This window comes from Thermomonas sp., assembly GCF_041905325.1.
Lineage (GTDB): Bacteria > Pseudomonadota > Gammaproteobacteria > Xanthomonadales > Xanthomonadaceae > Thermomonas.
In genome coordinates this window covers 225,716-283,386 of the sequence record NZ_JAYRLK010000003.1, presented here as the reverse complement: position 1 = coordinate 283,386, position 57,671 = coordinate 225,716, and the positions used below count along the sequence as shown (strand labels likewise).

Below are 57,671 nucleotides of genomic sequence, written 5' to 3'. Positions count from 1 at the left end.
CGCGTCAATGCCGTTGCCCCGTGGTACATCCGCACCCGCCGCACCAGCGGCAAGCTGGCCGATCCCGATTATCTGGACGAGGTGCTGTTGCGCACGCCGATGGGCCGCATCGGCGAGCCGGAGGAAGTGGCGGCGGCGGTCGCCTTCCTGTGCCTGCCGGCGTCCGGCTACGTCACCGGCGAGTGCATCGCCGTGGATGGCGGGTTTTTGCGTTATGGTTTCTGAAGGCCGCCCGCCGCACACCGTGGCGTGATGGCCCCCTGCATGGGGCACGCATGATGCACAACGACACCCTGGGCCAGAAGATCGCGGACATCCACGCCCAGATCAAGACGCATGTCGGCAACGTCGGCCGCATCGGCATCGCCTTGTACAACGCCGACAGCGACACCCTCAGCACCTTCGTGCACAGCTCGGACGGGCAGTCGCCGCTGGAGCACTATCAGGTCCGCCTGACCGAAGTGCCGTCGCTGCAACAACTGCACAACGACCATCGCAGCCGCATCATCGATGACCTGGAGGCCCTGGCCGGCTCACCCAGCACGCATACCCGGCGCATCCTCGCCGCCGGCTATCGCTCCAGCTACACCAGCCCGTTGTATGCGCACGGCCAGTTGCTGGGCTTCCTGTTCTTCGATTCGCGCCAGCCCGGCTACTTCCGCAACTCCGTCACCCTGCAACTGGACACCTACGCGGAGCTGATTTCCGCGCTGATTTCCTACGATCTGTCCACCACCCGCGCGCTGCGCAGCGCGGTGGCGCTGACCCGCGAGCTGGGCCGCCATCGCGACGAAGAAACCGCCGGCCACGTCAACCGCGTCGCCCATTACACGCGCTCGATCGGATTGGCGCTGGTCGGCAGCGACGAGGACGTCGAATTCCTGTTCCAGTTCGCCGGCCTGCACGACATCGGCAAGATCGCCATTCCCGACCACATCCTGCTCAAGGCCGGCAAACTCACCGCCGAGGAGTACGCCATCGCGCAATTGCATGTCGGCAAGGGCAGCGAAATGATCGAGGTGATGATGCGTGAATTCGGCCTGGCCAACGAGCGCTACACGCAAATGCTGCGCGACGTGATCTGCTGCCACCACGAACGCTGGGACGGCGGCGGCTATCCGCGCGGCCTGGCCGGCGAGGCCATTCCGCTGGCGGGCCGCATCGTGGCGGTGGCCGACGTGTTCGATGCACTGACCAACCCGCGCCCGTACAAGCGGGCGTGGACGCTGGATGAAGGACTGGCCTACCTGCGCGAGCACAGCGGCAGCCAATTCGACCCGCGCTGCGTGGCGGTGGCCGAGCAGCACTTCGACGACTGGCGCGCCATCCACGCGCATTTCCATTCGCCTGGCGAAGACGCCGGCTTCGCGGCCTGAGCCGTTTGTCGCAAATGCCACGACATCCACCGGGCACCGGTGCCCGATGGACGTCGCGGGAAGCACCGGTCAGAACGCGACCGACACCGTGGCCGAACCGAGGTTCGAGGTCAGCTTGCCGTCACGCACGCCGCGGTATTCCAGGCGCAGGCGCGCCTTCGGGGACAGGCGGACCTGCATCGCCGCACCGAAGTCGTAGCCGTTGCCGGATGCCGCATCGCTGGCCGTGCGCCAGCTGGCGTTGCCCAGCGTCACCGCGCGCGAGGCGGTGCTGTCGCCACCCAGCTGGTGCAGCCAATTGGCGAACAGCAAGCCCTGCACGTTGCCGCCGTGGCCGAACTGCGCCTCCATGCCCAGCTTGGCGAAGCTGGTCTTCCAGCTTTCCGCCGGCAGAACCAGTTGCAGGTTCGGATCGGACGAGGCTTCCGCCACCGTCTTGGCACGCGTGCCGTTGTACGACAAGCCCACCACCGGGCGCAGCACCCAGTTGGCGCTCACCGGCAGGTTCCAGCGCCCCTCCAGGTTGCCGTACACGGTATCGAGGCTGTACGCGGACGTGGCGTCGTTGATGCCCGACAGCAGCGCGGTCACGCGGTGGGTGGTGAAGTCGGAACCGGTCCAGCCCAGCATGCCGCTGAGGTCGAAGTTGCCGAAGCCATGCGCGCCATACACGAACAACGAATGGTCGTTGCTGCGCGAGGTGCTGGCGATCACCGAATCCACGCTGGTCTTGCCGTAGCTGGCACCGATGCCCAGCCGCGAGGTGTCGCTGTTGAGCAGGTGCAGGCCGGCCATGAAGGCGTAGTGGTCGGCATCGAAGCCCGGCGTGGCCGGGCTGTCGCCGGCACTGCTGTATTGCGCGTTGATGCGCGCCCACACTTCGCGCCCGTTGCGGTCGTCGCCGCAGGCGGAATCACGCTTGGCATCGCCCGTCTGCGTCTGCGCATCCACCGTGCAGTCGCCGAAGCCCAGGCGGGTGGCATCCAGCACCGCCGAACCGGACTGGCGGGCGTAGTTGTTGGCCATCAGCAGGTTGTGCGCATGGATCTCGCCGGAAATCTGCTGGAACGCCAGCCCCAGCATCGCCGAGTTCATGCCGTACAGGCCGTTGAACAGCGACTGCAGGTTGCCGTTGCGCGCGCCCGCATTGGGACGCACGGCATCCAGCCCCGCCGCGGCGGCAATGCCGTCCAGCTTCCAGCCGTCGGTCTGGCCCTGGGTGGCATAGAACTTCGGCGTGAAGACCAACTGCACGTTCTTCGGGTTGTAGAGCACGTCGAAGCGGCCGTTGGTCGGCATCCCGGCGGTGGGCTGCAACACCGAGGCGAACTGCCCGGTCACGCTGTCGGCGGTGACCACGGTGAAGAAATCACCCAGCACCGGGGTGAAGGTGTTGTTGCCACCGGCAATCCCGCGCAGCACCGGGCTGATGATGCCGCCGGCCACGAAGCCCGCACTGCCACCGTTGAGCGCGAGGCGGTCGTAGGACCCTGCGCCGCCCAGCGGGTTGTACGTGCGGCCGTCGATCTGGGTGACGAAGGTGCCGCCGCTGTTGATCGTCACGTTGCCGCCGGTGACCTTCAGCACGCCGATGGCGTTGCCGGGATTCAGGACGCCGCCGTTGTTGACGTTGATGGGCGCGATGACGGTGCCGCTGCCGGTCAGGGTGCCACCGTTGTTCACGTTGACCGCCTGGTTGGACAATGCGCCGGTGATGTTCAGGGTGCCGGCATTGATGTCCCAGGCCCCGTTGATGGTGCTGATACCCGACAGGGTGAGCGTGCCCAGGCCCGCCTTGGCCATGCCGCCGACACCGGTGAACGCGCCGGAGAACTCGATGTTGTTGCCGTTGGTGTCGACCGTGCCGCCCTGGCTCTGCACGGTGAACGCGGTGCCGACCGGGCTGGCGGTGCTGGCATCCACCTGCAAGGTGCCGCCGACGAAGTTGGGATTGACCTGGCTATTGGCCAGTTCCACCGTGGTGTAGAACGGCTTGGCGGTGTCGATGTCGGGGGTGCCGCCGATCGGGATCAGGATGTCCGAGCCCTGGGTGACGTCGGTGTTGGGGTCGAAATCCACGTCGCCGTTCGGGGTGGGGATCACATCGCCGAAGCCGTCCACGTACACGTAGCCGGCGTGGCCGCCATAAAGACAATCCACGGCCACAAACACCAGGTCGTAATCGTGGCCCAGCGTGGTATCGATATCTTCCACTTTCCAGTCGGTGGTGACAAAGCCACCCGCGTTGCGGAAAATCGTGGTGTTCTGGGCACTGTAGGCGCTGTAGGCGATATTGGTCACCACCTGCCCGGTAGTCTTGTCCACCACCTTGATGATGAACGATGGGCTATCCGTTGCCCCGTGGGATGGCTCCAGCACTGCATTCCACGCGTAATAGAGCTTCGATGCGTTGTAGTTGGTGACACTCTGCATCAATGCCGTGATGTCGTTGCCGCCGTTTTGGTCATTCAGGCGCAGCGAATGCTGTCCGGCGAACACCGTGGGGGCACCGGTGATGGCGTCGAACGTGCCGGCATTCATGATCGTGGCCAGCGTGGCCGGGCCACTGCACTGTGCCTCGGTGACCGGCCAGCCGCTGCTCCAGTAGCCACCGCAGGTGGTCCAGCCACTGGTGTCGCCGGTTTCGAAACCGGGGTTGGTGATGGTGCCCACCGATTGCGCGAACGCGGGCGCACTGGCGGCGGCAAGCAAGGCCAGCACCAGCGCGCTACGGCGCGGCAGCGGGCGACGGGCGCGCGGGCTGCGCGGAGACTTCGGAGTGTTTTGGAACATGACCTTCCCTTCCGTGAGGTTGAATGACCCTGCCTCACCCGGGATGGGAAAGGCGCACCATGAAATGTGATTGACATCACATCAAAAGCGCGGCAATTTTCACGTTGCCCTAACGCCAAAGTCAATCCTGCAGGCAGCCATCCGGATGCGATATCCCGCATCCGGGGGGGGCAAGGGTCGGCCAAACGACAGATGCAGGCACGCCCGCCCCTCCGGCCATTCGGCCGGAAGCACAGGCGCAAGCAATCAGGCCGCGCCAGGGCCTGACGCAGGGCAGGCCTCACGCCTCCCGGCGGTTTTCCACCAGTGATGCCACCACCGATGGGTCGGCCAGGGTGGTGACATCGCCCAGTTGCTCCGGGGCGTTCTCGGCAATCTTGCGCAGAATGCGCCGCATGATTTTGCCGCTGCGGGTCTTTGGCAGGCCCGGTGCCCATTGGATGAAATCCGGCGTGGCGGTGGGGCCAATTTCGTTGCGCACTTGCTGCACCAGCGCGCGCCGCAAGTCTTCGGTGGCCTCCACGCCCTGCTTCAACGTGACATAGGCATAAATGCCCTGGCCCTTGATGTCATGCGGGAAGCCCACCACGGCGGCTTCGGCCACGTCTTTGTGCAGCACCAAGGCACTTTCCACTTCGGCGGTGCCGATGCGGTGGCCGCTGACATTGATGACATCGTCCACCCGCCCGGTGATCCAGTAATACCCATCGGCATCGCGGCGGCAGCCATCGCCGGTGAAGTACATGCCCGGATAGGTTTTGAAATAGGTGTCGATGAAGCGCTGGTGGTCGCCATACACCGTGCGCATCTGCCCCGGCCAGGAATCCAGCAACACCAGATTGCCCTCGGTGGCGCCGTCCAGCAGACGCCCTTCGGCATCCACCAATGCCGGCTGCACGCCCGGCAATGGCTTGCTGGCCGAACCGGGCTTCAGGTCAATGGCGCCGGGAATGGGCGAAATCAGGATGCCGCCGGTTTCGGTCTGCCACCAAGTATCCACCACCGGGCAGCGGCCATCGCCGATATTGTCGTAATACCAACGCCAGGCTTCCGGGTTGATGGGTTCGCCCACGCTGCCCAGCAGGCGCAACGATTGCCGCGACGTTTTCTGCACCGGCGCCAAGCCTTCGCGCATCAAGGCGCGGATGGCGGTGGGCGCGGTGTAGAAGATGCTGACCTGGTGCTTGTCGATCACCTGCCAGAAGCGCGAGAAATCCGGGTAATTGGGCACGCCTTCAAACATCACCTCGGTGCAGGCATTGGCCAGCGGGCCATACACGATGTAGCTATGGCCGGTGACCCAACCCACGTCGGCGGTGCACCAGAACACGTCATTGGGTTTCAGGTCGAAGGTCAGGTCATGGGTGTACGCCGCCCACAGCAAGTAGCCGCCGGTGGTGTGCAGCACGCCCTTCGGCTTGCCGGTACTGCCGGAGGTGTAGAGGATGAACAGCGGGTCTTCCGCGTTCATGCGCTCCGGCTCGCAGGTGGCCGGTTGGCTGTCCACCACCGCGTCGTACCAGCGGTCGCGCGGCATCTGCATGTCCACCGCGCCGCCGGTGTGGCGCACCACCAACACGGTTTCCACGCTATTGGTGCCTTGCAGCTTGAGCGCCGCATCCACATTGGCTTTCAGCGGCACTTTTTTGCCGCCGCGCAGGCCTTCGTCGGCGGTGATGATGAGCTTGCTGCCGCAGTCGGCCACGCGGTCGGCAATCGAGTTGGGCGCAAAGCCACCGAACACCACCATATGCACCGCACCGATGCGCGCGCAGGCCAGCATGGCGATGGCCGCCTCGGGAATCATCGGCAAATAAATCGTGACGCGGTCACCCTTGCCCACGCCCAGGTTACGCAGCGCGTTGGCCAGCTGGCATACCCGCGCGTGCAATTGGCGATAGCTGATTTTTTGCACCGGCGCGTCAGGGCTGTCCGGCTCGAAGATCAGCGCGACCTTGTCGCCATGCTGGTCCAGGTGGCGGTCCAGGCAGTTCACGCTGGCGTTGAGCTCGCCGTCTTCGAACCAGCGGATGCGGAAATCGCGCAGCTCGTAGCTGACGTTCTTGAGGATGGTGGGCGCCTTGTACCAGTCCAGCCGCTTGGCCATCTCGCCCCAGAACGCATCGGGGTTGTCCTGCGCCTGCGCGCAGGCGCGCTCGTAGCCGGCGCGATCGATGTTGGCCTGCGCCGCGAACGCCGGCTCCACCGGATAGGTCTCGCTCATCGTGTTCCTTCGCTCCTGGTGCGTGGCGGCGGCGATGCCGCCGGATCGCCTCCGAGTGTGCCGCATTGGCGTGCGGACAATTGGAAAAAGCTGGTTAAGATCGTGCGGTTTTTCACCCGAGGCTCCCCGGCCTGACTTCCCGCACTGGCCAGCCACGACCACTGGCGCACACTGCCCCCGTTCCTGCTGCAACCTCCAACCGCCCAACCGTCCAACCGGATACCGCCATGCCCATCGCCACGCTTCGCCGCACCCCGCTTGCCCTGGCCCTGTTGTGCACCCTTGCCGGCGCCTCACTGACCGCCTGCAAGCCCGCCCCCGACGCCGCGCCCAAGGCCGCGGCGGCAACCCCCGTCGCCGCACCCACCGTGGGGGTCGACCTGGCCGGCATGGACACGTCCGTGGCCGCCGGCGACGACTTCTACGCCTACGCCAACGGCCGCTGGCAGAAGACCACCGAGATCCCCGCCGACCGCGCCAGCACCGGGGTGTTCTACTCCGTGTTCGAGAAGGCGGAAAAGCGCCTGTCCGACCTCGTGCTGGGCTTGCAGAAAACCCATCCCGCCGCCGGCAGCAACGAGCGCAAGATCGCCGACTACTACGCCGCGTGGATGGACGAAGCCGGCATCGAGGCACATGGCCTGGCACCGCTGCAGGCCAGGCTGGATGCGGTGGATGCGATCAAGGACAACGCGTCGCTGTCGGCCTACCTCGGCAGCACGCTGCGCGCCGACGTCGATCCGATGAACGCCACCAACTATTACACCGAGAACCTGCTGGGCCTGTTCGTGGCGGCCGGCCTGGACACCCCGGAGAAGAACACCGGCTACCTGCTGCAAGGTGGCCTGGGCATGCCCGACCGCGAGTACTACCTGTCGCCCGACAAGGCCATGGCCGCCAACCGCGACGCCTACAAGGCCTACATCGAAGCCGTGCTGAAGCAGGCCGGCAGCAGCGACGCCGGCCCGCAGGCGCAGGCGATCTTCGCGCTGGAAACGCAGATCGCCAAGGCGCACGCCAGCGTGGTGGACACCCAGGACATCCACAAGGCCAACAACCCCTGGCCCACCGCGGAGTTCGGCAAGCGCGCGCCGGGCCTCGACTGGGCCGCCTACTTCAATGCCGCCGGCCTGTCCGGACAGACGACGCTGGTGGCGTGGCAGCCCGAGGCGATCAAGAAGCTGTCGGCGCTGGTGGCCGGCACGCCCCTACCGACGTGGAAGGCCTATCTGCGCTTCCATGCGCTCAACCACAACGCCGCGCTGCTGCCCAAGGCCTATGCCGACCTGCGCTTCGGCTTCTACGGCACCCAGCTCTCCGGCACCACCGCGCAGCGTGACCGCTGGAAGCGCGCACTGGCCGCCACCAACGGCGCATTGGGCGATGCCATCGGCCAGCTGTACGTGAAGCAGTACTTCCCGGCCTCGTCAAAGGCGCAGGTGGAGGCGATGGTGAACAACATCCTGGCCGCCTTCCGCGACGGCGTGGACAAGCTGGCCTGGATGTCGCCCGACACCCGCAAACTGGCCAAGCAGAAAGCCGAAACCATGCTGGTGGGCGTGGGCTATCCCGACACCTGGCGCGATTATTCGAACCTGGAGGTGAAGGCCGACGACCCGCTGGGCAATGCCCTGCGCGCCGACGCCGCCGAATACGCGCACCAGGTCGCCAAGCTGGGCAAGACCCCCGACCGCAAGGAATGGTGGATGACCCCGCAGACGGTGAACGCGGTGAACCTGCCGCTGCAGAACGCGATGAACTTCCCGGCCGCGATCCTGGAAGCGCCGTTCTTCGATCCCAAGGCCGATGCCGCCGCCAACTACGGCGCGATCGGCGCGGTGATCGGCCACGAGATCAGCCACGGCTTCGACAACCTCGGCGCGGAGTTCGACGCCCAAGGCCGTCTGCACAACTGGTGGACACCGGAGGACAGCGCGCACTTCAAGGCCGCCGCCGACCGGCTGGTCAAGCAGTACGACGGTTACGAAGCGCTGCCGGGCCTGCACATCAACGGCCAGCAGACCCTGGGCGAGAACATCGCCGACGTGTCCGGCCTGCAGGCGGCCTACGTCGCCTATCACAAGTCCCTGGACGGCAAGCCGGCACCGGTGATCGACGGCCTGAGCGGCGACGAGCGCTTCTTCCTCGCCTTCGCCCAGGCCTGGCGCAGCAAGGCACGCGATGCCGCGCTGCGCGCGCAGGTGGTGGGTAACGAGCATGCCCCCGGCCAGTGGCGCGCCCTGACCGTGCGCAACATCGACGCGTGGTACGACGCCTTCGGCGTCAAGGACGGGCAGAAGCTTTTCCTGAAGCCGGAAGACCGGGTGAAGATCTGGTAATCGGCAGCCCCGTTCGCAGCACCCGTCATCCGGCGGGGCGAAGCCCGAATCCCTCCCCCGGCAAGGGGGAGGGATCGGGGCGGGGATGCATCGAAGCCCTCACCACATCAAATCGTCGGGCACCTTGAACTGCGCGTAATACGCCGCGTCTTCGGCACTGATGGCGGCCTCCGTGTCGGTCTCCGCGGCACTGCCCGGCGCACTGCCTGCGGCATGATCCAGCACGATCATCTCGGCGGCACGCTCGCGTACCTGCAGGCCGGCGGCGCGTGGCAGCAGCAGGTAGCGGCCCTCGAGCCCGGCAATCACCAATGCACCCGTAGCCAGCAGCTTGCGCTGCACATCGCTGACCTGAAGGCTGCGGATGGCCGTGCCATCACTGAAGCGGTAGTCCTGCTCCCCGGCCGGCGCCACCTGCTTGTCGACGATGATCTGGCGGGCCTGCGCACGCAGTTCGACCGCCCGCGCCTGGGCCTTGCGCCGCGCTTCCAGTGCACGGTCGTGGTCGGCTTTTTCCGCCCGCGCGCGCTCGGCGTTGCGCTGGCTCTCGCTGAGCGTGGGCGCGGCCTTGGCGTGATGTGCCAGGTGCTGCTCGCGCGCCACCTGCGCCACCTTGGATTTCTTGACCAGGCCGGCCTTGAGCAATTGTTCCTGGAGCGGGTTTGGCTTCGCCATGGTGCCGCCGTGCGTGTGAAATCGGGCCCATCATACTGCCCGTGCCCCACCCCCGAAGGGTCGCAACCGGTGATGCATGCATGCTGCGCACCCACCGGCATCGGCGCACCTTACTGCGGCGGGGCGGCCAATTCCTTCGCACTCAGGCATCCGTCGCGGTTCACGTCCTGCTTGTGGAAACGTTCGGCCAGCTGCGCACGATAGGCTTCGCGGAGGATGGGCCTGCCGTTGCCGCCGGGTTGCTCGTCCGCACTCAGCACGCCGTCGTGATTGCGATCCATGCCGTCGAAGGCATAGCTCAACCAGTCTTGGTATTCACGCAAGGACACCCGGCCATCACCATCCGTGTCCATCTTCGCCAGGTAGTCGGTGCTGCGCTGGACCTGGGCCTGGGCCGCGATCGGCAACAACACGAGCAGCCACGTCATTTTCATGGCGCGATCATAGGCGCTTCCGGAACGCACCATGCGGCATCATGCGCCCATGCCCGAACTTCCCGAAGTCGAAACCACCCGTCGCGGACTTGCACCGCATGTCGTCGGCCGGCGCGTGACGCGGGTCGTGTTGCGCCGGCCCGACCTGCGCTGGCCGATCCCGCGCGAGGTGCAGGCCGTGCTGCCGGGGCAGCGCATCGACGCCATTCATCGGCGCGCCAAATACCTGTTGGCGGAGACCGCCGCCGGCAGTGCGCTGCTGCATCTGGGCATGTCGGGCAGTCTGCGGGTATTGCCGGCGGACGCGCCGGTGCGCGCCCATGACCACGTGGACATCGTCCTCGATGACGGTCACGCATTGCGCTTCCATGACCCCCGCCGGTTCGGCTGCCTGCTCTGGCAGGCGCCGGGCGAGACCCACCCGCTGCTGGCCGGGCTGGGCCCGGAGCCGCTGTCGGAGGCGTTCGACGGCGACTACCTGTTCCAGCGCAGCCGCGGCCGCAAGGTGCCGGTGAAGAGCTTCCTGATGGATCAGTCGGTGGTGGTGGGCGTGGGCAACATCTACGCCGCCGAGGCGCTGTTCCTGGCTGGCATCGCGCCGCTGCGGGCGGCCGGCCAGGTGTCACGCGGGCGCTACGCGGCGCTGGCGCAGGCGGCGCAGTCGATCCTTGCACACGCCATCGAACGCGGCGGCACCACCCTGCGTGACTTCATCCACCCGGATGGCGCACCCGGTTATTTCGAACAGGAACTGCGGGTCTACGGCCGTGCTGGCCAGCCCTGCCCGCGCTGCGGCCGCACGCTGCGGCACGCCAGCATCGGCCAGCGCGCCAGCGTCTGGTGCGGCCATTGCCAACGATGACCCCCTTGCGGGGTTTCGTTATAGTGCCCACTCCCCCGCACCACCTGTTCAACCTGGGCACCCATGACCGACGCCGGCGAAATCACCGTGCTGCTCGACGCCGCGCGCGGCGGCGACCGCACCGCGCTGGACCGGGTCCTGGCCTCGCTCTACCAGGAACTGCACAGCATGGCCCGCCGGCAACTGGCCGGCCAGCAGCAGGGCCACACGCTGGATGCCACCGCGCTGGTCCACGAGGCCTACCTGAAGTTGATCGGCCGCACCGCCGGTGCCGCGCAGTTCGACGATCGCGCCCACTTCTTCGCCTATGCCGCGTCCGCGATGCGCTCGGTGGTGGTGGACTACGCGCGCCAGCGGCTGGCGCAAAAGCGCGGCGGCGACCTGCACCGGGTCACCGAGCTGCCGGAAGAACTGGAAGGCGGGCTGCGCCTGAACGAGGACATGCTGGGGCTGGATGCCGCCCTGACCCGGCTGACCTCGGTCGATCCGCGCCTGACCCAGGTGGTGGAGCTGCGCTACTTTGCCGGCTTGTCCGAGATGGAAATCGCCGCCCTGCTGCAACGCTCGGAACGCAGCGTGCGCCGCGACTGGCAGAAGGCCAGGATGTTCCTGCTGGCCTCGCTGCAGGAGCCGCCAAGCCCCTGACCGCAAGGTCGGGCGCCTGGCCCCGCATGGACGCCCAACGCTGGCAGCGCCTGTCGCCGCTGCTCGATGCCCTGCTGGAATTGCCCGACGGGCAGCGCGACGAACACTTGGCGGCCCTGCGCGCCGAAGACCCGCAGCTGGCCGAAGAACTGGCGCAGTTGCTGGCGCTGGAGGCCGACGATAGCGAGTTCCTGACCACCCCGGTGCTGGAGATTCCCAATGGCACGGTGCCCGGCGCCCGCCTCGGTGCCTACCGGCTGGAACGCTTGCTGGGCGAGGGCGGCATGGGCCAGGTCTGGCTGGCCGCACGCGCCGACGGCCTGTACACCCGCAAGGTCGCATTGAAATTGCTGCGCCCCGGGTTGGCGAATCCGCAATTGCGCCAGCGCTTCGACCGCGAACGCGCCATCCTCGCCCGTTTCACCCACCCCAACATCGCCAGCCTGCTGGATGCCGGCATCGACCACGACGGGCAGCCCTTCCTCGCCCTGGAATACGTGGAAGGCGAACCGATCACCCGCTGGTGCCAGTCCCGCCAGCTGGACATCCCCGCCCGCCTCGACCTGTTCCGCCAGATCTGCGAGGCGGTCAGCCACGCCCACGCCAACCTGATCGTCCACCGCGACCTCAAGCCCTCCAACATCCTGGTGACGCCCGCCGGTCACGTGCGCCTGCTCGACTTCGGCATCGCCAAGCTGCTGGATGTCGACCCGTTGCCGGTGGAACAAACCCGCACCGGCGTGCGCGCCTTCACCCTGCACTACGCCGCCCCCGAGCAGATCCGCGGCGAGCCGGTCACCACCATGACCGACGTCTATTCGCTGGGGGTGGTGCTGTACGAACTGCTGACCGGCAGCAAGCCCTACCGGCTCAAGCGCCAGACCGACGCCGAATGGGAAGAAGCCATCGTCGATGGCGAACCCATGCGCCCCTCGCAGGCGGCACTGCATGCGCCCCCCGGCGCGGCGCGGCCGTATTCGCCCTCGCGCCTGGCACGCGAACTGGCCGGCGATCTCGACAACATCCTCCTGAAGGCGCTGGCCAAGCAACCCGGGCAGCGCTACGCCTCGGCCGAGGCGCTGTCGCAGGACTTGCAGTGCTATCTGCGCGGGGAGCCGGTGCTGGCGCAGGGCGAAAGCCTGGGCTACCGGATGCGCAAATACATGTACCGGCACCGCTGGTCGTTGGCGACCGGCACCGTCATCGTCATCGTGCTGGTCAGCGCCCTGGGCGTGGTGGGATGGCAAGCGCAGCGGGCCTTGCGCGAAGCCAGCCGCGCGCAGGCGATGCAGCGCTTCATCGCCGAACTGTTCCAGGACGCCGGCACCTCGCCCAACACCCCGATCGACCTGCGCAGCCTGCTGGACATGGGCATCCTGCGCGGCGAGCACAGCCTGGCCAAGCAACCGCAGGCGCGCGCCGAACTCTACGGCGTGGTGGCGCAACTGCGGCTGGGGCTGGGCGATTACCGCGAGGCCGAAGACTTGCTGGAGCGCCAGGCCCGCCTGCTGGCCAGGCTGCCGGACGCCCCCACCAGCCTGCAACTGGAGGCCACCACCTTGCGCGGCAACGTGCAGCGGCAACTGGGCAACGTGCGTGGCTGCGTGGTGCAGATGCAGCCATTGGAAGCCGTCGCGCGCGAGGAAGAGCAGCAACTGTCGGCACAGGCCGCCGCCTTCTACATCCAGCTGGGCCGCTGCCAGCGCGACCTCGACCAGCGCGGCATCGCCGAACGCCTGTTCACCCGCGCCATGGAACTGCGCCGCAAGGACGACGACGATGCCGGGGTGGCCGAAGCCATGCTGGACATGGCCAATTTGCAGGCCGATGCCGGCCGCAACGACGAGGCGCTGCGCACGCTTGAATCCGGGCTGGCCCGGCTGCGGCGACGCGCCGGCGACCACCACCCGCTGGCCATCGACATGCTGCGCGCGATCTGCGTGCTGGAGCGCGGCAACGACGCGCTGGATGCGGCGGTGCGCGATTGCCGCGCCTCCCTGCGGCTGGCGCAGGAACTGCACGGCCGCAACCACCGCGCCACCATCGACGCCAACCGCCAGCTGGCCGCGTTGTACGTGGATCTGGGGCGCTTCAGCGAAGCGGAATCGATCTTCCTCGACACCACCGCATGGATGCGCGCGCGGCTGGACGAAAACCACCCGGACCTGGCCCGCGCCTACAACAGCCTCGGGGTGGTGACGTGGGAACGCGGCGACATCGCCCGCGCCCTGGGCTACCAGCACAAGGCAGTGGCGGCCTGGCGCAGCAGCCGGCATGACGGCCTGACCGCCAGCGGCCTGTTCAACCTCGCGATGATCCTGCATGACGCCGGCCGTGATGGCGAAGCATTGCCACCGGCCCAGGAGTCGGCCCGCCTGCGGGCGCGGCAGTTCGGCCCCAAAAGCCCGCTGGTGGGCGACAGCGACCGGCTCGTCGGCGACATCCTGGCCGCGCTGGGGCGCAACGCGGACGCACTGGCCGCACTGGACACCGCCGTGCGCCTGACCCGCAACGGGTACGGCCCGGCACACTCGCATGCGCGCCGCGCGGAACTCTCGCTGGCCCGGCTGCGCGCACGCCACGGCGCCCGCGACGCCCTGGCCCGCCTCGACGCCCTTGCGCAGGCGTACGATGCCAACCTGGAACAGCGCAAGACCACCTGGCTGGCCCGCGCCTATGCGGCGGAACTGGCCTGCACCCGGCAGCCAGAACAAGCCCGGATCACGCTGGAAGCCACGCTGGCGGAAATGCAGCTGGCCTTGCCCGAAGGTGGTGCGCTCCCGCGCGAGGTGCAGCGCATCCGCAGCACCTGCAATCACCCGCCATCGGCGGCACTCACAGCGGCAGCGGTACCTGCAACGGCTCGATGACGCCCTCGCCACGCATCACCTTCTTGAACTCGGCACGCGACACCGACACATAACGCTCGTTGCCACCGATCTCCACCTGCGGACCGTCCAGCACCGCGCGGCCCGCCGTGTCCACCCGCATGTTCATGATGGCTTTCTTGCCGCTGTGGCAGATCGTCTTGATCTCGGCCAGCTCGTCGGCCCACGCCAGCAGGTACTGGCTGCCCTCGAACAACTCGCCGCGGAAATCGGTGCGCAGGCCGTAGCACAGCACCGGGATGCGCAATGCATCCACCACTTCGCTGAGTTGCCAGACCTGCGGCTTGGTCAGGAACTGCGCCTCGTCCACCAGCACGCAATGCAGCGCACCCTGCGCGGCGAGGTCGGCTTCGACCACGCGCCGCAAATCGTCATCGTGCGCAAAGGCGATGCCTTCGGCACGCAGCCCGATCCGCGACGCCACGGTGCCACGACCGGCACGGTCGTCCAGGCGCGGGGTGAGAATGGCCACCCGCATGCCGCGCTCGCGATAGTTGTACGCGCTCTGCAACAAGGTGGTGGTCTTGCCGGCGTTCATCGCCGAAAAATAGAAATACAGCTTGGCCATGCACGGATTCTAGCGGGGCACAAGGCTGGCGATCACCTGCCCCCGAACCCACAATGGCCGGATGCAGCAACCGTCCCTCCACGGCCTCAACCCGCCCCAGCGCGCCGCCGTCCTCCATGTCGAGGGCCCGCTGCTGGTGCTGGCCGGTGCCGGCAGCGGCAAGACCCGCGTCATCATCGAGAAAATCGCGCACCTGGTGCAGAGCGGGCGCTACCCGGCGCGACGGATCGCCGCCATCACCTTCACCAACAAGTCCGCGCGGGAAATGCGCGAGCGCGTGGGCAAGCGCATCAAGGGCGACGCCGCGCAGGAGCTGACCGTCAGCACGTTCCACGCGTTGGGGCTGCGGATCGTCCAGATCGACCACGCCAAGCTGGGCCTGCGGCGCGGCTTCTCGATTTTCGATGCCGACGATTCCGCCTCGCAGGTCAAGGACCTGCTGCCGCCGGGCAGCAAGCCGGACGCGATCGAGGCGATGAAGCAGCTGATCAGCCGCGCCAAGAACGCCGGGCTGTCGCCCGAACAGGCGGCGGAAGCCGCGCGCAGCAGCCGCGAGCGCGAGGCCGCGGCGCTGTACGCGCGCTACCAGCAGCGGCTCTCCGCGTTCAACGCGGTGGATTTCGACGACCTGATCCGCCTGCCGGTGCAGTTGCTGGAATCCGACGAGGAGGCGCGGATGGGCTGGCGCGAGCGCATCGGCTACCTGCTGGTGGACGAGTGCCAGGACACCAACGACGCCCAGTACCGCCTGCTCAAGGCGATCGCCGGCGACGCCGGCCAGTTCACCTGCGTGGGCGACGACGACCAGAGCATCTACGCCTGGCGCGGTGCCAACCCGGACAACCTGCTGGCGCTGGGCAGCGACTACCCGGCACTGAAAATCGTCAAGCTGGAGCAGAACTACCGCTGCTCCAACCGCGTGCTGCGCGCCGCCAACGCGCTGATCGCCAACAACCCGCACGAGCACCCCAAGACGCTGTGGAGCGAGGCCGCCGACGGCGAGCGCATCCGCGTCTGGGAGTGCCGCGACGCCGCCCACGAGGCCGACAAGGTGGCGGCCGAAATCCAGTTCATCGCCAAGCAGCACGCGGCACCCGACGGCAGCCTGCCGTGGAACGAAGTCTGCATCCTGTTCCGCGGCAACCACCAGAGCCGCGCGCTGGAAAAGGCGTTGCAGCTGCTGCGCATTCCCTATCACCTGAGCGGCGGCACCGCCTTCCTCGACCGCGGCGAAGTGAAGGACGCGCTGGCCTGGCTGCGGCTGCTGGCCAATCCCGAGGACGATGCCGCCTTCCTGCGCGCAGTGCAGTCGCCCAATCGCGGCGTCGGCGCCGGCACGCTGGCGAAGCTGGGCGAGCTGGCCAACCACAAGCACCTGCCGCTGGCCCGCGCCGCCGAATCGATGGCGGTGGCGCAGCAGTTGCCGGCGCGCGCCGCCAACGCGCTGCAGGGCTTCACGGCCATCGTGCAGGGCCTGCGTGCCGACGCCCGCACGCTGCCGCCGGCCGAACTGGTGCGCAAGCTCAACGAGAAATCCGGCCTGCTGGCCGCGCTGCGCGCGACCTGCAAGGACGAGGCGCAGTTCCAGGCGCGCCGGCGCAACCTCGACGAACTGGCCGACTGGTTCGACGGCCCGAAAACGTCGGGGCCGGGCGAACTCGCCGCCGCGCTGGCGCTGCTCTCGCACGCCGACAAGGGCGATGCCGGCAACCAGGTGCGGTTGATGTCGATGCACGCATCGAAAGGGCTGGAATTCCGCTTCGTGTTCATCGTCGGGGTGGAGGACGGCAACCTGCCGCACGAGGCCAGCATCGAGGAAGGCCGCATCGACGAGGAACGCCGGCTGTTCTACGTCGGCATCACCCGCGCCAAGGAACGGCTGTGGCTGTCGCACGCCAAGGAAGCCCAGCGCTGGGGCGACAAGCTGCGGCTGTCGCCCAGCCGCTTCCTCGACGAGCTGCCGCCCGCCGAGGTGCAGCGCGATGGTGCCGACCCCGAAGCCGAAGCCGCGCAGAAGGCCGAGCGCCGTCGCGCCAGTTTCGCCGACATCCAGGCCCTGCTGGCGGATTGACGCCCGCCGCCGATGCGGGCGGTTAGACTGGCACACCGTTTTCGCCGCGAGCCTCGCCATGCGCCGGTTGCTGCCTTTCGTCCTCGCCCTCCTGCTGGGTGCCTGCGCCAGCACCCCGCCGCAGGCGCACCAAGCCCACTCGGATGTCCGCGACATCGACGACCTGGGCGCGGTGGCCGCCGCGCTGGCCGAATCCCCCGGGCGCACCCTGCTGGTGCTGGACATCGACGACACCCTGCTGACTGCCGATGCCTTCTTCGGCAGCGACCGCTGGTACGAATGGCAGAAGACCCTGCCCAGCGGCGATCCCGGCAAGGTGCCCTGCCTGTTCGACGTGGTGTCGCTCAATTACGAAACCGCCACCATGCATCCCACCCAACCGGACGGCCCGGGCCGGATCAACGCACTGCCGGTGGACAAGCTGCTGCTGACCTCGCGCAACCCGCTGTATCGCGGCGGCACCCTGCGCACCCTGCGCGACAACGGCTACCAGTTGCCCGCCATGCTGGGCGCATCCATCGATGGCAGCAGTTGGGACTATCGCAAGGCCGCCGATGCCCCTGCGGTGCGGGTGGCCTACGACCAGGGCCTGTTCATGACCAGCGGGCAGGACAAGGGCCGCACCCTGCTGGCACTGCTGCAACGCCTGCACCTGCGCTACGACCGCGTGCTGCTGGTGGATGACGGCCAGAAGAACATCGACAACATGCGCGCGGCGCTGCGCGAAGCCGGCATCGACTACCTCGGCCTGCACTACACCCGCATCGACAAGACCCTCCGCAACGAAGATCCCGCCGATGGCCGCGCCGGCTGGCAAGCCTGGCGTCAATTGCTGGCCACCCGCTACCCGCAACGCTTGCAAGCCCTTGAGTCTTGGAAATGTGATTATTTATAAAAATCAATGTGTTGCAGAATTCACTTCAACCATTGACTCAAATTCGAGCCTCGATTAGGCTGCATCCATCCGGCCACCTGCCGGACCCATGCCACAACCGTTGTCCTTCCGGCCATGCCGGACTTTAGGGAGACCCTGGGTCTCCTTTTTCTTTGGCCGCAGCTTTGTGTGCTCGTCACCGTTGCGGTGCCACCCGGCGCGTGCTGGTCCGGCGGCGACTGAGCATTTGTCGGCCCGAGCTATTCAAGCGCCTGCGCCCGCGCGCAGGCGGGAAAATTTTCGACTGGCAAGCAGGAACAGCCACGTCGTGAGCACGAACGGCAGCGTCATCGCCGGCATTCCCACCGGCGCGAAAGCGGCCGTGCAAGCGGCGGCCACGAAGGGGGCAAGCACCGCCCCCAGCAATGCATAAGCGCTTGTGCGCCACCCGCCGGGCAGGAATACGCTGCCCAGCGCGATCGCGGTCAATGCACTGTTGAAACCGAACATCCCGGCGCGGATGGCAGGTTCCGCCGCACCCATGCCCCAAGCCACCAAGGCACCGGCCAGCGCACCCACCAATGCCATCACGCAGGCGCGCCGCGAAGCGGCCAGCAAACCCAGCGCGAACAACACACCACTCAGCAGATTGGCCTGGAAAAACACTTGGCCGATGCCGCGCAACACGCCTTCACCCACGGTGGCGGCCGTCACCACGCCCTCCACCACCGCATTGGCGGGCAATGCCGCCGTCGGCAACTGGCCGGTGGTCAGCAACCGGCCAAAGCGTGCGGCGGCAAGGAAAAACAGCAACGCAACCAACACGAACGGTGCGGTGAGCGCCGGCAATGACCACTGCGCAAATGCCTCCAGCAGGGCCGCCATGAGCAAGGTTGCGCAGACCGCTGCGAACACCACGCAAAGCCAGGTCAATGCGCCCGGCTCGAGGAAGGTCAACAGCGCAATGGCCACCAGCGCGCCATTGAAACCGAACATGCCACTGCGCAGCAGCACACGCTCCGCCCCCAACCCAGCCGCCGCCAGCGTGGCCACGGCACTGCCCAGCAATGCGGCCAAGGCCAACACCCGCGAATTCACCGCGATGCCCAACAGAAACAACACTCCCGTGTAGCTGTTGTTCTGGAACATCACCTGCCCCAGCCCCCGCAGCACGGCATCGGCCATGCCCGCTACCCGCGTTGGAAACGCTTCCCCCGTGGCATCCAACCCGTTTGCAGAAAATCGCAAGCCCATGACCACCTCGCCACCCTGATGAACGCCGTCAGCGTAGCGGCATTGCACCTTCCCCGGTTGGCGCTGGGAGGCCCGTCACCGCGCTGGATCGATGACGGTTTTCATCAGCGAGACTTCATGGCTCTTGGCGCCCAATCGCCTGACCTCCTCCGGCCAGACGCTGACCGCCATGCGCACTTTTTCCACGATGGCGTGGGCGGCATCGGCGTCGAGTCGGAAGTACGCATGCTGCGCCAGCACCCCACAAGCGAATGGAACGGGCGACTTACTGCTGCGCGGGCAATTCAACACTCAAGCAATCGTATTCCGTGCAGCCGTCAGCTCCAAACCGACTCGGCTGACCGAGTGCCCAGGCAATAGCCTCACGCAGCCGAGCCAGCGCATCGCGGCTTTCCGGAAGATAGTCCCCATAGGCGTGGAACTCGTGGTTCATATGCGCCCAGACATCCAAACGTACCCGACCGCCCTGGGCGGCAACCGTTGCGGCGAAATCACGGATCATGTCGACGAGGATTTCCTTACCGCCGGCCTGAAGATATATCGGCCCCAGATCGTGGAAGTTCTGGCAGATCGGCGACAGTTCGGCATCACTCAGGGCTTGGCCACCTTTAAGCCAGTCTGCGAATTGCAAGGTCATGTAGCCCTGAACGAGGTCATAGGGATCGTTGCCGAATTGGCTCTTGCCTCGCCGACCGACATCGGTCCACGGGCTGAGGCCAAGTGTCAGGGCGGGTTTCGGCAAACCCGTCTCGTGCAGCCTAACCAAGGTCATCAAGGCCAAATGGCCGCCGGCCGAGTCCCCGCAGAGCACCATGCTTGCCGGGTCAATGCCCTGTTCAAGCAGGTAGTTGTAGGCCGCCAGGCCATCTTCGAGTTGTGCGGGATGCGGGTGCTCCGGCGTCAATCGATAGTCCGGGGCGAATACCGCAACACCCAGTGCATGGGCAAGGCAGGCGGCGAAATGATGCGAGACACCAGCATAAAAGGTGTAGCCGCCGCCGTGGAAATGAAGCAACGTGGCATCGCTGTGGCGAACCTTTGGCATGAACCAGTGACCACGCGGCTCGCCCGGTCCGGTTGGCCGAACATCGACATCGGGAAATGTTTCGAGCAGCGCATAAACACTGTCGAAATAGGCCCGACTGACCGTGATGTCGCTGCTCAGACGAAAAGCATGGTTGAACTGGGCGCGGATATACAGCGTTCCGTATTCAACGAGGAAAGGCCACTCCGCCACAAGTCTCCGGCCCAGCGCCCGCCGGATCAGCACCTTGGCTGCGATCCACCCGGAAATCGTGATACTTCGCAATTTGTGCGAAAAACCGCCCTGAATTATCGTTTTCCTCATTTGACACCCCATCGTTAGCAAATGCCAACATATTGCCAACGACGCGCCTCCCCTCGCTAGAACGGAAACGACATCAAATGGCTCGCACCGCCGCGATCATGCACACCCCCTCATATGCCCTCGGTGCCTGCCTGCCGGCCGGCGTCGAGCGCGATACGCGCGGGTGCAGCCTGAACGATGCGGAACGCTTCAATTACTACCCGGCAACACCGCTGATGACGATCTCGTGGATATTCGAGGGAACGCTGCACATGGTGGAAGAACGCGGGCCGAGCCCTCGGCCAAGGTTTGGCCCAGCCTTGCCGCGTCTCGTTTTATCCGGGCCGCAACGCAGCCCTTCGGCCAGTTGGTCGCCAGGGGCTGTACATGCGCTATCGGTCGGCTTTTATCCTGAGGCCCTCAGCCGCCTTATTGGCCGGCCTATCGAACCCTTTCTCGATCAAAACCTGCCGCTGGAGGCGGTCGCCCCGCCGGCGTTCCTGCAGGCGTGCCAGGCCGTTCTCAATGCCAGTGGCGATGAACCATTCGCAATGCTGGAGACGCAGTTGCAGCCGCTGTGGCGCGGACCGGGCCAAACCAGCCCGGCACCGTATCTCGGCGACTGGGTGCGGTCCATCGCCACCCGCGCCGCGCACTCGACCGCCGGGAAGAGTCTGCGGCAGCTGCAACGCCGCGTCCGTGACTGGACGGGGCAGAGCTACCGCGATCTGCAGCTTTTCATCCGCGTCGAGGAGACATTCATCCGCAGCATTGAGGTGCACGGCAGCGGCGCGCCGAATCTCGCCACCATCGCTGCCGACGCGGGCTTCGCCGATCAGTCGCACATGGGACGCAAAATCCGCCGGGTCACCGGCATGTCGCCGGCTTGCTTTGGTGAGTGCCTAGCCAACGACGAGGCATTTTGGTACTACCGCCTGATAGCCGGGGAACTAGGGAAACTCTGATTTAGCCCTGCGGTCAAAGCCCTGACCCGCCGATGGATCGTATCGACCTGGGCCAGGAAGGTGCACCGGGCGAGACGACGGCGTGCAAGTTCCGGCACTTGCTGGAAAAGCATGGCTTGGCGGACGCGCTGTTCGCCGCCGTTGGCACGCACCTGATGAGCGTCATCGCACGCGAAGCGCAGCTTCGCGATGACGGCGAACGCCCAAGCGCTGTGCGCTTGGGCAGGGAATCACGACAGGAAGCCATCCGCAGGATGGCGCGCCTGGAGGGATTCGAACCCCCGACCAATGGCTTCGGAAGCCACTACTCTATCCGGCTGAGCTACAGGCGCGTTGGACGCGATGGCGGGGCATCGCGGTCGGGCATTCTCGCATGATTGCAGGCGGCTGTCCCACTGGTAGGCTTGGAAGATGGCTTCCGAACTCGATGATCCCTTGCCCGTGCCGGAATGGCGCGTGCGGTTGCGCCTGTATTGGGCGTTGGTGCGGGGTGACCGCCCGATTGGCTGGATGCTGCTGCTGTGGCCGACATGGTGGGGCCTGTGGCTGGCGGCAAAGGGCTTGCCGGCGTGGTGGCCGCTGCTGGTCTTCACGCTGGGGGTGTGGTTGACCCGTTCGGCCGGTTGCGTGATCAACGACTATGCCGACCGCTGGCTGGATGGCAGCGTGGAACGCACCCGGCAGCGGCCGCTGGCCACCGGCGCGGTCTCCGGGCGCGAGGCGCTGGTGGTGTTCGCGGTCTTGATGCTGGTAGCGTTCGCGCTGGTGCTGACCCTGAACCGGATGGCCATCTGGATGAGCGTGGTGGGCGTGTTCCTGGCCACCACCTACCCCTACCTGAAGCGTCACACGTACCTGCCGCAGGTATATCTGGGCATGGCGTTCGGCTGGGGCATCCCGATGGCTTTCGCGGCGCTCACCGGGACGGTACCGAAGTTGGGCTGGTTGCTGTACGTGGCCAACATCTTCTGGGCCACGGCGTACGACACTTGGTACGCGATGGTGGACCGCGACGACGACATCCGCATGGGCGCCAAATCCACCGCGATCCTGTTCGGCGACATGGATCTGGTGGCGCAGGGCGTACTGTATGCCTGCACCTTCGCCGCACTGGCGCTGGTGGGCCGCGAAGCCGCACTGGGGCCGTGGTATTGGGGCGGCTTGGGCGTGGCGCTGGTGCTGGTGGCGTGGGAGTTCGGGCGGGCCCGCACGCGCCGGCGCGAGGACTGTTTCCGCGCCTTCCTGCACAACAACTGGGTGGGGCTGGCGGTGTTCGTCGGCATCGCACTGGATGCCGCCCTGCGGGCGAAGGTCGCAGCCGCCTGACGGTCACGCCACGCGCGCGCACACCCACGCCTCCACCCGCTGCGCACCGGCCGCACGCAGCACCCCGGCCGCCGCATGCAGGGTGGCGCCGGTGGTCATCACGTCATCGAACAACACCACCTGCGCCGGCACGCTGGCCCCGGGCAGAACCCGGAAGGCCCCGCGCAGGTTGCGTTGCCGGGCATCGGCATCCAGCGTGGATTGCGCGCGGGTGGGTTTGCAGCGTTCCAGTACGTCGCAGCCCAGCGGCAGGCTCAATGCACGCGCCAGCGGTCGGGCCAGCTCCAGCGCCTGGTCGTAGCCGCGCCGGCGCAAGCGGCTGCGATGCAGCGGCAAGGGAATCAACAGCGGTGGCGGCGGCAGGGCCGCGAAGTGCTCGGCCATGGCCTGCACCAGTACCCGTCCGGCGGCGAAATCCCGGTGGAATTTCAACCGGGGCAGCAGCCGATTCAGCGGGAATGCGTAATCGAAGGCCGCGTGTACGGCATCCAGTGGTGGCGGCTGGCGCAGGCAGGCACCGCACAGGGCCACGTGCGGCAGCGGCAACGCGCAGCGCGGGCAGGCATGCCGTTGGCGCGGCAGCGCGGCGTGGCAGCCGGCGCACAGGTCGCGCCCGGGCAGGCCCGGCGCATCGCAGACCAGGCAGCGCGGCGGCAGCAGCCAGCACAGCGGTGCCGCGTCAACTTTTGGAAATGTTATTTGGTTGACGATGAGGTTCATGCGTCCCAGACTGCGCGCCTGCCCTGTACCTGTCAGTCGGAAAACCCCCATGTCTGCCGTCCGCCCTTTGCCCGTCGAGGCCTTCCCGATCCGCCATGACTGGTCGCGCGCCGAAGTCGAGGCACTGCTGGCACTGCCGCTGCCCGAGCTGCTGCATCGCGCCGGCAGTGCGCACCGGCTGCATTTCGATCCCGGCGAGGTGCAGGTGTCCACCTTGCTGTCGGTGAAGACCGGCGGCTGCCCGGAGGACTGCGCCTACTGCCCGCAGGCAGCGCGCTACCACACGGGGGTGGCGGCCACCAAGTTGATGGAACTGGACGAGGTGCTGGCGAAAGCGCGACAGGCCAAGGCCGCCGGCGCCTCGCGGTTCTGCATGGGCGCGGCCTGGCGCAGCCCGAAGGACCGCGACATCCCCAAGGTGGCGGCGATGATCCGCGAGGTGAAGGCGCTGGGGCTGGAGACTTGCGCCACCCTGGGCATGCTCAGCGGCGAACAGGCCGGCGCGCTGAAAGACGCGGGGCTGGACTACTACAACCACAACCTGGATACCGACCCGGAACTCTACGGCGACATCATCCACACCCGCGACATGCAGGACCGCTTCGATACCCTCGCGCACGTGCGCGATGCCGGCCTGAAAACCTGCTGCGGCGGCATTGTCGGCATGGGCGAATCGCGCCGCCAGCGCGCCGGGTTGCTGATGACGCTGGCCAATCTGCCGGCGCATCCGGACTCGGTGCCGATCAACCGGCTGGTGCAGGTGGAAGGCACGCCGCTGGCCGGCACGGTGGAACTGGACCCGTTCGAATTCGTGCGCACCATTGCCGCTGCACGCATCCTGATGCCGCGCTCGATGGTGCGGCTGTCGGCCGGCCGCGCCGAGATGAGCGACGAATTGCAGGCATTGTGTTTTTGCGCCGGCGCCAATTCCATCTTCTACGGTGAAAAACTGCTGACCACCGGCAACCCCGACACGTTGCGCGATAATGCCCTCTTCGAACGTCTCGGATTGCGCCCCATGCCCATCGAAGAAGTGAAATCCCAACTGGATGCCATTCCCGGCCTGACCATCGTCGGTGGCGAAGGCGGCTGCGGCGGCGGATGCGCGTGCAGCGGCGGCGTGGCCAGCCTGACCATCGTCGGTGCGTCCAGCGAAGCACCGGCCAGCGGTTGCTGCGGCGGCAGCACGTCGCGCGCGCCGGAAGACGGTTGCGGTTGCGGATGCAGCGGCTGCTGACACGGCGCTGCAGTGAACGCGGCACGCAGCGCGATGCGGCACAGCGCACCCGCGTGCGCCGCATCGTCACCCATCGCGCGGGCGTGCATTGCGAAGTCGATGGCCGCTGGCTGCTGAACTTCTGCAGCAACGATTATCTGGGCCTGTCGCAACATCCCGCACTGCTGGCCGCGCTGCACACGGCCACCAGCAGTGGCGGCATCGCCTCGCACCTGGTCTGCGGGCAGACGGCCGAACATGCCGCGCTGGAACACGCATTGGCCGAATGGCAGCAACTGCCGCGCGCACTGTTGTTCGGCAGTGGCTACGTGGCCAATCTCGCCGTGCTGCAAGCGCTGCTGGACACGGGCGACGTCTGCGTGCAGGACAAGCTCAACCATGCCAGCCTGATCGACGGCGCGCGCCTGTCCGGCTGCGCACTCAAACGCTACCCGCACCTCGATGTGGAGGGCGCGGCGCGGCAACTGGCCACGGTTGGCACCGGCGCCGCGTTGCTGGCCACCGACGGCGTGTTTTCGATGGATGGCGACGTGGCCCCACTGCGCGCACTGGCCACGGCGGCACGCCAGCACGATGCCCTGCTGTATGTCGACGAGGCGCATGCCGCCGGCGTGCTGGGCGAGGCCGGGCGCGGCAGCACCTCCGCCGCGGACCTTGGCGCGGCCGACGTGCCGTTGCGGTTGATCACTTTCGGCAAGGCGCTGGGCAGCGTGGGTGCGGCGGTAGCGGGGGATGCCGATGTGATCGAGCACCTGCTGCAAACCGCGCGCGGCGGCATCTACACCACCGCGATGCTGCCCGCGCAGGCGGCGGCGACGCAGGCGGCCATTGCCATCGTGGCCAGCGCGGAAGGCACCGCGCTGCGGCAACGCCTGCAGGAGAACATCGCGCAATTCCGCGAAGGCGCGCTGCGCCTGGGCTTGCCACTGCTGCCGTCCACCACCGCCATCCAGCCGCTGCTGGTTGGCGACGATGGCGCGGCATTGGCACGCTCGCGCGCGCTGGAAGCCCAAGGCCACTGGGTTGCCGCGATCCGCCCACCCACCGTGCCGGAAGGCAGCGCGCGCCTGCGCATCACCCTGAGTGCGCTGCACACCCCGCAGCACATCGCGGGCTTGCTGGAGGCGTTGGCGCGCCAGCGGATACCCGCATGAACGCACCGTCGCCTTGATGCCTACACACCGCCCATGCAAACGTATTTCAGTTCGGTGTAGTCGTGCAGGCCGTACTTCGAGCCTTCCCGCCCGAATCCGGACTGCTTGATGCCGCCGAACGGTGCCACCTCGGTGGACATCAACCCCGTATTGATGCCGACCATGCCGCATTCCAGTGCTTCGGAGACGCGCCAGCCGCGTGCCAGGTCGCGGGTGTAGAAATAGCCCGCCAACCCGGACTCGGTGGCATTGGCCAGCGCGATGGCCTCCGCTTCCGTGCGGAAACGGAACAGCGCCGCGACCGGGCCGAAGGTTTCTTCGCGGGCCAGCCGCATGTCGGCGTTGGCCTCCAGCAGGACCGTGGGCTGGAAGAAGGTCCCGCCCAGCGCGTGCCGCGCGCCGCCGATGGCGATGCGCGCGCCGTGGGCCACGGCGTCGGCGACGTGCGCTTCCACTTTCGCCAGCGCCTTGGCGTCGATCAGCGGGCCCTGGTCGGTCGTGCCCCGCAGACCATCGCCGACGCGCAATGCCGCGACGGCCGCCACGAGTTTCTCGGCGAACGTCGCGTACACATCGTCCTGCACGAGCAGGCGGTTGGCGCAGACGCAGGTCTGCCCGGTGTTGCGGTATTTGCCGGCGATCGCACCGGCCACCGCCGCATCGAGGTCGGCGTCGTCGAACACGATGAACGGTGCATTGCCGCCCAGTTCCAGCGACAGTCGCTTGAGGCCCGGTGCACATTGCGCCATCAGCTGCGTGCCGACCGCGGTGGAGCCGGTGAAGCTGAGCTTGCGCACCTTCGGGTTGCCGGTCATCTCGATGCCGATGGCGGCGGCGTCATCGCCGGTGACGATGTTGAGCACCCCCGGCGGCAAGCCGGCGCGCTCGGCGATCACGCCCAGTGCCAGCGCCGAGAACGGGGTCTGGACCGCCGGCTTGCAGACCACGGTGCAGCCCGCCGCCAGCGCCGGGCCGATCTTGCGACCCAGCATCGCCGAGGGGAAATTCCATGGCGTGATCGCGGCCACCACGCCGACCGGCTGGCGCAGGGTGAGGATGCGCTTGTCGCCCGCGTGGCCGGGGATGGTGTCGCCGTACATCCGCTTGGCTTCCTCGCCGAACCATTCGAGGAAGCTCGCCGAATACGCGATCTCGCCTTGCGCTTCCGCCAGCGGCTTGCCTTGTTCGGCGGTCAGCAATGCGGCGAGGTCGTCCTGATGTTCCAGCATCAGTGCGTGCATGCGCTGCAGCACCTGCGCGCGCGCCTTCGCGGTCTTTCCCGCCCACGCCGGGAAGGCGGCCTGCGCGGCGTCGATCGCCTGGCGGGTTTCATCCGCGCCCATGTCCGGCACCGTGCCCAGCAGCGCGCCGCTGGCGGGGTTGCGCACTTCGCAGCGGCCGCCGCCATCGGCAGCGCGCCAGCTGCCTGCGATGAAGGCGTGCTGGCGCAGCAGGCCGGGGTCCGTGAGCGACAAGGAAGACGTGGAATGCATCGGCGATCCTGCGTGTTGCGGTGGGCCAAGCTTAAGCAAGGGCGCGTCCATTTCGCGCGATAATGCGCGTTCCCCACGCGTCGCGCCTGACCTGACGCCTCTTCGCTGGATGCAATGAACACGCTGCACGTCGAAATCACGGGCCACGGCCCGCCGCTGGTGTTGCTGCACGGCTGGGCCATGCATGGCGGCATCTTCGCACCGCTGGTCGATGCCTTGCGCACCCGCCACACGCTGCATGTGGTGGATCTGCCGGGCCACGGCCACAGCCGCGGCTGCGCGACATCGCTGCAACCGCAGGCGTGCGCACGCGCCATCTTGGACGCGGTGCCGGATGCGCCGTGGTGCGGCTGGTCGCTGGGCGGGCTGGTGGCGCAGCAGGCCGCGTTGCTGGCACCGCAACGCATTCCCGCGCTGGCGTTGGTGTGCGCGACGCCGAAATTCGTGGTGGCCGACGACTGGCCGCACGGCATGGCGCGCGAGGTGTTCACCGGCTTCGAAGCCGGCCTGCGCAGCGATTGGCACGCCACCATCGAGCGTTTCATCGCGCTGGAGGCGTTCGGGTCCGACCACATGCGCGAGGAATTGAAGCTGCTGCGTGATGCCGTGCTGGCGCGCGACGCACCCTCGCAACGGGTGCTGGCGGAAGGCTTGCAGGTGCTGGAGCAGGGTGACCTGCGCGCCGCATTGCCCACGCTGGCGATGCCCAGTGTGTGGCTGGCGGGCCGCCGCGACCGCCTGGTGAACCCGGCGGCGATGCAGGCGTCCGCCGCGCTGGCGCCGAACGCGCGGTTCGTGCAGATCGAGCACGCCGGCCACGCACCCTTCCTGACCCATGCCGGCACGGTGGCGCAGGCGCTGTTGCACTTCCTTCAGGAGCACGCGGCATGAGCGCGGTGCTGTTCGATGCAAAGCAAGTACGCCGCGCGTTCTCGCGTTCGGTACAGACCTACGACGCCGCCGCGCAGTTGCAAAAGCTGGCCGAGGCGCGGCTGCTGGAGTCACTGGAATACCTGGACGATCCGGCACTGGAGCGCAAGCCGCCGCAGCGCATCCTGGACCTGGGCTGCGGCACCGGCAGCGCCAGCCGCTTCCTGCAGAAGCGTTGGCCGAAAGCGGAGATCCTGTCCGTGGACCTGGCCCTGCCGATGCTGCAACACGCGCGCCGCGCAGCGAAGACCTGGAACCCGTTCGTGCAGGCACCACGCCCGCTGTGCGCCGATGCCCGCCGGCTGCCGCTGGCGGAAGGCACGCTGGACGTGATCTTCTCCAACCTGTGCCTGCAATGGGTGGAAGACCTGGAGGGCGTGCTCAACGGTTTCCGTCGCGCGCTCAAGCCGCAGGGCCTGCTGCTGTTTTCCACCTTCGGGCCGGAAACCCTGTGGGAGCTGCGCGGCGCATTCGCGCAGGCCGATGCCGCGCCACATGTCAGCGCGTTCGTGGATACCGCCGGCGTGGGCGATGCCCTCGTCAACGCCGGCTTCTTCCAGCCGGTGGTGGACCGCGACGAGGAAGTGACGCACTACCCGGCGATGGCCGACCTGATGCGCGAACTGCGCGACCTGGGTGCCACCAATGCGCTGGCAGCGCGGCGCAGCACCCTGACCGGCCGCGGCCGTTTCGCCGTGGCCGAACGCGCCTACGAAACCCACCGAACCGGCGCCGGCTTGCCGGCCACCTGGGAAGTCATCAGCGCGATGGCGTGGGCACCGGAGCCGGGTGCGCCGATTCGCGAAGGCGGTGCCGACCTGGTGTCGGTGCCGGTCGCCAGCATCCCGATCCGCCGCCGGTAGCGGCCGTCACTCCAGCAGCGTCGCCAGTGCGCGCAGATCCACGTTGCCGCCCGACAGCACCAGCCCGACCTTGCGCCCGCGGAACAGCGCCGGGTTGCCCAGCACCGCCGCCAGCACCGTGGCCGAGGACGGCTCGATCAACTGCTTGGTGCGCGACCACAGCAACCGCAACGCGGCCACGGTGCGGGCGTCGTCCACCGTCAGCACGCGTGCATCCGCGGCGCGCAGGATGTCGAAATTGATCGCACCCAGGGCGCCGCGCAACCCGTCGCAGATGGTGTCGGGGACAACATCGAGATCGAGCGCGCCACGCGCGAACGAACGCGCGCCGTCGGCGGCACCTTCCGGTTCGGCCAGGTACAACCGGCATTGCGGCGCCAGCGCCTGCATCGCCAGCGCACTGCCGGAGGCCAGCCCACCACCGCCCAACGGCACCACCAGCGCATCGAGATCGGGCTGCGCGGCCAACAGCTCCAGCGCGGCGGTGCCCTGGCCCGCGATCACCCGCGGATCGGTGTAGGGATGCACCACGGTGCCGCCGGTGTCGGCGTGCACCTGCACGCAGGCTGCTTCGCGCGCGGCAATCGTCGGTGCGCAGCGATGCAGGATCGCGCCGTAGTGTTCGATCGCCGCCAGCTTCGCGCGCACCGCGCCGTCCGGCACCACCACATGGCAGGGAATCCCGCGCAGCTGCGCGGCCAGTGCCAGCGCCGCGCCATGGTTGCCGGACGAATGCGTGACCACCCCGCGCGCGGCATCCGCGTCGGGCAGTGAAAAGACCGCATTGCAGGCGCCACGGAACTTGAAGGCACCGCCGCGTTGCAGGTGCTCGGCCTTGAAATGCAGCGCGGCACCGGCCTCGCCGTCCAGCGCGCGGGAGCGCAGCACCGGCGTGACGTGGGCAAACGGGGCGATGCGGGCAGCGGCGTCTTGCAGATCCGCGAACACCGGGGACTGTGCGGCAGGAGGGCTCATGGCCGCATGCTAGCGCATGCACGGGCCCCGCCTTTGATGCCGGCGCGGGGCCCGCAACCGGCACGGTTTTCCGAAAAAACGTGATCCAGTCCGCAGGCTGAATCGCGGATTGTCGAATGACTGACCGCGCGCGTCACTTCACGCCGGTTCGCGTTACTCTATGCGCGCCGGTGCCTGGCGGGACTTTCCGGATCCCCCCTGTTCCGTCGTCCTGCGGGCACCGGCACTTCGTTTCCCTTCGATCCGGCCACCGGGTCGGGAAACCGCGCCAGATCAACAAAAAATGAGGGCCGGATGTCCCCCGACACCCGGCCCTCGTAGCGTCCTCGATCTGCGCAAAATCGGCCCCTGTTCAGTCCGACCATCGCCCTGCGGCGTGCCACATCGAGTGCTGGCACCAGCAAAGCAACCCGCGTGCCAAAGTGACGACATCCTCGGCTTCGGCCTGCCACGCCGGATGCTGGGATAATTCTTGCGGTGCAGGCAGGAGTTTTCCGTGAGCCATTCCTACTACAGCTTCGACGTCATCGTCATCGGCGGCGGGCACGCCGGCACCGAAGCCGCGCTGGCCGCCGCGCGCGCCGGCGTGCGCACGCTGCTGCTGACCCACAGCATCGAGACGGTGGGCGCGATGAGCTGCAACCCGGCCATCGGCGGCATCGGCAAGGGCCACCTGGTGAAGGAGATCGACGCGCTGGGCGGGATCATGGCGCGCGCCGCGGACGCCGCCGGCATCCAGTGGCGCGTGCTCAATGCCAGCAAGGGCCCGGCCGTGCGCGCCACCCGCTGCCAGGCCGACCGCGCGCTGTACCGGACCTTCATCCGCCGCGCGGTGGAAACGCAGGACAGGCTCACCGTGTTCCAGGCGGCGGTGGACGACCTCGTCATCGAGCAGGAGGCCGTGCGCGGCGCGATCACCAACACCGGCCTGCGCTTCCATGCGCCGGCCGTGGTGCTGACCGCCGGCACCTTCCTCGCCGGCAAGATCCACATCGGCGAGACCCAGTACGCCGCCGGCCGCATGGGCGATCCGCCGTCCACCGCGCTGGCGCACAAGTTGCGCGAAGGCCGCTTCGTGGTCGACCGCCTGAAGACCGGCACCCCGCCGCGCATCGACGGCCGCACGCTCGACTATTCGGTGATGGCCGAGCAGCCCGGCGATGACCCGCGCCCGGTGATGTCGTTCCTGGGCAGCACCGCCGACCATCCGCCGCAGGTCAGCTGCTGGATCACCCAGACCAGCGAGCGCACCCACCAGCTCATCCGCGACGCGCTGCACCGCTCGCCGCTGTACAGCGGCCAGATCGAAGGCATCGGCCCGCGCTACTGCCCGTCGATCGAGGACAAGGTGGTGCGCTTCGCCGAGAAGGCCAGCCACCAGATCTTCGTCGAGCCCGAGGGACTGGGCGTCAACGAGATCTACCCGAACGGGATCTCCACCTCGCTGCCGTTCGACGTGCAGCTGGCGCTGGTGCGCAGCATTCGTGGCTTCGAGCAGGCGCACATCACCCGCCCCGGCTACGCCATCGAATACGACTTCTTCGACCCGCGCGGGCTGAAGGCCACGCTGGAAACCAAGGCGGTGGCGGGGCTGTTCTTCGCCGGACAAATCAACGGCACCACCGGCTATGAAGAAGCCGCCGCGCAAGGCCTGCTGGCCGGCGCCAACGCCGCGCGCTTCGTGCGCCAGCAGGACGCGTGGACCCTGCGCCGCGACCAGGCCTACCTGGGCGTGCTGGTCGATGACCTGATCACCCACGGCACGTCCGAGCCGTACCGCATGTTCACCTCGCGCGCCGAATACCGGCTGCAATTGCGCGAGGACAATGCCGATGCGCGGCTGACGCCGCTGGGGCGCGAACTCGGGCTGGTGGATGACGCGCGCTGGGAAAAACATTCGCGCAAACATGCAGCCATTGCCGCCGAAACCGCACGGCTGGGTGGGCTGTGGGCGGCACCCAACAACGCGCTGGGCGCGGCCATTGCGCGCCATCTCGGCATCGAGGTGAGCCGCGAGAACAACGTGCTGGATTTGCTGCGCCGCCCCGAGCTGGACTACGCCGCGCTGATGCGGGTGCCGGAGCTTGGCCCGAGCGTGGTCGATGCGAAGGTGGCCGAGCAGGTGGAGATCGAAACCAAGTACGCCGGCTACCTGGAGCGCCAACGCGAAGAGATCGCCCGCCAGCGCCGCCACGAGGCCACCGCGATCCCCGAAGCATTCGACTACGCCGGCGTGCGCGGGCTGTCCGCCGAGGTGCTGCAGAAGCTCCAGCGCGTGCGCCCGCAGACCGTGGGCCAGGCGCAGCGCATCCCCGGCGTGACCCCGGCGGCGATCTCGCTGCTGCTGGTGCACCTGGAACGGGCAAGGCGCGAACGCGCGGCGTGACGCAAGCCCTCCCCTCAAGGGGAGGGTTGGGCGGGAATGGGCGGGAAGAAGACAACGCCTCCCCCGCGAGTGCAGGCGTATCCTGCGCCCATGAACACACGCACAGCCCTCGTCTTCGCCCTCGCCTGCACGCTGCCGCTGCTGGCTGCCTGCCAGCGCGACACCACCTCCACCAAACCCGGCACCGGCCACTACGCCGTGCAGCCATGGGCCTTGCCGGCGGAGGCGGGATCGCTGGCACCGGATCTGTCACAGACCCCCGATGGCCGCCTGCTGCTGGGCTGGATCAATCGCCGCGAGGGCCGCCGCAACGCCTTGCAGTTCGCCAGTTACAGCGTGGATGCGGGCTGGCAAAGCCAACCGCGCACGATTGCCGTGGGCAACTCGCTGATCGCCAATGCCGCCGATACCCCGCACCTGCTGGCCACACCGGACGGTGCGCTGTGGGTGCAGTGGCTGCAAACCCGGCCGGACGCCCCCTCCGGTTACGACACGATGCTGGCCCGTTCCCGCGATGGCGGCATGACCTGGGCGCAGATCACCCGCGTCAACGAGGATGACACGCCGGCCGAGCACGGCTTCGCCGCGCTGTGGCCGGCCACAGCCGACGCGGCGGGCATCGCCTGGCTGGATGGGCGCGCGCAGGGTGGCGAACATGGGGGCGCGGGCGCGTCTGCCGAACACGCCAGCGACGCGGAGCACCCTGCCGGCGGCGCGATGCAGTTGCGTGCCAACCGTTTCACCCTGGACATGGAGCGCGGCACCGATGCCGTGGTGGCCGCACGCACCTGCGATTGCTGCCAGACCGCCGTGGCGATGACCGCCAGCGGGCCGCTGCTGGCATGGCGCGGCCGCGATGCCGACGATGTGCGTGACATCGTGGTGGCACGCCTGGCGCAGACCGGCTGGAGTACGCCGCAACCGGTACACGTCGATGGCTGGCAGGTGCATGCCTGCCCGCTGGCCGGCCCGGCATTGGCGGCCAGCGGCACCACCGCCGTGGTGGCGTGGTACAGCGCCGCCCATGACCAACCGCTGGTGCAGCTGGCGCGCAGCCTGGACGGCGGTGCCCGCTTCGCCACGCCGGTGGTGGTGGCCAGCGGCCCGGCAGTGGCCGGCAGGGTGGCGGTGGCACTCGACGCACAGCAGGTCTGGGTGGCATGGCTGCGGGAACAGGGCAAGGGGCAGGTGCTCGAACTGGCGCGCTATGCGCCGGATCTGTCGCGCCGCCTGCAGACCTTCACCGTGGCCACGCTGGCGACGCGCGGCATGGCCAGTGGCTATCCGCGGCTGGTGGCCAGCCATGGCAGCGCCTGGCTGGTCTGGACCGACGTGACGGGTGGCACCCCGCATCTGAAGGGTGCGCAAGTCACGCGTTGAGGGTTTCAGTGCCACGCGCGACGGCGCGTTACGCAAGCCCAAGCTTGCGCGCCAGCACCTCGAATTGGCTGCGATTGACATGTTGCGGCAGCAGTTGCTTGCGCAGCTCCGGCAATGCCTGAGCCAGCAAGTCTCGGGCTGACTTGGTCTGGCCGTCGCGATCGAGGGCCTGCGCCAGCTCCGCGCGCGCAACCGCGATATCCAGCGCCATGCCGTTTGCTTGCGTGCGCGCCAGCACATCGCGACGGGCACGCAGGCTGCCCGCTTTGTCGCCCTGCACCCACAGGAAGCTGGCCTCGGCGCGCTGGAACTCGATGAAGATCGGGTGCGTAACCGGCACGAATCGCACGGCGCGCGCACGCGCCTCCGCCAGCAACGGGATGCCGTGGGCGGTGTCCCGCATCATCCACGCCACACGCAGCAGGTTCCAGACGGTGTCGAAATATTCCACCGAATTCTCGCCATCGAGCATGCGTGCACGCTGTTGCAGGCGCAGCAATGTGCTGCGCGCCCGTTCCGGCTGTCCCGCGTAGAGCAACGCCAGCGCATACCATTTTTCGGAACGCCGGCGCTCGATGTGGTCGGGGTCGATGCCCGCCTGATCGAGAATCGCCAGACTGCGTTCGTGCGCGGCAAGCGCACGCGGGTAATCCCCGTAATCGCGGTAGAGATAGCCGATGTTGTATTGGGTGATGGCCTGGTCGATGGGACGTGCACCAGCCGCGCGCGACAAAGCCGCGGATTTCTCGTGCGCCTGCAGCGCCTCGCCCAACTGGCCCGACGTCTGCAACACGGTGCCGAGGGTCGAATAGTACTCACCCAGCTGCACCCCGCTGCGCCCGATCGCCTTTTCATGGATGGTGATGGCGTCATGCAGGCGTGCCTTTGCCTCGACTGCGGTGATCTTTCCGATGGCATAGCCGTTCGCCACGTGCATCCACAGCAGGTCGGCGCGCGCCGGAGCGAGCGCGGGCAATCCGGTGCGATCGCCCGCGAGGATGCCGGCACCGGCCACCTGAAAACCGCGTGCATATTCACCGCAGTTGAACAACATGCGCGAATACATCACTGCGGCCTGCGCCGATTCCGCCGTCTGCGCGTGCGGCAGAGTGGCGGTTGCAGCCAGCACCCGCTTCCACTGCGTGTCGCCCTGCTTGCAGTCGGCCAGGCTGGTATAGGCCACGGCCAATTGTCGTTCCCCGAGGAACCGCTGGTAGATATCGTCGCCTGCAAACTGTCGCCGTAGTGCCATCGCACGTTGCGCCGTGGCCAGGCTTTGCTTGCCTCGCTCCAGGGTTGCCAGCACGCCTGCGTAGCCGTCCAGATCCTTCGCCAGCGCAAGCGCATCGTCGCGATTGGCGGGCGTGACGCCGCGCAGCCCGGTTTCGAACAGGCCCGCAGCGAGGGTCGTTTCGCCCAGCGCACCATACAGGTGGCCAAGCAGGCGCTGGATCGAAGCGCGCGTACGTGGCTGCAGCTGGTTCCTGTCCAATTGCGCGCGGGCCTTGTCCAGCAACTGGCGTACGCTCACATCGGTACTCATCGCCTGGCCTGGGGCAGCGGCGGCCAGGGTGTCAGTGAGGAAGGCCAGTGCCGCACGGGCGCTGGCGCTTTCGCGCGCGGCAACGCGGGCCTGCGCACGCGCCTCGCTGGCCTGCCAGGCTGCAACCCCGATGCCCGCAAGCAAGGCCAGGCCAACGGCGGCGACCGCCGCAGCGAGCGTGCGGTTGCGACGCAGCCACAGCCGCAGGCGCGCCCCACGCCCCAGCCGCATGGCGTCGATGGGGCGGTTGTCCAGCCACGCTCGGAGGTCGTTGGCCAGTGCTTCGGCAGATGCATAGCGTGCATCGGGGTCACGGCGCAGACAGGCCTGCACGACGTGAGCGAGGTTGCCCTCCAGCGCGCGCGCAAGCGCGCGCGGGGTCAAGCCACCACGATTCGCGGCCTGTTGCGCATCCGCCTGGGCCGCAGCAACCGGAAGCGATGCCGGCTCGCGTTCGAGTTGCTGCAGCTGCCGGGCCACCGGCGTGTCGCGGGTCAGGCCGAACGGATGCGTACCCGAAAGCAACCGGTGCAACACGATCCCCAATTGCCAGATGTCGGTGGCCGTGGTGATAGGGGCGTCGTGCAGCTGCTCCGGGGAGGCGTATTCAAAAGTCAAGGCGCGATCGCGGCTGGCGGTCGCATCCACCTCCGCCAGCTGTTTGGCGATGCCGAAATCCAGCAGTTTCACGCGCCCTTCGGTATCCACCAGCAGATTGGATGGCTTGATGTCGCGATGGACGACCAGATTGCGGTGCAGGTAACGCACGGCATCGAGCACCTGCAGGAACAGCAGCACGCGCTGGCGCAGGTTCAGCGCATGCGTGTCGCACCAGCGGTCGATCGACGCACCGTCGATGCGTTCCATCACGAAGTAGGGCTCACCATCGCTGCTGAAGCCGCCATCCAGCAGGCGCGCGATGTTCGGGTGCTGCAGGCCGGCCAGGATCTGGCGCTCCCGCAGGAAGCGCTCGCGCGCCGCGGGGGAATCGGCACTGGCACGGATCAGCTTCAGCGCGGCCCGCTGCACGTAGGCACCATCGCTGCGTTCCACGGCATGGACAGCCCCCATCCCGCCGTGGCCGATGATGCCGGTGATGCGCCAGGGCCCGATCTGGCGACCGGCAGCCGGTGGTGGATCGGCCGTTGCGGGTGCCTGCAACGCCCAACCCCAGGCTGCAGCGCCACCATGAAAAGGTTGCGTGGTGGCCGCATCGGCGGCCAGCAGGGCCTGCACGTGCGCCAGCAATTCGGGGTCGCCCGCGCATTCGTTCGCCACCGCCGCGTCGCGCGCGGCCGGAACCATGTCGGCGACCGCATCGAAGATCGCCAATGCACGCTGCCGCCGCGCCATCGGATCGCGACTCACGTCGCCAGCTCCATCAGCAGGAAGGCACGCGCCTTGCGCCAGTCGCGGCGCACGGTGCGCTCGCTGATGCCGAGCATGTCGCCGATTTCCGCTTCGTCGTAACCACCGAAGTAGCGCAATTCGACGATCTGTGCGGCACGCTCATCGAGCTTGTGCAGGCTGGCCAGCAGTTCATCCAGCGCCAGCACTTCCACCACGGCGGCATCGCCGCTGCCCAGCGCGGCCGTCAGGGTCATGGCATCCTGACCGCCGCCGCGCTTGTCCGCCTTGCGTGCGCGCGCATCGTCCACCAGCACCTGGCGCATCGCGCGCGCCGACAGTGCCAGCAGGTGGTTGCGATCCACCGCGGCAAGCTGCGCACCGCCGGCCAGCTTCAAGTAGGCCTCGTGCACCAGCGCGGTGGTCTGGAAGGCGTCACGCATGCGCCGCAACTGCGCGCGCGCGGCGCGCTTGAGTTCGTCGTAGACGGCGGCATAGGCACTGCCCAGCGCAGTGCTGTCACCGGCGCGCACGCGCGCCAGCAGCACGGTGACTTCGGATGATTGGGCAGCCGATGGCAAGTGTCTTCCCCACACATGTCCGGTTTGTCGGCGAAGTTTCGCATAGGACAGTCACGCCGGCATTCCGACCGGCCTTGACCTGGGAAACCACATGTCCACCATCGTTCGCCGCCGGCATCCGGCGCTGCCTGTCCTGAGCTTGGCCCTGTTGGCGGCAACCGCCGCCCCGGCCTTCGCCGCCGATCCGCCCTGCCTGGATATCAACGGCAACCCGCTGCCGGCCGCACCCACCAACCAGGGCAGCGAGCACGGCAGCAACAATGCCACCTGTGCCGTGCAGGCATCGGCATATGGTTCCGACAACACTGCTTCCGCGCCCGCCAGCAGCGCGTTCGGCTTCGGCAACAAGGCCTTCAATGAGCAAAGCAATGCCTTCGGCTCGAACAACTTGGCCGGTGGTCGGTTCAGTAGTGCATTCGGTGTCTTGAATGTCGCCAGCAAAGACTGGTCTTCCGCCTTCGGTTTCTACAACAAGGCCAGCGGCCTGTATTCCAGTGCGTTCGGCTTCATGACCCAGGCACAGGGCAGCGGGTCGTTTGCAGCGGGCGGGTGGTCCGACAGCAACGGCGATGGATTCGTCAATTTGGAGGAAACCACGAGGGCCGAGGGCCTGGCTTCGGTGGCGGTGGGCAACGCGGCCTACGCGCGAGTGGATTACAGCGTGGCGATGGGCCTGCAAAGCACGGCCGACAACACCAGCAGCACCGCGATCGGCATCTTCGATATCGCCAGCGGGATGGCGTCCAGTGCCATCGGCTACGGCAATTACACCACCCAATTCGGCACCAGCGCATTCGGCTACCGCAACCAGGCGGCCGGTGAGATGTCCTCTGCGTTTGGCTTCGAATCTCAGGCACTGAACATCGGCAGTACCGCGCTTGGCTATCAGGCGGTCGCGGACCGGGACTTCGCCGTTGCCGTCGGCAAGCTGGGTGGCGAGCACCAGATCATCCACCTGGCCGACGGCCGCGAAGACTTCGATGCGGTCAACGTGCGCCAACTGCGGGTCTACACCGGCTGGTTCGGCGGTGGCGCAGATTTCGCCAGCGGCGTGTTCACCGCGCCGACATTCACCATCCAGGGCATGCAGTATTCCGACGTCGCCTCGGCATTCGCGGCAGTGGACACGCAACTTACCGCGCTGGCTGGCAGCGTCGGCACGCCGGGGCCGCAAGGTCCGGCAGGGCCAGCGGGGCCACAAGGACCGGCGGGACCACAAGGGCCGGCGGGGGCCGATGGCGTCACCGACACGGCTTATGTGGATGCCGGTGATGCCACCACGCTGGCATCCGCCCGGCAGTATGCCGATGCCGGCGACGCGTCCACGCTGACAACCTCAAAAGCCTATGCGGATACCACTGCGGCGCAGACGCTGGCCACTTCGAAAACCTATGTCGACAACAAATTCGCGGCATGGACCGACACATTCAGTCAATACCAGCAGCACGTGGATCGTCGCTTCCAGCAGACGGATCGCCGCATCGACCGCATTGGCGCGATGGGTACGGCCATGACCCAGATGGCGGTCAACGCGGCAATGGCCAGCAGCCCGCACGGGCGGATCGCCATTGGCGTGGGTACGCAAGGTGGGCAGGGCGCGGTGTCGATTGGCTATGGCAAGCGCATGGGAGAGCACGGCTCGTTCTCACTGGGAGCAAGCTTTGCCAGCGGGGAATCCTCTGCCGGTGCCGGGTTCGGCTTCGACCTGTAAGCCCGGCAACCGGAAAGGACGATTTCAACGCTCGGTGCGCCAGTTCACCGAGGCACGGTTTTGCAGGGTTCCGGATTCGATTTGCAGGTCGAACCCCTTGCGCAGCAGATACTTGAAAGTGACCACCTGGCCGGTGCCGAGCAGCGACACGCCGTAGCTCACGTACAGGCGCGGCGAGAGGTACTTGCCGATGCCCAGCACCTCACCCCCCAGCGCGCGGGATTGGCTGACACCGGCATCGTCCAGCCCGATGCGCTTGCCCAGCGCCGAGGCCAGCAACCCGGCGCTGGCATTGAGGGTGGTTCTGGCAAGGTTGACCTGTTCGGCTTCGCGGCGGGACAGGCTGGGCAGCGGACGCCCGAGGGTGAGGTAGGCCAGGGCTTCCGATTCGCTCATCGGCGGATTCGACCACACGCTGGCGCGCGGCGCGGTGGCACGCCCGTCCACGGCCACACCGGCGACGATGTCGCCGATGTCGCGTTGCGCGCGAATCGCCAGTTGCGGGTCGCCGATCGCGGTGTTCGACCAGCGCAGCGTGCCTTGGGTGATGCGCAGGTCCTGCCCGTAGGCGCGATAGCGGCCCCCCACTTCCAGCGTGCCGGTGGCGCGGGCCGCGCCGCCGGGCGGCTGGCGCACGCGCAGTTGGCCGGCGAGGCTGCCATTCAGGCCATAGCCGTCGATGCGTACGCGCGCGCCGGCGGTGAGGGCGATCTCGATGTCGGTGGGCAGCCCCGGCCCCTGGCCGGGCGTATCCGGGTCGCGCACCACCACGTCGGAGGACGGCGAAACACCCAGTTCGAGCTTTTCCAGATGGAGGTCGGCTTCCGCCACGACGACCGCGCCGCGCACCTGCAGGGGCGTGCCGGCGCGGTAGCCCACGTGCAGGTCCGGCGAGGCCAGCAACCGCAATTGCCGGGTATCGGCCAGCAGCACGTCGGTGCCGCGCAGGGTGAGTTGCAGCGGGGTGGTGGCGTCCCGCCAACCCAGGCTGCCGTCGATCTGCAACACGCCCGCAGCACTGTCGGTGGCCTTGCCGTTGACGGTGCGCAGGCTGCCGCGGATGCGCGCGCTGCCATCGGGCAGGGCCTGCAACTGCGCGCCCCCCTGTTGCACGGCGATGCCCAGTGCCGGCAATTCGGTGGAAAAACCTTGCAGGCTGCCCGTGCCGCCGAGGTGGGGCTGGGCGCGCGTGCCGGCCACACGCAGGTCGATGTCCAGCGTGCCGGTGGGCTGCACGATGTCGGGCGAGAACAGTTCCAGCCAGCCGAGTTCGCGCAGGTTGGCTTTCAACGTGCCTGCCAGCGGCGCGTAGCCGTCCCAGCCGGTGGCGATGTGGGCGTCGATGCGGCCGCCCTGCGCCAGCGCGGTGGCCAAGGTGGCGTCGATGCGCTGCGGGCCGAAGCGCGCCTCCAGTTGCAGTTCGCGGTAGCCAAGCAGGTCGCGGCGCGCGCGCGGGCCATTGCGCAGGCCGCCGCTGGCGGAGGTGATGCTGGCGTCGGCACGCCAGGCACCGCCCTGCGGGCGCAGCTGGGCGACGAGGCCCAGTGTGCCGTCGAACACCCACGGCCGGCCGTCCTCGCGCTTCGGCAGCCACTCCGACGCCAGCGCCAGCGGCAGGTCGGTGCCGCGCAGGTCCACGCCGCGGCGCGGCCAGTCGGCGCTGGCGCACAACGTGCCACCCAGCGCGGATTGCAGGCAGCTGGAAGTCAGCGCACCGTTGCGGCCATCCCACGACCAGTTGGCCGGCTGTTGCAGCGTCCACTTCGCCGCCACAGCGGGGGTGAGCACGGCGCTTGCCAGGCTGCCCTGCCAGCGTGCGCCCTGCTTGCGTGCGCTGCCGGCCAGCGCCAGCGCGGCGCTGCCGTTGCCGGCGTCCACGTCGAAACGCAGCCGCTCCACCGCACCGCGCAGCGAAGCATGCAGGCGGGTCAGCGGCACGCCGGCTTGCACGCCCTCGGCATCGACCTGCAGCGTGCCGTCGCCCTGCCGCCACGGCAGCGTGCCTTTGGCCTGCAGGCGCGTGGCGCGGTAGTCGCCGAAGACCAGATCACTGCCGGCCAGATCCACCACCACGTCCGGCGCATCGTGTGCGCCGCGCAGTTCCAGCGTGCCGCGCAGCACGCCTTTGCCGCTGGGTAGCAGGTCGTCGAGGCGCAGCGGCGCGAACGTCGCGTCCACGTCGAGGATGGCGGCGATGCGGCCCTTGGCGGCGATGCGGCTGCCACCCAGCGCCAGCGCGATGTCGCCGGCATAGGCCGTGCCGTCGATATCGACGTTGCCATGCCCGGACAGCGCGCGCCCGCGCAGCGTGCCGCCCAGTTCGCGCGCTTCGACATGGGCCAGCAGGCCCTTGCCGTCGCGCAGCGTGCCGTGGCTGCGCAGCGCGCCGTCAAGCGCACCCGGCCAGTCCGGTGCGAAGTAGCCGGGGTCGAAGCCGGCCAGCCGGGCCTGCGCCTGCCATTGCAGCGCCGGCGACCACGCCAGCGTGCCGCTGGCGTCCAGCCGGCCCTGCGGCATCGCCGCGCGCAAGGTGTCGAAGCGCATGCCGTCGCGATCGCCGCTGCCGCGCATGTCGACAGTGGCGCGCTCGTCGCCGCGCGCCAACCGCGCCTGCCCCTGCAGCGCCCAGCGTTCCAGTGTGCCGGCGACGCCAAGGTCGGCATCGGCCAGCACCGCGGCGTTGCCGGCGGCGTCCTGCCAGCGCAGCCCGCGCGCGTGCAGCGCCAGCTTCAGCGCGGTGTTGGCCGGATCGCGCAGGTCGGCCACGCCGTTGGCAACGATGCGTCCGCCCAGCGTGGCCACCACCAGCGGTTGCAGTTGCAGGCGCTGCTCTTGCAGGCGCAGCGAGGAAGGCAGCACCGACAGGCTGAAATCGCCGCGTTGCAGCGTGCCCTGCACGCGCGCAGCGCCGCCGTTGCCACTGGCCGCCAGCGTGAAGCGCAGCGGCAGGCCGGCCACGCCGCCGCCATCCAGCAGCGCGATATCCAGCGCCGCGCTGCGCGCTTGCAATTGCCAGCGCGGGGCGTCGGCGCTGCCTTGCAGGGTCAGGGTGGCACGCAGCGGCGCCGGCGCATGTCCGGCCAGTGCCACCACCATCCGCGACAGATCGCCGCGCGCCACCAGCCCCAGCCGCGGTGCGGCCTGTCCGGGCGGCGCCGGCAGCACCGCAGTGGCGAGCAAGTCGCTGCGGTAGTGGTCGCCCGGCGCGTAGTCGCCGTGCAGGGTGAAGCGGCCGCGGTCGCTGTCCACCGCTAGCCGCTCCACGTGCAGGCGACCGCTGCGCGCATCCAGCCCGCCGCGCGCGCGCTGGATGGCGATGCGCGGCTGGCCTTCCTGCAATACGCGCAGGCCGTCGATGCGGATGGCGTCGGCGCGCAGGTGCAGCGGTGGCTCGATGGCCGGCAGCACGTCCGGCCAAGTCGGCAGTTCGAACGGGGTGTCGCTGCGCGGCAAGACCAGCGTCGCGTCGCGCACGTCCAGCGCGTCCAGATGCAGGGTGCCGGCCAGCAGCGGAAGCAGCGCCGGGTCCAGTACCAGCGTGCGCGCGTCGAAGCCGAGGGTGCCCATCGCGCAGCGGGCCTGCGCGGTCGGCACGCAGTCCGGGTCGCGTTGGCGCGGCATGGAGACATGCACGCCGTGCAGCACCAGCGGCCCCGCCAGCGGCCCCTCGGCCCGCGCCCACGTCAGTACCGTGCCGGCGGGCAGGCGCGCCGCGATCTGTCCCAGCAGGACATCGCGACCGCCCGGCGTGGCCACCAGCCAGCAGGCCAGCGCCAGCGTCGCCACGCCGGCCAGCACGGCGGCGATGCCCGCGCGCCACAGGATGTTCCGCCAGCGCCACGCCCCGTTCACAGGTCGGCGCCGATGTTGAGGTGCAAGGTGATCGGTGAATCCGGCGACTGCAAGCCGTGCGCGATGTCGATGCGTACCGGCCCCACCGGCGAGCGCCAGCGCAGGCCGATGCCGACGCCGGTGTGCAGGTCCGGCGTGCGGCCCTCGAACGCGCTGCCGGTGTCCACGAACACCGCCGCGCCCCACGGGCCGCGGAAGTAGCGCTCGACTTCCAGGCTGGCGGCCAGCAGGTTGCGGGCGCCGGTGTCATAGGCACCGCCGGCGGTGGCGATGCGCGGGCCGATCTCGTGCCACCCGTAACCGCGCACGCTGCGGTCGCCACCGGCATAGAAACGCAGGCTGGGCGGCAGGTCCAGCACGTCGCGGGTGAAGGTGTGGCCCAGCTCGCCGCGGGCGATCACCCGGCTGTCGGCGTCGAGGCCATGGAACCACTGCACGCGGGCGTGCAACTGGGTGAAGGTGGCACGACCGTCGGCACCCCCGCTGCCGCCGCGCACCGTCAGCGCGCCGCCCAGGCCGTGGCGCGGCGCCATGCGTTCGTCGGTGGCAAGGTATTCGGCACGCAGTTCCGGATAGGTGAAGCTGGCCAGCTGGAAGCTTGGCACTGGGCGGTTCAGCGTGGCGTAGGCCCAGCGTTCGCGCAGCACGTGCAGCGAAGCCGACAGGTTCAGGTGTTCGTTGTACTGGCCGTTGCGGCTGGCCACCAGTTCCAGCCGCCGGCTGTTGACATAGGCGGTCTGCTCGTCCGCCGCTTGCAGGCTGGCGGTGTACCAGCCATCGCGCCACGCGAAGGCGGGCATGCGGTATTGCAGGGTGACGGTCTTGCGCTGCTGCGCCCAATCCAGCTGTGCCAGTGCCTTGTGCCCGCGCGCATTGAGGTAGCGACGCTCGGCGGACAGGCTGACGCCGGCACCGTCCAGCGTGGCGTAACTGGCCCCGACGCTGTAGATGCTGCGCTTGGCGGGCGTCAGCACGATGTCCACCGGTGCCTGCCGGTCATGGGCATCGCCGGGGACGGCCTGCACGTCGACCACGGCGAAATAATCCAGCGCCTGCAAGGATTGCCGCAGCCGTTCCAGTGCGGCTTCGTCGTAGGCATCGCCGGCCCGCCATGGCACCAGCTTGCGCAGCAGCCGCTCGCGCAGGACGGGCTGCGGCGTCTGGCTGAACCGCGCCGCACCGAACTGGTAGCGCAGCCCGCTGTCCCAGCGCAGGGCGATGTCGGCGGCGTGCTCCGCGCGCGTCACCTCGACCTGGTGGCGCAACGCCTGCGCATCGAAATAGCCGTGCTCCACCAGCGCCATCGCGATGCGCGCCTTGCCGGCCTCGTAGCGCGAATGGTCGAGAACGTCACCGCCGCGCGGCTGGAACAACGCCAGCGCGTTGCCCACCCCGGGGTCTTGCGCGCCCGGTCCGTCCACGCCGACATCGAAGCCGCGCACGCGCACCGGCACGCCCGGGGTGATGCGCAAGATCACCGTCACCGCGCCGCCGGTGGCCGCCCCCGCAGGGTCCGCATCGCTCTCCGCATCGGTTTCGGCATCCGCGTTCGCGGCGGCGTCCGGGCGGTCGCTGCGGGTGATGACGATGGTGGGCGTGTAATAGCCGAACGGCTCCAGCGCCTGCCGCGTTTCGTCCGCCGCCACCTGCAACAGATAGTCCAGCCGCCGTGCACGCACGTCCTGGCCCACGGCATTCTGCAGCGACAACGCGCTGCGCACGTTGGCCTGCATCGCGTCGTCCTGCAGGCCGACGATCTCCACCTTGTCCACCTTGATCGCCCACGCGGGCGCAGCGCAGGCGAAACAGGCGAGCAGCAGGGGCAGGCGCAGGCGGTGGGCAGGCATCGCCGCAGGATACCGGCGCGCGGCCAACGCGGGATTAAACCCGCGTGCGGGACGCGGCACGGGCGCGGGGCGTCCCGTGCCCGCGCCGGTCAGACCGACAGATGCTCGATGGCCGCCACGCTGCCCAGCCGGTGGGCCAGCCGCTGCAACAGGGCGAGGCGGTTGGCGCGGATGGCGGGGTCGTCGGCGTTGACCATCACCGCGTCGAAGAAAGCGTCCACCGGCGCACGCAGCGCCGCCAGCCGGGTCAGCACGCTGACGTAATCGCCCTGTGCCAGCGCGTGGCCGGTCTCGGCATGGGCGGCCTCCACTGCTTCGGCCAGCGCCAGCTCGGCGGGTTCGCGCAGCAGCGCCGCGTCCTCCAGCGCCGGGATGGCGATGTCGGCCTTTTTCAGGATGTTGCCGATGCGCTTGTTGGCGGCGGCCAGCGCCGCAGCCTCGGGCAATTGCGCGAAGCTGCCGATGGCGTCGAGGCGGCGACCGAAGTCGTGCAGCGAAGCCGGCTTCAGTTCGGCGACGGCGTTGAAATGCGCGGCCGGCACATCGCGGTCGGCGTAGTAGCCGCGCAGGCGGTCGAGGATGAAGTCGTAGAGTTCGCCGGCATCGGCCTGCACGTTCTTCGCAGCCAGCGCTTGGTTCGCCTTGGCAAGCAGCGCCTTCAGGTCAAGATCGAACCCGCTCTCGATGATCGTCCGCGCCAGCCCCAGCGCATTGCGGCGCAGGGCGAAGGGGTCCTTGTTGCCGGTGGGCTTCAGGCCCGCGGCGAAACCACCGGCCAGGGTGTCCAGCCGTTCGGCGATCGCCAGCACCTTGCCCAGCGGGGATGCCGCGATGTCGTCGGCGGCGAAGCGCGGGCGGTAGGCCTCGTCGATGGCGAGTGCCACGTCATCGTTTTCACCCGCGCACTGCGCGTAGTAGCGACCGGCGATGCCCTGCAGTTCCGGGAACTCGTTGACCATGCGGCTTTGCAGATCGTTCTTCGCCAGCTGCGCGGCGCGCTTGGCCAGCGCCGGGTCGGTGCCGACCTGCGCGGCGATGGTCTCGGCCAGCGCCGCGACGCGCGCCACCTTGTCGGCCACGCTGCCCAGCTTGGCCTGGTAGGTCACGCTCGCAAGGCCCTCACCCATCGATGCGAGGCCCTGCTTCAGGTCCTCGTCGAAGAAGAACTTGGCGTCGCTGAAGCGCGGGCGGATCACCCGCTCGTAGCCCTTGCGGATCTCGCCGGCGTCCTTCGAAGCGATATTGGCAATACCGATGAATTTCTCGGTGAGTTTGCCGCCGGCATCCAGCACCGGGAAGAATTTCTGGTTGGCTTCCATGGTTTCGACCAGCGCTTCCTGCGGCACCGCCAGGAACTCGCGGTCGAACGCGCAGGCCACCGCCACCGGCCATTCGTTGAGGCAGTTCACCTGCTCCAGGTTGTCCTCGGTGATGCGTGCGTTGCCACCGGCGGCAGCCTGGACCTCGGCAACCACGCGGGCGCGGCGTTCATCGGCATCCACCAGCACATATGCGCCGCGCAGCGCATCCACATACTCCTGTGGCCGGTTGATCCACACCGGCCCCTGATGGTGGAAGCGGTGCCCGCGACTCATGCGGTCGGCGCGGATGCCCAGCGCGCTGACATCCACGATGTCGTCGCCCAGCAGCGCCACCAGCCAGTGCAGCGGACGGGCGAACCCGTAGGCGTGCGCGCCCCAGCGCATCGGCTTGGGGATCGGCATGCCGGCCAGCGCCTCGTCCAGCACGCCTTGCAGCAGGTCGAAGGTGCGTGCGCCGGGCTTGGTGGCGCGGTGCACGAAACGCTCGCCCTTGGCGTCGGTGGTTTTTTCCAGCGCCATCCATTCAACCCCGGCCTTGGCGGCGAAGCCTTCCAGCGCCTTGGTGGGCGCGCCGTTGGCGTCCAGCGCGATGTTGAGATAAGGGCCGAGGATTTCCGACTTCTGTTCGGGTTGTTCGATCGCCACGCCCGGCAGCAGCACTGCGAGCCGGCGCGGCGAATACAGCGGCTTGGCAGCGCCGCGCTCGATGGCGACGCCGCGCTTGTCCAGCGCGGCGATGACGCCGTCGAAGAAGGCCTGCGCCAGCCCCGGCAACGCCTTGACCGGGAGTTCTTCGGTGCCGAGTTCGATCAGCAGCGGTTGCATGTTCATGCGCGGGCCTCCTTGGCGGCAACGGCGTCCAGGCGTTTGGCCTCGTACAGGCGGGCCACCGCTTGCGCCAGCGTGCGCACGCGCAGGATGTAGCGCTGGCGTTCGGTCACGGAGATGGCGCGGCGCGCGTCCAGCAGGTTGAAGCTGTGGCTGGCCTTGGTGACCTGCTCGTAGGCGGGCAGCGGCAGGCCGGCTTCGACCAGCTTCATCGCTTCCGCCTCGCAGGCATCGAAACGGTGGAACATCTCGGCCACGTCGGCGTGTTCGAAGTTGTAGGTGCTCTGCTCCACCTCGTTCTGGTGGTAGACGTCGCCGTAGGTGACCGGTTGGCCGTCCGGCCCGTAGGTCCACACCAGGTCATAGACGTTGTCGCAGTTCTGCAGGTACATGCACAGGCGTTCCAGCCCGTAGGTGATCTCGCCCAGCACCGGGCGGCACTCCAGCCCGCCGGCCTGCTGGAAGTAGGTGAACTGGGTCACCTCCATGCCGTTGAGCCAGACTTCCCAGCCCAGGCCCCAGGCGCCGAGCGTGGGCGATTCCCAGTTGTCCTCGACCAGCCGCAGGTCGTGCACCAGCGGGTCGATGCCCAGCGCCTTCAGCGAGTCGAAGTACAGCTCCACGATGTTGTCGGGGCTGGGCTTCATCACCACCTGGAACTGGTAGTAGCGCTGCAGGCGGTTGGGGTTCTCGCCGTAGCGGCCGTCGGTGGGGCGGCGCGAAGGCTGCACGTAGGCGGCGTTCCACGGCTCCGGGCCGAGCGCGCGCAGGAACGTGGCGGGGTGGAAGGTACCGGCGCCCACTTCGAGGTCCAGCGGCTGGATCAGCACGCACCCTTGCTCCGCCCAGTAAGCGTTGAGGCGGGAAATCAACTGCTGGAAGGTGATGGCGACGGTCATGGCGGCCCGGACTGACAGGGAGCCGGCTAGTATAGAGGCGTGCCCGGACTTTCCTGCCGCAGGCACCCGCCCGGGCCAGCGCTTGCGTTGGCCGCCGCCGCCATCGACACTGCCGCGCATGGCACCCCGGCCCCTTTCCCGCATGTTGACCGCCTGCCTGCCCGGGCTGGGGCTGGGCCTGTTGCTGGCCGGCCTGCCGGGTTGCCAGCCGGGGCCCGGGCCGGGCGCCGCACCGTCGGCGCGGCACGACGATGCGCAGCTGCAACCGGCCAACCGGCCGGTGGATGCGGCCTATGTGCTGCGCGACCGCCTGCTGGCCCGCGACGGTGCCGGCTTTGCACAGCTGGCGGTACCGCCGGCCCTGCATGCACAGCTGCAGGAAGGCTGGCGCAGTGGCCGCAGCCGCTGGCCGCTGGACGAGCTGCCACTGGATGCACGCATCCCGCGCCTGCTGGCGGCCCTGCAAGCGCCGGCCGCCGACAAGGCGCTGCTGACCACGTTCCGCAAGCAATTCGCCGGCGCCGACGCCGACATCGACCAGGCCATCCGCACGCTGACGGTGTTCGGTACCGGCTACGTGCAGAAAGACCCCGATTACACCCCCGACGAACGCGATCACACCAGCCAGGCCATCGCCGCGGTCGGTGCATGGGCCCTGCGCGCCCCGCTGGCCGACCCCAGGCGCGCGCAGCGCTTCTTCACCACGCTGGCCGCCGCCGCCAACCGCAGCGGCATCGACGGCAGGGCCGGCAACGCCGCTTTCGCAGGCTTCGGCATGACCCAGAGCCTGAACCGGCTCTCCCCCTTCTTCGCCACCCTGCTGGCGCAGCTGCGCCAGCAATACGGGCTGGACCTGGATGCCAGCCTGCGCGACCTGCACGTGAGCCTGCTGGAACAAACCGGCGATACCGCCCGGCTGCGCCTGCAATACCGGCTGGCCGGGCGACCGGTGGATGCGGTGCTGCCGGCGGTCCGCATCGACGGCCATTGGTACCTGGCCGATTACGTGCGCCACGCCACCCAATCGCTGGCCGAACGCGCAAGATGAGGCGCGCCGGCAACAGGATTGCGCCGGCCGGTCGATATACTCCGGGACATGCCTCGTGCATCCCCCGGCTCGTGGCTGCAATGGCATGCATCAGCACAGGGTCCGGGCATGAGTGATCTTCGGCAGGCGAGACAAGCAGACGCACCCCCCGCGGCAGCCGACTCCGGCAGCGGCTTCGCTGCCGCCGGGCTGTCGATCCTGGCCGCCACCGAGGTACGCGACGTCGCCACCGCCCTGCTGCGCGGCCTGCGGGATTGCGACCGGCCGGCCACCGCCGTGGTCTGGACCGACCATGGCGAATTGCTGTTCGAGCCCCCCGAGGCCCGCCAACCGGACCACGTGCAGGCCACCGTGGCGGCCTTCTCGGGGCGTCCGCTGGAGTCCGCCCAGGCCCCCGATGTCCGCCTGCTGCCGCCCGGCGCGGCCGATGCCGGTGCCGCCCTGCTGACGCCGCGCGGCGCGCTGGACAAGTTGGAACCCGCCCCCCACCGGCTGCTGGCGCTGGCGGGCCGGCGGCTGTCCGAGCTGTTCTCGATCCGCCGCCTGCAAGAGTCGGTGAAGGACCTGGAACAGGCCGAGCAGCTGCAGCATGCCCTGTTCGCGATCGCCGACATGGCCGCCTCCGACCGCGACATGCAGACCCTGCTGCGCAGCCTGCACCAGATCATCGGCAAGCTGATGTATGCCGAGAACTTCTACATCGCGTTGTACGACCGCCTGCGCGACAGCCTGCGCTTCATCTATTTCGTCGACGAAATGGACAACGGCATGTACGACCCGGATTTCGAAATCCCGGCGGCGCAGATGGGCGGCAGCATCACCCTGGCGCTGATCCGCCACGGTCGTGCCGTCCGCGGGCCCTCCGAGGAAGTCGCCGCCATGCTGGGCCTGCCGCAGGAAGACGCGGTGGGAACGCCGTCGGTGGACTTCATGGGCGTGCCGATGCTGCGCAACGGCCAGGCGATGGGTGCGTTGGTGGTGCAGAGCTACCGCGAGGGCATTGCCTACACCCAGTCCGACCTTGCCGTGCTGTCGTTCGTGGCCGAACACGTGCTCACCGCGCTGGAACGCAAGCGCGGCCAGGAGGAGCTGGAACGCCTGGTGGCCGACCGCACCCGCGAGCTGGCCGCCGCCAACCGGCAGTTGCAGGAGCAGATCGCCGAGCGCGAACGCGCCGCGCATCTGCAGGCCACGCTCTACAAGATTGCGGCGCTGGCCAACAACCAGGAGCGCGACGAGGATTTCTACCGCAGCCTGCACCAGGCGGTGGGCGAGCTGCTCTACGCCGAGAATTTCTACATCGCGCTGCTGTCGGCCGACGGCAGCCAGCTGGAGATCCCCTATTCGGTGGACGTGGCCGGCGACGAGCGCGGCGATCGTGCGCTGGGCCGCGGCCTGAGCGAGTACGCACTGCGCCGCGGCCGGACGCTGCTGATCGACGACCAGGGCGTACGTGACCTCGTGGCCGCGGGGGAAATGGACGCCAGCCACCACGCCAGCCGCACCCCCGCGGTGTGCTGGCTGGGCGCGCCGCTGCTGGGCGCGGACGGGGTGATGGGCCTCGTGGTGGTGCAGAGCTACCGGCCGGACCTGGTGTACAGCAGCGAGGACGCCGAGCTGCTGACCTTCGTCGCCCACCAGATCGCCAACAGCGTGCAGCGCCGCCGCCACGCCGAAGCCCTGCACACCCTCAATGCCGAACTGGAACAGCGTGTGCAGGCGCGGACCCGCGAACTGCGCCGCGAGATCTCGGTGCGCGAACAGGTCGAAGCCCAGCTCAAGCACCAGGTCATGCACGACCCGCTGACCGGCCTGCCCAACCGCCTGTACCTGCGCGATCGGCTGGAGCGCGCGCTGTCCAGCAAGCAGCGCAACACCCGCAACAGCTTTGCCCTGCTCTACCTCGACGTCGACCGCTTCAAGCTGTTCAACGACAGCCTCGGCCACCAGGCCGGCGATGCCGTGCTGCGCGAATTCTCGCGCCGGCTGCTGGAATGCGTGCGCGGCCCCGACATCGTGTCGCGGCTGTCCGGCGACGAGTTCGCGATCCTGCTGGAAGAGGGCAACCAGCCCGGCACCGCCTGCAAGATCGCCCAGCGCATCCAGAACCGGATGCAGGAGCCGATCCAGGTGGGCGACCACGCCTTGCAGGCTTCGGCCAGCATCGGCATCGCCATCGGCCACGAGCGCTACCAGACCATCGACGAGATGCTGCACGACGCCGACGTCGCCCTGTACCGCGCCAAGGCCACCGGACGCCAGCGCTTCGTGCTGTTCGACGAAGTCCAGCAGAACACCGCGATGAGCGTGCTGGAGCTGGAGCTGCAATTGCGCAATGCGCTCCACGCGGGTGAATTCCGGCCCTATTTCCAGCCGATCGTGCGGCTCGACGATGCCGGCATCGTCGGCTACGAGGCGCTGATCCGCTGGCAACATCCCAGCCGCGGCCTGCTCACCCCGGGCGATTTCCTGCCGGTGGCCGAAGAGAGCGGGCTGATCGAGGCCATCGATTGGCACATGTACAAGATCGCCTGCCAGGCCGCGCGCGACTTCGTGCGCGAAGGCGAGTTCCTGACCCTCAACATCTCGCCCCGGCACTTCCAGTACGAGGATTTCGACCAGCGTTTGCTGGCCTTGCTGCAGGACACCGGCTTCCCGCCCGACCGGCTGCGGGTCGAAGTCACCGAAGGCACCCTGCTGGCCGACCCGGAAGCGGTGGCGCGCATCCTGCAACGCCTGCAGGACGCGCTGATCGGTGCCGCGCTGGACGATTTCGGCACCGGCTATTCCTCGCTGGGCTACGTGCACCGGTTCCCGCTGAAGATGATCAAGATCGACCGTTCGTTCATCCGCGACCTCGGGCAGGCGGAGGAACGCCGCAGCATGGCGGTGATCGAAGCCGTGCTCAGCCTGGCCCGCTCGCTGGCGCTGGGGGTGGTGGCCGAAGGCGTGGAAACCGAAGCCCAGCGGCAGGCGCTGCTGGCGATGGGGTGCGCACATGCGCAGGGCTTCCTGTTCGGGCGCCCGGCCCCGGCGTTGGAATGGGGTGCCGACGCGGCAAAAGCGTGACCCCTTTCACGCTAATTCGACCTGTCGACCCCGCCCGCGTCTGAAGCCCATGCCCCACTCGGCCATAATGGCCCGGATGCAGAACCGCCAGACCCCGTCCCAGGCCAGCTTGTTCGACGCCCCCGCCCCCACCGACGCCTCCGTGGCGGCACCGGGCGCGCCCGCCGAACCGCTGCCGCTTCCGGACTTCCTCGCCACCGACGCCCACGTCGCCGGCACGTCCCCGCTGGCCCCGCCGCCGCCGCGCGCATCCGTCCCGCTGTGGGCTCGCGCCCTCGGCCGGCTGCTGAAGCCCTGGCTGACGCTGGACATCGATGCCGGTACCCAGCCGACCTTCGACCCGGCACGGCCGATCTGCTACGTGCTGGAAGACTACGGCCTGTCCAATGCACTGATCCTGGCCCGCGCCTGCCGCGAGGCCGGCCTGCCGCCGCCGCTGCAGCCCATGCCCGGCGTGCCGCTGGGCCGCAAGCGCGCCTACGTGGCGCTGTCGCGGCGCCATACCAATGCCCTGGGTCTGCTGCCGGGTGCCGAGCACAAGACCCATTCCGGGTCGCTGGCGCGGCTGTTGCAGGCGCACCGCGACAAGCCGGAACTGGACGTGCAACTGGTGCCGGTGTCGATCTTCGTGGGCCAGGCCCCCAAGCGCACCAGCGGCTGGTTCTCGGTGCTGTTCTCGGAAAACTGGACGCTGGTGGGCCGCTTCCGCCGCCTGCTGGCGATCCTGTTGAACGGCCGCGACACCCTGGTGCAGTTCGCCGCGCCGATGTCGGTGCGCGAAACCCTGGTCGAAGACCTGCCGCCGGAACGCGCCGTACGCAAGGTGTCGCGGGTGCTGCGCATGCATTTCCGCCGCGTGCGCGAGGTGGTGATCGGCCCCGACCTGTCCACCCGCCGCATGCTGGCCGAACAGGTGCTGTCGGCACCGGCGGTGAAAGACGCCATCGCCGACCAGGCCCGGCGCGACAAGAGCAAGCCCGAAGACGCCTGGAAAAAGGCCAACGCCTACTTCTGGGAAATCGCCGCCGATTATTCCAACACCGCAGTGCGCTCGCTCAGCTTCATGCTGACCTCGGTGTGGAACCGCATCTACCGCGGCGTGCTGGTGCACCACCTCGACCAGTTCAAGCAGGAGGCGCCGGGCCACGAAGTGGTCTACGTGCCCAGCCACCGCAGCCACATGGACTACCTGCTGCTGAGCTACCTGCTCTACAGCCACGGCGTGGTGGCCCCGCACATCTTCGCCGGCATCAACCTCAACCTGCCGGTGGTCGGTACCATCCTGCGCAAGGGCGGCGCGTTCTTCGCGCGCCGCAGCTTCAAGGGCAACGCGCTGTACTCCGCGGTGTTCCGCGAATACATGGCACAGCTCGTCGCCGGCGGCTATTCCATCGAGTATTTCATCGAGGGCGGGCGCTCGCGCACCGGCCGGCTGCTGCAGCCCAAGGGCGGCTCGCTGGCGATGACCGTGCGCGCCTACCTGCGCCAGCCGACCCGGCCGCTGCTGTTCCAGCCGGTCTACATCGGCTACGAGAAGCTGATGGAAGGCCGCAGCTACCTCGACGAGCTGTCCGGCAAGCCGAAGGAAAAGGAATCCATCTGGCAGCTGCTGGCCGGCATCCCCAAGGTGCTGCGCAGCAACTACGGCCAGGTGGTGGTGAACTTCGGCGAACGCATCCAGTTGCGCGAGATCCTGGCCGAGCACGCACCGGAGTGGGACGGCCAGCCGGTGGGCGACGACGACAAGCCGGCCTGGTTCGCACGCACCGTCGACGCGCTGGCGCTGAAGATCCAGACCCACGTCAACCGCGCCGCCGACGTCAACCCGATCAACCTGCTGGCGCTGGCACTGCTGTCCACGCCCAAGCACGCGATGGGCGAAGCCGACCTGCGCGCGCAGATCGCGCTGTCCAAGACCCTGCTGGCGGAGGTGCCGTATTCCGACTGGGTGACGGTGACCCCGCATTCGCCGGAGCAGATCATCGCCCACGGCGAGGAGATCGGCCTGATCTCCCGCACCGCCCATCCACTGGGCGACGTGCTGGGGGTGGAGGGCGACAACGCGGTGTTGCTGAGCTATTTCCGCAACAACGTGCTGCACCTGTTCACCGCCTCGGCGTGGATCGCGGTGTGCTTCCAGAACAACCGCCGCATGGGCCGCCGCCAGTTGCAGCAGATCGGCCGCACCCTGTATCCGTTCCTGCAGGCGGAACTGTTCCTGCCCTGGGACGAGGACGGTTTCGCCGCGCGCATCGACCGCACCATCGAGGTGTTCATCCGCGAGGGCCTGCTGGAACAGGTCAGCGAGGAAGACGGCGGCATCCTGCAGCGCAATGCCGGCCAGAGCGACGAGGTGTTCCGCCTGCGTGCGCTGGGCCACACCCTGCAACAGGCGTTCGAGCGCTACTACATCGCCATCGCGGTGCTGGTGAAGAACGGCGCGGGCACGCTGGGCGCGGGGGAGCTGGAAAGCCTGTGCCACCTCACCGCGCAACGGCTGTCGCTGCTGTACGCCCCGGCGGCACCGGAGTTCTTCGACAAATCGCTGTTCCGCAGCTTCATCCAGAAGCTGCGCGAGCTCAAGCTGGTCTGGCCCAACCCCGACACCAGCAAGCTGATGTTCGACGACCGCCTGAAGGCCTGGGCCAAGGATGCCCGCGTGATACTGGGCCGCGAATTGCGCGCCACCATCGAAAAAATCAGCCCCGATACCAGCCGCAGCACCGGCGAGATCCCGGCGGTGGAAACGCAAACCCCGGCGGAATGACCAACGCCGGGATGCCGGCTCAAGCCGGCTCGTCCGGGATCAGCACGTTCTCCAGCCAGGAAATCTGATCCTTCAGCAGCAGCTTGCGTTTCTTCATCCGCTTGAGCATCAGCTCGTCGGCCTGGATATCCGCCTGCAGGCGGTCGATGGCGTCGTCCAGGTCGCGGTGCTCCTGCCGCAGCTCCACCACGCGGCGCGCCATGCGGGCCAGTTCGGCCGGATCCTGAGTCTGGTTCATGCGCGCAGCATAACGCGCCGGCAGGCCCCCGGCGGCAGGTAAAATGGCGAGGCCATGCACACTTCCCACACCCCCCTGCCGCCGCCCATGCCCGGGGCCCCGCGCCACAAGCACGAAGCCGACAAGCTGGCCAAGCGCCTGCGCCACCAGGTGGGCCGCGCGATCGCCGACTTCGGCATGATCGAGGATGGCGACAAGGTGATGGTGTGCCTGTCCGGCGGCAAGGACAGCTACACGATGCTGGACGTGCTGCTGCAATTGCAGAAAAAAGCGCCGGTCGATTTCAGCATCACCGCGGTGAACCTGGATCAGAAGCAGCCGGGCTTCCCGGAGCACGTGCTGCCGGACTACCTGTCTTCGATCGGGGTGGACTTCCACATCCTCGAGCAGGACACCTACTCGGTGGTCAGCCGGGTGATCCCGGAAGGCAAGACCATGTGCTCGCTGTGCTCGCGGCTGCGCCGCGGCGCGCTGTACACCTACGCCGAGCAGCACGGCTTCACCAAGATCGCGCTGGGCCACCACCGCGACGACCTGGTCAACACCTTCTTCCTCAACCTGTTCTTCCACGCGAAGCTAAGCGGCATGCCGCCCAAGCTGCTCAGCGACGACGGCAAGCACGTGGTGATCCGCCCGCTGGCCTACGTGCGCGAGGACGATATCGAAGCCTACGCCGAGGCGAAGGGCTTCCCGATCATCCCCTGCAACCTGTGCGGCTCGCAGGAGAACCTGCAGCGCAAGCAGGTCAAGAAGATGCTGGCGCAGTGGGAGAAGGAGACGCCCGGCCGCATCGAGACCATGGCGCGCGCGCTGGGCGACATCCGCCCGTCGCAGCTCAGCGACCCGACGCTGTTCGACTTCCTCGCCCTCGGCAAGCGCGGCGACGCGGCGCTGCCCGACGCACATGCGTGGCTGGCCGGCGCGCCGATACAGCACGAACCCATCGCCCTGCCGTCCCGCCCGATCGCCAACCACGACGGGCTGGACATCCTCAAATCCTGATTGGAATCTTGATGTTCTTTCGCAACCTGACCCTGTTCCGCTTCCCCACCTCGCTGGAATTGTCCGACCTCGAACCGCAGCTGGCCGAATGCGCGCTCAAGCCGGTCGGTCCGCTGGAACTCTCCTCGCGCGGCTTCGTCGCGCCGATGGGCCAGCACCACGACGGCTTCCAGCACCTGTGCGACGGCGCGCGCTGGCTCACCGTGGGTGGCGAGGACAAGCTGCTGCCCGGCGCGGTGGTCAACGACCTGCTGCAGAAGAAGCTGGCCGCGATCGAGGAGAAGGAAGGCCGCAAACCCGGCGGCCGCACCCGCAAGCGGCTGAAGGACGAGCTGATCACCGAGCTGCTGCCGCGCGCGTTCGTGCGCCCGGTGCGCAGCGACGCCCTGCTGGACGGCAGCCTGGGCGTGATGGCGGTCGACACCTCCTCGCGCAAGTCGGCCGAGTCGGTGGTGTCGGAAGTGCGCCGCGCGCTGGGCAGCTTCCCGGCGCTGCCGCTGAACGCCGAAGTGGCGCCGCGCGCCATCCTCACCGGCTGGCTGGCCGGCGACGCGCTGCCCGACGGGCTGGCGCTGGGCGACGAGTGCGAGCTGCGCGACCCCACCGACACCGGCGCGATGGTGAAGATCCAGCGCATGGAATTGGTGGGCGATGAAATCAACAAACATCTGGAAGCGGGCAAGCAGTGCACGCGGCTGGCGCTGGTGCTGGACGACCATGTGAGCTTCGTGATCGGCGAAGACCTGATCGTGCGCAAGTTCAAGCTGCTGGACGGCGCGGTGGACCAGATGGAAGCTTCCGACAGCGACGACATCGTGGCCGAATTGCAAGCCCGCTTCGCACTGATGACCGGCGAGTTCAAGCGCCTGTTCGCGGTGCTGGAGAGCGCGTTCAAGCTCAGCAAGGCGGAGTGACGCCGCGCCCCCGCAGCAGCGGGGGAAGCCACCGCTTAGAATCACCCCATGCGCTCGCTGTTCCGCTTGCTCTCCCCCTCGCGCACGGCACCGAAAGCGGCCGCGCCGCTGCGCGAGCACATCGATGTCGAGCTGGAGGATGGCCGCTGCATCGCACTGCTGCGGGTGCGCGATCCGCGCGCGCGGCGGATCAAGCTGTCGGTGGACGAACGCGGCGCGCGACTGACCTTGCCGCTGCGCGCCAGCGCCCTCGACGGCCAACGCTTCCTGCACGAACACCGCCACTGGCTGGCGGCGCAACTGCACACGCAAGCGGTCGCCAATGGCAGCGGCCTGTTGCGCGACATCACCCCGGCGCTGCCCTTGCGCGGTGATGAGTGGCCACTGCGCTGGGCAAGCGGGCGCGCCACCCGGCTGGAACTCGATGCCGGCGGCCTGCGGTTCACGTCGCCCGCCCATGCCGGCGATGCCGCGTTGCGCCGCGCATTGCAGGACTTCTACGAAGCCCAGGGCCGCGCCGACACCGGGCGCTGGCTGCCGAAATACCTGCCTGGCTTGCCGCGCCCGCCACGCCGCATCGTGTTCAAGCGCACCTCGTCGCTGTGGGGCTCGCTGGCCCCCGACGGCACCCTGGCGCTGGACCTGGCATTGCTGCTGGGGCCGCCTGCGGCGTTCGAGTACGTGCTGGTGCACGAGCTCTGCCACCTGCTGCATGCCGACCACTCGGCGCGTTTCTGGAGCGAAGTGGAGGCGCGCTTCCCGGGGTGGCGCGACCAGCGCGGCTTCCTGCGCAGCGAAGGTCGCGTGCTGAAGGGCCGCTTGCGGCACCTGTTGGCCGGTTGACCGCGCCGGGCACGTTGTACGCCTGCAAGACACTTCGGAAAGCTCGCCCATGTTCGCCCACCCCCGCCCCTTGCTCGGCCTTGCCCTGGTCGCCACCCTCA

General features: G+C 68.4%; 41 protein-coding genes, 1 tRNA gene and 2 pseudogenes (2 of these 44 running past the window's edge). 25 read left to right on the top strand and 19 right to left on the bottom strand.

Features of this window, described 5'->3' with window-relative positions; translation table 11 throughout:
- Together ACE3OK_RS05365 and ACE3OK_RS05360 are read left to right on the top strand one after the other, a co-directional pair.
- A protein-coding gene (locus ACE3OK_RS05365; RefSeq protein ID WP_374248517.1) for an SDR family oxidoreductase crosses the window boundary here: on the top strand, positions 1-225 show its 3' portion. 555 nt of this gene lie to the left of the window's left edge; only the last 225 of its 780 coding nucleotides appear in the window; the start codon falls outside the window, past its left edge; it ends in the stop codon at positions 223-225.
- A gap of 53 nt (positions 226-278) precedes the next feature.
- Positions 279-1,376, top strand: a complete 1,098-nt coding sequence (locus ACE3OK_RS05360) for an HD-GYP domain-containing protein (RefSeq protein WP_374248516.1) — start codon at positions 279-281, stop codon at positions 1,374-1,376.
- 69 nt (positions 1,377-1,445) lie between these two features.
- Here the strand turns inward: ACE3OK_RS05360 and ACE3OK_RS05355 are convergent, their stop codons facing one another.
- Together ACE3OK_RS05355 and acs are read right to left on the bottom strand one after the other, a co-directional pair.
- Positions 1,446-4,169: an autotransporter domain-containing protein gene (locus ACE3OK_RS05355; protein ID WP_374248515.1), complete on the bottom strand. Its 2,724-nt coding sequence runs from the start codon at positions 4,167-4,169 to the stop codon at positions 1,446-1,448.
- A gap of 280 nt (positions 4,170-4,449) precedes the next feature.
- Positions 4,450-6,393, bottom strand: coding sequence for an acetate--CoA ligase (gene acs, locus ACE3OK_RS05350; protein WP_374248514.1), 1,944 nt, complete (start codon positions 6,391-6,393; stop codon positions 4,450-4,452).
- A 233-nt stretch (positions 6,394-6,626) separates the two neighbouring features.
- Between acs and ACE3OK_RS05345 the strand changes: the two genes are divergently transcribed.
- The gene (locus ACE3OK_RS05345) at positions 6,627-8,732 is read left to right on the top strand and encodes a M13 family metallopeptidase (RefSeq protein WP_374248534.1); all 2,106 of its coding nucleotides are present in this window, start codon (positions 6,627-6,629) and stop codon (positions 8,730-8,732) included.
- A gap of 99 nt (positions 8,733-8,831) precedes the next feature.
- Here ACE3OK_RS05345 and ACE3OK_RS05340 read toward each other — a convergent pair whose 3' ends face one another.
- Together ACE3OK_RS05340 and ACE3OK_RS05335 are read right to left on the bottom strand one after the other, a co-directional pair.
- Entirely contained in the window at positions 8,832-9,407 is a 576-nt protein-coding gene (locus ACE3OK_RS05340) for a DUF2058 domain-containing protein (RefSeq protein ID WP_374248513.1), read from the bottom strand.
- Between the two features lie 110 nt (positions 9,408-9,517).
- Positions 9,518-9,841, bottom strand: coding sequence for a hypothetical protein (locus ACE3OK_RS05335; protein ID WP_374248512.1), 324 nt, complete (start codon positions 9,839-9,841; stop codon positions 9,518-9,520).
- 49 nt (positions 9,842-9,890) lie between these two features.
- On the opposite strand from ACE3OK_RS05335, the gene mutM reads away from it, so the two are divergent.
- From mutM to ACE3OK_RS05320, 3 genes are all read left to right on the top strand, one after another.
- Complete coding sequence (gene mutM, locus ACE3OK_RS05330) at positions 9,891-10,703, top strand: bifunctional DNA-formamidopyrimidine glycosylase/DNA-(apurinic or apyrimidinic site) lyase (RefSeq protein ID WP_374248511.1); 813 nt, start codon at positions 9,891-9,893, stop codon at positions 10,701-10,703.
- A 63-nt stretch (positions 10,704-10,766) separates the two neighbouring features.
- Positions 10,767-11,348 (top strand): ECF-type sigma factor, encoded by a 582-nt coding sequence (locus ACE3OK_RS05325; RefSeq protein ID WP_374248510.1) that lies wholly within the window; start codon positions 10,767-10,769, stop codon positions 11,346-11,348.
- A gap of 26 nt (positions 11,349-11,374) precedes the next feature.
- The gene (locus ACE3OK_RS05320) at positions 11,375-14,218 is read left to right on the top strand and encodes a protein kinase (protein WP_374248509.1); all 2,844 of its coding nucleotides are present in this window, start codon (positions 11,375-11,377) and stop codon (positions 14,216-14,218) included.
- Here ACE3OK_RS05320 and ACE3OK_RS05315 read toward each other — a convergent pair.
- Positions 14,184-14,804 carry a thymidine kinase gene (locus tag ACE3OK_RS05315; protein ID WP_374248508.1) on the bottom strand — a complete coding sequence of 207 codons (621 nt, stop codon included), beginning with the start codon at positions 14,802-14,804 and terminating at the stop codon, positions 14,184-14,186. The two genes, ACE3OK_RS05320 and ACE3OK_RS05315, sit on opposite strands and share 35 nt — an antisense overlap.
- A gap of 61 nt (positions 14,805-14,865) precedes the next feature.
- On the opposite strand from ACE3OK_RS05315, the gene ACE3OK_RS05310 reads away from it, so the two are divergent.
- Together ACE3OK_RS05310 and ACE3OK_RS05305 are read left to right on the top strand one after the other, a co-directional pair.
- On the top strand, positions 14,866-16,875 hold the full coding sequence (locus ACE3OK_RS05310; protein WP_374248507.1) for a UvrD-helicase domain-containing protein: 2,010 nt from the start codon (positions 14,866-14,868) through the stop codon (positions 16,873-16,875).
- Between the two features lie 58 nt (positions 16,876-16,933).
- Positions 16,934-17,770: a DUF2608 domain-containing protein gene (locus tag ACE3OK_RS05305; RefSeq protein WP_374248506.1), complete on the top strand. Its 837-nt coding sequence runs from the start codon at positions 16,934-16,936 to the stop codon at positions 17,768-17,770.
- 243 nt (positions 17,771-18,013) lie between these two features.
- On the opposite strand, the gene ACE3OK_RS05300 is transcribed toward ACE3OK_RS05305, so the two are convergent.
- The 3 genes from ACE3OK_RS05300 to ACE3OK_RS05290 form a co-directional block, all read right to left on the bottom strand.
- Positions 18,014-18,934 (bottom strand): urea transporter, encoded by a 921-nt coding sequence (locus ACE3OK_RS05300; RefSeq protein WP_374248505.1) that lies wholly within the window; start codon positions 18,932-18,934, stop codon positions 18,014-18,016.
- A gap of 144 nt (positions 18,935-19,078) precedes the next feature.
- Positions 19,079-19,243, bottom strand: coding sequence for a hypothetical protein (locus ACE3OK_RS05295; protein ID WP_374248504.1), 165 nt, complete (start codon positions 19,241-19,243; stop codon positions 19,079-19,081).
- A 25-nt stretch (positions 19,244-19,268) separates the two neighbouring features.
- The gene (locus ACE3OK_RS05290) at positions 19,269-20,351 is read right to left on the bottom strand and encodes an alpha/beta hydrolase (RefSeq protein ID WP_374248503.1); all 1,083 of its coding nucleotides are present in this window, start codon (positions 20,349-20,351) and stop codon (positions 19,269-19,271) included.
- A gap of 77 nt (positions 20,352-20,428) precedes the next feature.
- Here ACE3OK_RS05290 and ACE3OK_RS05285 point away from each other — a divergent pair, with 77 nt between their 5' ends.
- Together ACE3OK_RS05285 and ACE3OK_RS05280 are read left to right on the top strand one after the other, a co-directional pair.
- Positions 20,429-21,295 carry a helix-turn-helix domain-containing protein gene (locus ACE3OK_RS05285; protein ID WP_374248502.1) on the top strand — a complete coding sequence of 289 codons (867 nt, stop codon included), beginning with the start codon at positions 20,429-20,431 and terminating at the stop codon, positions 21,293-21,295.
- A gap of 41 nt (positions 21,296-21,336) precedes the next feature.
- Positions 21,337-21,450: pseudogene (locus ACE3OK_RS05280) on the top strand (IS5/IS1182 family transposase); the annotation flags it as partial.
- A 100-nt stretch (positions 21,451-21,550) separates the two neighbouring features.
- Here the strand turns inward: ACE3OK_RS05280 and ACE3OK_RS05275 are convergent.
- Positions 21,551-21,627 (bottom strand) — tRNA-Arg (locus tag ACE3OK_RS05275).
- Positions 21,628-21,706: 79 nt separating this feature from the next.
- Between ACE3OK_RS05275 and ubiA the strand changes: the two genes are divergently transcribed.
- Positions 21,707-22,621: a 4-hydroxybenzoate octaprenyltransferase gene (gene ubiA, locus ACE3OK_RS05270; protein ID WP_374248501.1), complete on the top strand. Its 915-nt coding sequence runs from the start codon at positions 21,707-21,709 to the stop codon at positions 22,619-22,621.
- Positions 22,622-22,624: 3 nt separating this feature from the next.
- Here the strand turns inward: ubiA and ACE3OK_RS05265 are convergent, their stop codons facing one another.
- Positions 22,625-23,341: a ComF family protein gene (locus ACE3OK_RS05265; protein ID WP_374248500.1), complete on the bottom strand. Its 717-nt coding sequence runs from the start codon at positions 23,339-23,341 to the stop codon at positions 22,625-22,627.
- A gap of 49 nt (positions 23,342-23,390) precedes the next feature.
- On the opposite strand from ACE3OK_RS05265, the pseudogene bioB reads away from it, so the two are divergent.
- Positions 23,391-24,363: pseudogene (bioB, locus tag ACE3OK_RS05260) on the top strand (biotin synthase BioB); the annotation flags it as partial.
- 199 nt (positions 24,364-24,562) lie between these two features.
- Complete coding sequence (gene bioF / locus ACE3OK_RS05255; RefSeq protein ID WP_374248499.1) at positions 24,563-25,732, top strand: 8-amino-7-oxononanoate synthase; 1,170 nt, start codon at positions 24,563-24,565, stop codon at positions 25,730-25,732.
- 20 nt (positions 25,733-25,752) lie between these two features.
- Here the strand turns inward: bioF and ACE3OK_RS05250 are convergent, their stop codons facing one another.
- Complete coding sequence (locus ACE3OK_RS05250) at positions 25,753-27,225, bottom strand: NAD-dependent succinate-semialdehyde dehydrogenase (protein ID WP_374248498.1); 1,473 nt, start codon at positions 27,223-27,225, stop codon at positions 25,753-25,755.
- Positions 27,226-27,348: 123 nt separating this feature from the next.
- Between ACE3OK_RS05250 and bioH the strand changes: the two genes are divergently transcribed.
- Both bioH and bioC read left to right on the top strand, forming a co-directional pair.
- Positions 27,349-28,116 (top strand): pimeloyl-ACP methyl ester esterase BioH, encoded by a 768-nt coding sequence (gene bioH / locus ACE3OK_RS05245; RefSeq protein ID WP_374248533.1) that lies wholly within the window; start codon positions 27,349-27,351, stop codon positions 28,114-28,116.
- Positions 28,113-29,018 carry a malonyl-ACP O-methyltransferase BioC gene (bioC, locus tag ACE3OK_RS05240; RefSeq protein ID WP_374248497.1) on the top strand — a complete coding sequence of 302 codons (906 nt, stop codon included), beginning with the start codon at positions 28,113-28,115 and terminating at the stop codon, positions 29,016-29,018. Before bioH ends, bioC begins: the two co-directional genes overlap by 4 nt.
- Positions 29,019-29,024: 6 nt before the next feature.
- On the opposite strand, the gene ACE3OK_RS05235 is transcribed toward bioC, so the two are convergent.
- Positions 29,025-29,993 carry a pyridoxal-phosphate dependent enzyme gene (locus ACE3OK_RS05235; protein ID WP_374248496.1) on the bottom strand — a complete coding sequence of 323 codons (969 nt, stop codon included), beginning with the start codon at positions 29,991-29,993 and terminating at the stop codon, positions 29,025-29,027.
- A 496-nt stretch (positions 29,994-30,489) separates the two neighbouring features.
- Here ACE3OK_RS05235 and mnmG point away from each other — a divergent pair, with 496 nt between their 5' ends.
- Together mnmG and ACE3OK_RS05225 are read left to right on the top strand one after the other, a co-directional pair.
- Positions 30,490-32,379: a tRNA uridine-5-carboxymethylaminomethyl(34) synthesis enzyme MnmG gene (gene mnmG, locus ACE3OK_RS05230; RefSeq protein WP_374248495.1), complete on the top strand. Its 1,890-nt coding sequence runs from the start codon at positions 30,490-30,492 to the stop codon at positions 32,377-32,379.
- Positions 32,380-32,469: 90 nt separating this feature from the next.
- Positions 32,470-33,759 carry a sialidase family protein gene (locus tag ACE3OK_RS05225; RefSeq protein WP_374248494.1) on the top strand — a complete coding sequence of 430 codons (1,290 nt, stop codon included), beginning with the start codon at positions 32,470-32,472 and terminating at the stop codon, positions 33,757-33,759.
- A gap of 28 nt (positions 33,760-33,787) precedes the next feature.
- Here ACE3OK_RS05225 and ACE3OK_RS05220 read toward each other — a convergent pair whose 3' ends face one another.
- Both ACE3OK_RS05220 and ACE3OK_RS05215 read right to left on the bottom strand, forming a co-directional pair.
- The gene (locus tag ACE3OK_RS05220) at positions 33,788-36,670 is read right to left on the bottom strand and encodes a protein kinase (RefSeq protein WP_374248493.1); all 2,883 of its coding nucleotides are present in this window, start codon (positions 36,668-36,670) and stop codon (positions 33,788-33,790) included.
- Complete coding sequence (locus tag ACE3OK_RS05215) at positions 36,667-37,230, bottom strand: ECF-type sigma factor (protein ID WP_374248492.1); 564 nt, start codon at positions 37,228-37,230, stop codon at positions 36,667-36,669. The genes ACE3OK_RS05220 and ACE3OK_RS05215 overlap by 4 nt, the downstream gene beginning before the upstream one ends.
- Before the next feature lie 91 nt (positions 37,231-37,321).
- On the opposite strand from ACE3OK_RS05215, the gene ACE3OK_RS05210 reads away from it, so the two are divergent.
- On the top strand, positions 37,322-38,941 hold the full coding sequence (locus ACE3OK_RS05210) for a YadA-like family protein (RefSeq protein ID WP_374248491.1): 1,620 nt from the start codon (positions 37,322-37,324) through the stop codon (positions 38,939-38,941).
- Positions 38,942-38,965: 24 nt separating this feature from the next.
- On the opposite strand, the gene ACE3OK_RS05205 is transcribed toward ACE3OK_RS05210, so the two are convergent.
- The 4 genes from ACE3OK_RS05205 to glyQ form a co-directional block, all read right to left on the bottom strand.
- On the bottom strand, positions 38,966-42,793 hold the full coding sequence (locus tag ACE3OK_RS05205; protein WP_374248490.1) for a translocation/assembly module TamB domain-containing protein: 3,828 nt from the start codon (positions 42,791-42,793) through the stop codon (positions 38,966-38,968).
- Positions 42,790-44,640: an autotransporter assembly complex family protein gene (locus ACE3OK_RS05200; RefSeq protein WP_374248489.1), complete on the bottom strand. Its 1,851-nt coding sequence runs from the start codon at positions 44,638-44,640 to the stop codon at positions 42,790-42,792. The genes ACE3OK_RS05205 and ACE3OK_RS05200 overlap by 4 nt, the downstream gene beginning before the upstream one ends.
- 89 nt (positions 44,641-44,729) lie before the next feature.
- Positions 44,730-46,793, bottom strand: a complete 2,064-nt coding sequence (glyS, locus tag ACE3OK_RS05195) for a glycine--tRNA ligase subunit beta (protein WP_374248488.1) — start codon at positions 46,791-46,793, stop codon at positions 44,730-44,732.
- Positions 46,790-47,689, bottom strand: coding sequence for a glycine--tRNA ligase subunit alpha (glyQ, locus tag ACE3OK_RS05190; RefSeq protein ID WP_374248487.1), 900 nt, complete (start codon positions 47,687-47,689; stop codon positions 46,790-46,792). The genes glyS and glyQ overlap by 4 nt, the downstream gene beginning before the upstream one ends.
- A gap of 142 nt (positions 47,690-47,831) precedes the next feature.
- On the opposite strand from glyQ, the gene ACE3OK_RS05185 reads away from it, so the two are divergent.
- The 3 genes from ACE3OK_RS05185 (at position 47,832) to plsB (ending at position 54,573) form a co-directional block, all read left to right on the top strand.
- On the top strand, positions 47,832-48,737 hold the full coding sequence (locus ACE3OK_RS05185; protein ID WP_374248486.1) for a hypothetical protein: 906 nt from the start codon (positions 47,832-47,834) through the stop codon (positions 48,735-48,737).
- 108 nt (positions 48,738-48,845) lie between these two features.
- On the top strand, positions 48,846-51,806 hold the full coding sequence (locus ACE3OK_RS05180) for an EAL domain-containing protein (RefSeq protein WP_374248485.1): 2,961 nt from the start codon (positions 48,846-48,848) through the stop codon (positions 51,804-51,806).
- Between the two features lie 76 nt (positions 51,807-51,882).
- Positions 51,883-54,573: a glycerol-3-phosphate 1-O-acyltransferase PlsB gene (gene plsB, locus ACE3OK_RS05175; protein ID WP_374248484.1), complete on the top strand. Its 2,691-nt coding sequence runs from the start codon at positions 51,883-51,885 to the stop codon at positions 54,571-54,573.
- Between the two features lie 19 nt (positions 54,574-54,592).
- On the opposite strand, the gene ACE3OK_RS05170 is transcribed toward plsB, so the two are convergent.
- Positions 54,593-54,811: a YdcH family protein gene (locus ACE3OK_RS05170; protein ID WP_374248483.1), complete on the bottom strand. Its 219-nt coding sequence runs from the start codon at positions 54,809-54,811 to the stop codon at positions 54,593-54,595.
- A 54-nt stretch (positions 54,812-54,865) separates the two neighbouring features.
- On the opposite strand from ACE3OK_RS05170, the gene ttcA reads away from it, so the two are divergent.
- The 4 genes in view from ttcA to ACE3OK_RS05150 are tightly spaced (at most 49 nt apart) and all read left to right on the top strand, a layout consistent with a single transcriptional unit that may run on beyond the window.
- Entirely contained in the window at positions 54,866-55,813 is a 948-nt protein-coding gene (ttcA, locus tag ACE3OK_RS05165; RefSeq protein WP_374248482.1) for a tRNA 2-thiocytidine(32) synthetase TtcA, read from the top strand.
- An 11-nt stretch (positions 55,814-55,824) separates the two neighbouring features.
- Positions 55,825-56,727 (top strand): recombination-associated protein RdgC, encoded by a 903-nt coding sequence (locus ACE3OK_RS05160; protein WP_374248481.1) that lies wholly within the window; start codon positions 55,825-55,827, stop codon positions 56,725-56,727.
- Positions 56,728-56,775: 48 nt separating this feature from the next.
- Complete coding sequence (locus ACE3OK_RS05155; protein WP_374248480.1) at positions 56,776-57,570, top strand: M48 family metallopeptidase; 795 nt, start codon at positions 56,776-56,778, stop codon at positions 57,568-57,570.
- Between the two features lie 49 nt (positions 57,571-57,619).
- Positions 57,620-57,671, top strand: the start of a protein-coding gene (locus tag ACE3OK_RS05150) for a hypothetical protein (RefSeq protein WP_374248479.1). Its footprint extends 455 nt past the window's final position; only the first 52 of its 507 coding nucleotides appear in the window; it begins with the start codon at positions 57,620-57,622; its stop codon lies off the right edge, out of view.

Excerpts from the sequence above, each read along its gene's own strand:
- bioC (WP_374248497.1), top strand. The coding sequence starts at position 28,113 with ATGAGCGCGGTGCTGTTCGATGCAAAGCAAGTACGCCGCGCGTTCTCG.
- ubiA (WP_374248501.1), top strand. The coding sequence starts at position 21,707 with ATGGCTTCCGAACTCGATGATCCCTTGCCCGTGCCGGAATGGCGCGTG.
- ACE3OK_RS05170 (WP_374248483.1), bottom strand. The coding sequence starts at position 54,811 with ATGAACCAGACTCAGGATCCGGCCGAACTGGCCCGCATGGCGCGCCGC.
- glyS (WP_374248488.1), bottom strand. The coding sequence starts at position 46,793 with ATGAACATGCAACCGCTGCTGATCGAACTCGGCACCGAAGAACTCCCG.
- ACE3OK_RS05200 (WP_374248489.1), bottom strand. The coding sequence starts at position 44,640 with ATGCCTGCCCACCGCCTGCGCCTGCCCCTGCTGCTCGCCTGTTTCGCC.
- ACE3OK_RS05155 (WP_374248480.1), top strand. The coding sequence starts at position 56,776 with ATGCGCTCGCTGTTCCGCTTGCTCTCCCCCTCGCGCACGGCACCGAAA.
- mutM (WP_374248511.1), top strand. The coding sequence starts at position 9,891 with ATGCCCGAACTTCCCGAAGTCGAAACCACCCGTCGCGGACTTGCACCG.
- ACE3OK_RS05315 (WP_374248508.1), bottom strand. The coding sequence starts at position 14,804 with ATGGCCAAGCTGTATTTCTATTTTTCGGCGATGAACGCCGGCAAGACC.
- ACE3OK_RS05265 (WP_374248500.1), bottom strand. The coding sequence starts at position 23,341 with ATGAACCTCATCGTCAACCAAATAACATTTCCAAAAGTTGACGCGGCA.
- ACE3OK_RS05185 (WP_374248486.1), top strand. The coding sequence starts at position 47,832 with ATGTTGACCGCCTGCCTGCCCGGGCTGGGGCTGGGCCTGTTGCTGGCC.
- bioF (WP_374248499.1), top strand. The coding sequence starts at position 24,563 with ATGCAGCGGCTGCTGACACGGCGCTGCAGTGAACGCGGCACGCAGCGC.
- ACE3OK_RS05340 (WP_374248513.1), bottom strand. The coding sequence starts at position 9,407 with ATGGCGAAGCCAAACCCGCTCCAGGAACAATTGCTCAAGGCCGGCCTG.
- ttcA (WP_374248482.1), top strand. The coding sequence starts at position 54,866 with ATGCACACTTCCCACACCCCCCTGCCGCCGCCCATGCCCGGGGCCCCG.
- ACE3OK_RS05235 (WP_374248496.1), bottom strand. The coding sequence starts at position 29,993 with ATGAGCCCTCCTGCCGCACAGTCCCCGGTGTTCGCGGATCTGCAAGAC.
- ACE3OK_RS05355 (WP_374248515.1), bottom strand. The coding sequence starts at position 4,169 with ATGTTCCAAAACACTCCGAAGTCTCCGCGCAGCCCGCGCGCCCGTCGC.
- ACE3OK_RS05210 (WP_374248491.1), top strand. The coding sequence starts at position 37,322 with ATGTCCACCATCGTTCGCCGCCGGCATCCGGCGCTGCCTGTCCTGAGC.
- ACE3OK_RS05320 (WP_374248509.1), top strand. The coding sequence starts at position 11,375 with ATGGACGCCCAACGCTGGCAGCGCCTGTCGCCGCTGCTCGATGCCCTG.
- ACE3OK_RS05160 (WP_374248481.1), top strand. The coding sequence starts at position 55,825 with ATGTTCTTTCGCAACCTGACCCTGTTCCGCTTCCCCACCTCGCTGGAA.
- ACE3OK_RS05250 (WP_374248498.1), bottom strand. The coding sequence starts at position 27,225 with ATGCATTCCACGTCTTCCTTGTCGCTCACGGACCCCGGCCTGCTGCGC.
- ACE3OK_RS05290 (WP_374248503.1), bottom strand. The coding sequence starts at position 20,351 with ATGAGGAAAACGATAATTCAGGGCGGTTTTTCGCACAAATTGCGAAGT.
- ACE3OK_RS05310 (WP_374248507.1), top strand. The coding sequence starts at position 14,866 with ATGCAGCAACCGTCCCTCCACGGCCTCAACCCGCCCCAGCGCGCCGCC.
- ACE3OK_RS05305 (WP_374248506.1), top strand. The coding sequence starts at position 16,934 with ATGCGCCGGTTGCTGCCTTTCGTCCTCGCCCTCCTGCTGGGTGCCTGC.
- glyQ (WP_374248487.1), bottom strand. The coding sequence starts at position 47,689 with ATGACCGTCGCCATCACCTTCCAGCAGTTGATTTCCCGCCTCAACGCT.
- ACE3OK_RS05360 (WP_374248516.1), top strand. The coding sequence starts at position 279 with ATGCACAACGACACCCTGGGCCAGAAGATCGCGGACATCCACGCCCAG.
- ACE3OK_RS05300 (WP_374248505.1), bottom strand. The coding sequence starts at position 18,934 with ATGGCCGATGCCGTGCTGCGGGGGCTGGGGCAGGTGATGTTCCAGAAC.
- ACE3OK_RS05335 (WP_374248512.1), bottom strand. The coding sequence starts at position 9,841 with ATGAAAATGACGTGGCTGCTCGTGTTGTTGCCGATCGCGGCCCAGGCC.
- ACE3OK_RS05285 (WP_374248502.1), top strand. The coding sequence starts at position 20,429 with ATGGCTCGCACCGCCGCGATCATGCACACCCCCTCATATGCCCTCGGT.
- ACE3OK_RS05180 (WP_374248485.1), top strand. The coding sequence starts at position 48,846 with ATGAGTGATCTTCGGCAGGCGAGACAAGCAGACGCACCCCCCGCGGCA.
- ACE3OK_RS05325 (WP_374248510.1), top strand. The coding sequence starts at position 10,767 with ATGACCGACGCCGGCGAAATCACCGTGCTGCTCGACGCCGCGCGCGGC.
- acs (WP_374248514.1), bottom strand. The coding sequence starts at position 6,393 with ATGAGCGAGACCTATCCGGTGGAGCCGGCGTTCGCGGCGCAGGCCAAC.
- plsB (WP_374248484.1), top strand. The coding sequence starts at position 51,883 with ATGCAGAACCGCCAGACCCCGTCCCAGGCCAGCTTGTTCGACGCCCCC.
- ACE3OK_RS05225 (WP_374248494.1), top strand. The coding sequence starts at position 32,470 with ATGAACACACGCACAGCCCTCGTCTTCGCCCTCGCCTGCACGCTGCCG.